Genomic DNA, 54,761 nt, shown 5'->3' on the forward strand with positions numbered 1-54,761 from the left:
GGGGATACGTAGCGCGACGACGCGAGGCGATCCTGCTCGCGGTCGCGCCGTTCGGACCAGTCGTCGAAACTGCTGCGCACCGCCTCACCCAAGGCCAGCATGCGCGAATCGACGAGATCCAGGTCCACGCGCTGTCCGGCAAGCAAGGTCAGCCTTTCTGCCACGCCATCGATGCGGGCGCGCCCGGCATACACCGTCACCGACACACGACGGGCACCCGGGTCGTGTTCGATCCGGTAGTCACCCGCACGTTGCGCCTCGACGCGCACTTGCGCGGCGCTGAGCACAAGGCGGTCGTCGTCGGGCAGCGTACGCAGGCGCACGCGCAGCACGCCGCGCGGCACTTCGATCGCGATACCCGCATCGTCGATCTGGTTGAAGTTGGCCTGGGAGTCGGCATCGAGGCGCACCGCCGTGCTCCCGACGCGCACTTCAGCGCGACCATTGGCCGAGGTCCACAGCCCGGTGCGGGAGGTGACCGGCGTGTTAAGGCCGATCGGCGCCCAGTCACCACGATCCTCCGTCCAGGCTTCGGTGCGGCCTTCCGCATAGCTGAGCCGACCGACGCGGCCGGGCGGATCCGGTTCCTGTGCCAAAGCGACCTGTGCCGACATCGCCAATGCGAGGACCAAGCCTCCGAAGGCGCGTGCCATCCGCTGCAAGCCCATCCGTGTTTCCTCGCCTTCCTGTGTGCGCTGCCTTCAAGCGGGCAGGTTCAATACCAAGAACGCGGCGCGGCCAGCGGCCGCTGACCGGCACTTTGTAACAGTTGGTGAGGGGCTTACTTGCCGGCCAGCAACTGGCGCAGGTCGTCGGCGATCCGCTGTGGCGTCTCGCCGTGGCGGATGTAGAGGCGCAGGCGGCCCTGGGGGTCGAACGCGTAGGTGCCGGCGGTATGGTCGACGGTGTAGTTACCGCTTTTCACATCGCCCTGCTTCTGCGCAAAGACGCGGAAATCCTTCATCGCGCGTTCGGTCGCGGCAATGTCGCCGCGCAGCCCGATGAACGAGGGGTGGAAGGCCGGCATGTACTCGGAGAGCAACTGCTGCGTGTCGCGCTCGGGGTCGACGGTCACGAACACCACCTGCAGTTTGTCGCCATCGGCACCGAGCAGCTTCACCACCTGTGCCATGGTCGTCAGGTTGGTCGGGCACACATCCGGGCACTGCGTATAGCCGAAGAAGACGGTGACCACCTTGCCCTTGAAGTCCGCCAGCGTGCGCGGCTTGCCATGCTGGTCAGTGAGCGCCAGCGTCTGGGCATAGTCGGCCCCGGTGATGTCGGTGGCGTGGAATTTGGGGGCGTCAGAAACGCCGCAGCCGCCCAGGAAGGCGGCTGCGAGCACCCCAGCGAGAATACGTCGCATCAAAGGTAGTGGTCGATCAGCAAGGCCGCAAAGAGAAGCGAAAGATACAGGATCGAGTAGCGGAAGGTACGACGCGCGAGGGCATCGGAATAGTCACGCCATAAGCGCCAGCCGAAGCGGACGAAGACCGCGCCAAGAATCACCGCCGAAGCGAGGTATAGACGCCCGCTCATCTGCGTCGCGAAGGGCATCAGCGTCACCGCGAAGAGGATCAGCGTGTACAGCAGTACCTGCAGCCGGGTGTACTCGGCGCCGTGCGTGACCGGCAGCATCGGCAAGCCGGCGCGGGCGTATTCCTGCGTGCGGTACAGCGCCAGTGCCCAGAAGTGCGGCGGCGTCCAGGCGAAGATGATCAGGAACAGCAGGCAGGCGTCCGCCGAGACATTGCCGGTGATCGCCGCCCAGCCCAGCACCGGCGGCATCGCACCGGATGCGCCACCGATCACGATGTTCTGCGGCGTGCAGGGTTTGAGCAGCACCGTGTAGACCACCGCGTAACCGACGAAGGTGGCGAGCGTGAGCCACATCGTCAGCGGATTGACAACGTGCCACAGCACGGTCAGGCCGAGTCCGCCGAGCAGGCCGGAGAAGGCCAGCGTCTCGGCCGGTGTGAGCACGCCACGCGGCAGCGGCCGCGCCCGGGTACGCGCCATCACCGCGTCGATCTTCTGCTCGATCAGGCAATTAACCGCCGCCGCCGCGCCAGCCACGCAGGCGATGCCCAGCGTCGCGGCCAGCACAGTCAGCATCGGCGGCAAGCCTTTGGGCACTGCGAGGAACATGCCGATCACCGCGCAGAAAACGATTAGCGCGTTGACGCGTGGCTTGGTCAGCGCGAGGAAAGCGCGGAAGCGGTCGGCCAGCGGCTGGGCGATCTCAAGCGACAGCGTTCTCATGGACTCTCCTCTCGACGACTGCGATCTGCGCCAGCGGGCGCAACACGTAATTGATCCGAAGCGTGAGCAGCAACAGACCCAGCGCACCGGCGTTATGTGCGACCGCCACCGGCAGGGGCAGGCTGAACAGGACGTTGGCAAGACCGAGCCCGATCTGCAGGGCGAGCACGATGCCCAGCGAAACACCGTAGCGGCGGGTCGTCGGTCGCCGCGACAAGACCGCGATCAGCGCCACCAGTACCAGCGTCACGATGATGGCGCCAAGGCGATGCGTCAGATGGATCGCGGTGAGCGCGGCGAGCGAGAGCAGTTCGCCACTCGCCGTCATGCCCAGCTCCCGCACCACATGGAAGGCGTTCGCGAAGTCTGTCTGCGGCCACCAGACACCCTGACAGGTTGGCAGCTCGCCACAGGCCAGCGCCGCATAGTTGGTGCTGGTCCACCCGCCGAGCAGGATCTGCATCGCGACCGCAATCAGGGCAACGCGCGCCAGCGCTACCGCCCCGCCCGGCAGCGCGATCTGCCTCACCCGGGTTTCGCGCATCAGCAGCCAGGCCAACAGCGAAGCGGTGGCAAGCCCGCCAATCAGGTGGCCGGTAACGATGGCGGGTTTGAGCAGCAGCGTGACCGTCCACTTTCCCAACAAGCCCTGGAAGATCACGGTGCCAACCAGCGCCAAGGGCAGCCACGGGATCTCGCCGTGGCGGCGATTTCGCCAGGCCAGCGTCGCAATGGCGAGGATCAGCAATCCCAGCGTCGCCGCGAGATAACGGTGCACCATCTCCTTCCAGGCTTTGGGCATCGACACCGGCCCCTGCGGCGCCTGAGCCGCGGCGGCGGCAATCGCGTCCGCCGCATGATGGGGGCTCAACTGGCCGTAGCAGCCGGGCCAGTCAGGGCAACCCAGGCCGGCGTCGGACAAGCGCACATAGGCGCCCAGCACGATGACGACGCAGGCAAGGATGAAGGCAAAGGTGGCGAGTCTGCGGGTCATCTGTCAGCCGATGCGTGAGTACTTCATGAGCCGCTGCAGATCCTTGATGATCCGCTTCGGTTCGGGTTGCGCCGGGTAGCGGAGCATGCGATTGCCCAGCGGGTCGACCAGTTCGATGCGCCCCTGCGGGGCGGATGCCGCGGCAACGTTGAGCACGCGCAGACCCGGGTGTTCCGACAGCAGCGCGGCGTCCGGCACGCCTGTATCGGTCAGCAGCCAGACGCGCTCGATGCGGTCCATATCCTTGCCCTGTGCAGTGCGTACCTGCCGCATCACCCACAGCGTCTGGCGGCAGGCTTCGTCGCAGCGCGACGGCGCAGCGAGCACCATGACCCAGCGTCCGCGCAGCCCGGAAGGGTCGACCGAGGCGCCCCCGGCATCGCGCAAGACGCCCGGTTGCCACACGGCGGGCTGCAACAGCTCGCCATAGTTGGCGCCGCCCGCTGGCTTCCAGAACCAGAACAAGGCATAGCCGGCGATCACCGGCGCGAGGCATACCGCTGCGATCAACAACAGGGTGCGTCGAGCATCAGGCTTCATCACGGCGTCGGCTCCTCCATGCCCAGTAGATCGTCAGTGCGGCGGCGATGGCTGCAAAGGAAAACCACTGCAGCGCATAGGCACGGTGGCGCTCCGGCCCCTGTGCAGGCGGCGCCCATGCCCGCACCAACCCGTCGTGCAGATCAGTCTCGAGCTCGAGGATGCGCGGATAGACTTTCTGGCCGCCAGCATGGCGCACCAGTTGCGCAAGATCGACATGACTCCACACCGCCTCGCGCGCGTCCCCGCCGGCGAGCGTGAAGCCGCCACCGTCGGCGCGCACCGCGACTCCTTGCAGCTCAACGACACCTGTGGCGAGCGGCGCCTGCGGCAAGCGGGCGCGATCGCCGCCAAGCGGCGCCCAGCCGCGATTGACATACAGCAGCTGGCCATCGGCGAGGCGCAGCGGCGTGAGCAACTGCATGCCGGCACGACCGTTGTAGGTGCGGTTATCGAGCCACGCGGTGCGATCGGCCAACCAGACGCCAGATACCGCAACACGCAGCGCCTCGCGCTGGGCGAGTTCGCCGGCCTGCGGCAGCGGCACGGCCTGCGCGGATTCGGCGGCACCGAAGCGCGCCAGCAAGGCGGCCTTGAACGCCGCACGGTTCAGCTGCCAGTTTCCGAGTGCGATGAACGCCGCGGTCGCGAGTACGCCCAACGCAATCGCGGCGGGGCGTCGCCATCCGTGCGATTGCGTGACAGGCGCGGCCACCTGTGCACTAAACTGCGTCGTCATCGAACCGGAGGAATCCATGCGCTTCGTGGTACTCGTGTTTCTGCTGCTGATTGCTGCCAGTCTGGCTTCTGCGTTTGGCTTCCTGCTCAAGGACCGCGGCGAAGGGCGGCGTACTGCGGTGGCGCTGTCGATTCGCGTCGGCCTGTCGATCACCCTGTTCCTGCTGCTGATGGCGAGCTACCGCTTCGGACTGATCGACGGCAGGCTCTGACGCGAACCGCCGCATCGTGTCAGATGCGGCGCGACGCCAGGCTCACAGCCAATACACCACGACGAACAGGAACAGCCACACGACGTCGACGAAGTGCCAGTACCAGGCCACCGCTTCGAAGGCAAAGTGCCTTTCGGCGGTGAAATGGCCCTTGAGGCAGCGCACCAGAATCACGGTGAGCATCGTCGCGCCGATCGTCACATGCATGCCGTGGAAGCCGGTGAGCATGAAGAAGGTCGAGCCGTAGATGCCGCTCGACAGCTTCAGGTTCATCTCGTGGTAGGCATGGCTGTATTCGTAGGCCTGCAGCCCGAGGAAGATCACCCCGAGCAATACCGTCAGGGCGAGGCCGTTGATGAGCTGGCCGCGCGCGCCCTTGAGCAGGCCCCAGTGCGCCCACGTCAGCGTGGCGCCCGACGTCAGCAGGATCAGCGTATTGATCGCGGGAATGCCCCACGCATGCATTGGCGAGAACGCTTCTTCCACCAGCGGGCCGCCGGACGGCCAGGCACGCTGAAAACCCTCCCACAGCATTGCTGATTTGCCTTCGGAGAGTTCCGGTATCGCCAGCACCCGGACGTAGAACAGCACGCCGAAGAATGCCGCGAAGAACATCACCTCCGAGAAGATGAACCAGCCCATGCTCCAGCGGAAGGACTTGTCCACCTGCTTGCCGTACTTGCCGCCTTCCGATTCGCGGATGACCTGCCCGAACCAGCCGAACAGCATGTAGATCAGCGTCGCGAAGCCCGCCGCGACCATCCATGAGCCCGGCGAGACGCGGTTGAGCCACATCGCTGCACCGCTGCCGATAAGCAGCAGCGCCGCCGACCCAAAGATCGGGAAGTGCGACGGTTCCGGGACGAAATACTTTTCGAACGTGGAGCTCATGCGTGTATCTCCCTGTCGATTCTGTTCAGTGCGGCGTTCAAGACGACGCCGTTACCCAATGCACCACGAATACCAAGCTCAATACGAAAATCACACCCGCTATCAGACCCGCCACAACGACCGCCACCGGGTTGAGCGTCGTCGAATCCTGCTGGTAGTCGCGCCGCTTGCGCACGCCGATGAAGGACCACAGCACGGCACGCAGCGTGGCGACGAAGCTCGCCCGGTCCGGCTCGCTCACCCACGGGCTCCATCTTCATTGGCGGCGCGGGTCGCCCCTTCGATCTCGAAGAACGTGTAGGAGAGCGTCACCGTCTTCACATCCGCAGGCAGCGACGGGTCGACCACGAATACCACGGGCATCACGCGACGTTCTCGCGGCGCCAGCTTCTGCTGCCGGAAACAGAAGCAATCGAGCTTCTTCACATACTGCGCGGCAAAACGCGGGCCGTAGCTGGGGACCGCCTGTCCGACGATCGCGCGATCGGTCGTGTTCTCAAGCACGTAGTTCACGCGCACCAAAGCCCCCGGGTGGATGTCGAGACTCGCGCGTTCCGGCGTGAAGCGCCACGGCACCGCGTGGGCGTTCGCGTCGAATTCCATCGCCACGAGACGTGTGACATCGACCTGCGTGTTGGCGGCCGGCGTGTCGGCGCTCAAGAGCCGATTGACGCCGCTGATTTCGCAGATCGTCTTGTAGAACGGCACCAGCAGGAAGCCGAAGCCGAACATCACGATCGCCGCAATGGTGAGTCTCACCAGCAGGCGGCGATTGTCGAGCGCTCGGGCGGCGACACTCATCCGTGCAGTACCAGCCATTGCTTCAGCAGGGCCGCCACGAAGAATGCGACGGCCACCGCACCGAGCGTCAGCGCGGTGCGCCGATTGTTGCGAAGGGCACTCTTGCGGTCCATGCGCGCAATCACCGGACGACCGGCGGCTCTTCAAACGTGTGGTACGGCGCCGGCGATGGCACGGTCCACTCCAGCCCCTCAGCCCCCTCCCACGGCTTGGCCGCTGCCTTCTCACCGCCGCGGACACACTTGATGACAACGTAGAGCAGGATCAGCTGCGAGAAGCCGAAGCCGAATGCGCCGATCGTCGCCATGGCGTTGAAGTCCGCAAACATCGGGTTGTAATCGGGAATGCGGCGCGGCATGCCTGCCAGCCCGAGGAAGTGCATCGGGAAGAAGGTGATGTTGAAGAAGATGATGGAGCACCAGAAATGCACTTTGCCGAGTCGCTCGTCGTACATGTGACCGGTCCACTTCGGCAGCCAGTAGTAAGCGCCGGAGAACAGCGCGAACAGCGAGCCCGCGACCAGCACATAGTGGAAGTGCGCGACGACGAAGTAGGTGTCCTGGTACTGGATGTCCGCCGGCGCGATGGCGCACATCAGGCCGGTGAAGCCGCCCATCGTGAACACGAACAGGAAGCCGACCGAGAACAGCATCGGCGTCTCGAAGGTCATCGAACCGCGCCACATCGTCGCGATCCAGTTGAACACCTTCACGCCCGTCGGCACGGCAATCAGCATCGTCGCGTACATGAAGAACAGCGTGCCGGTGACCGGCATGCCGGTCGTGAACATGTGGTGCGCCCACACGACAAAGGAAAGGATCGCGATCGAGGCGGTCGCGTACACCATCGACGCGTAGCCAAACAGGGGCTTGCGCGCAAAGGTCGGGATCACCTGCGAGACGATGCCGAAGGCCGGCAGGATCATGATGTAGACCTCGGGGTGCCCGAAGAACCAGAACACATGCTGGTAGAGCACCGGGTCGCCGCCACCGGCCGCGTTGAAGAAGCTGGTGCCGAAATGCCGGTCGGTGAGGATCATCGTGACTGCGCCGGCCAGCACCGGCATCACCGCAATCAGCAGGTAGGCGGTGATCAGCCAGGTCCAGCAGAACAGCGGCATCTTCATCAGCGTCATGCCGGGGGCGCGCATGTTCAGCACCGTCACGACGATGTTGATCGCGCCCATGATCGAGCTGATGCCCATGATGTGGACCGCGAAGATCGCCATGTCCATGCCCATGCCCATCTGGATCGAGAGCGGCGCGTAGAGCGTCCAGCCGGCTGCGGTAGCACCACCGGGCACGAAGAAGGAGCCCACCAGCAGCAGGGCAGCCGGTGGCAGCAGCCAGAAGCTCCAGTTGTTCATGCGCGCGAAGGCCATGTCACTCGCGCCGATCATCAGCGGAATCTGCCAGTTCGCGAAGCCGACGAAGGCCGGCATGATCGCGCCGAAAACCATCACCAGCCCGTGCATGGTGGTGAGCTGGTTGAAGAATTCCGGCTGCACCACCTGCAGGCCCGGCTGGAAGAGCTCGGCACGGATCGTCAGCGCCATCACGCCCCCGGAGAGGAACATGATGAAGCTGAAGATCAGGTACATCGTGCCGATGTCCTTGTGGTTCGTCGTCGTGATCCAGCGCATCAGGCCGCTCGGCTGATGGTGGTCATGTCCATGTTCAAGGCCGTGAGGGACCGCACTCATGCGCTAGCTCCTGTCTCGGAATCGGTGCGTTTCAACCGGCCGTTGCCGGATTGGCGGAGGCCTGCGGCGCAGCGGGTTGCGCCTGCTCGGCCATGCGTTTCTTCTGTGCCGCGACCCACTCGGCATACTTCTCTGCAGATACGACGTGCACTTCGATCGGCATGAAGCCATGCTCCTTGCCGCAAAGTTCGGCGCAATTGCCGCGATACACGCCTTCCTGCTCGGCGCGGAACCAGGTGTCACGGATGAAGCCGGGAATCGCGTCCTGCTTCACGCCGAAGGCCGGCACCCACCAGGAATGGATGACGTCATTCGCGGTGGTCAGGATGCGGATCTTCTTGCCGACCGGCACCACCACCGGGTTGTCGACTTCGAGCAGGTAGTTCGGGCCTTTTGCAGCCGCGCCTTCGATCTGCTCACGCGGCGTCGACATCATCGAAACGAAGCGAACACCCTCGCCCTCGCCCTTGAGGTAGTCGTAACCCCACATCCACTGGTAGCCAGTGGCCTTGATGGTGATGTCGGGGTTCGACGTATCCTTCATCGCGATCACGGTCTTGGTGGCCGGGTAGGCCATGCCGAGGAGAATCAGCACCGGCACCACCGTCCACGCAATCTCGACCGCAGTGTTCTCATGAAAGTGCGCTGCCACCGCGCCCTTCGACTTGCGGTGCTTGAAGACGGACCAGAACATCACGCCGAACACGGCGACAAAGATCACCAGGCAGATCAGCAGCATCAGCATATGCATGCCGTGGATCTGCTCGGCGATGCCGGTCACCGGCGTCTGGAGGTTGTAACGCGCGTCGCTGGCGGACGCGGTGAATGCGACAAAGGTGGTCGCAAAGGGAAGCGCTGCGCGAGTGGTATGCCTCATGGGTCTCCAAAACACCGGATGAGTGCTGCGTCTGACGACAGCGTTGCAGTCCTTGAGCACCCGACGCTGCGATGCCTCACACGACCGCTTGCCGCAACTCCAACTCCCGTGTGGGGGAACGACACCTTTTCCGGAGCGCCCGCCACGTACGGTTTTGATGGTGCCACAGCGTCGCCGCACTCAGCAAGAAATGTTGATGCATATCAATGTGTTGCGTCGCCGCTTATGATGCGTCGCAATATCTGATTGCCCGGGCAAGCACAGCCCTTGCAGCCAAACAAAAAGGGCGCCCGCAGGCGCCCTTCTCTCGTTACGCAGAAAGCGTTCAGCGCTGCGCCAACGCGTCCAGCAACTTCTGATGCACACCGCCGAAACCACCGTTACTCATGACGAGGATGTGATCGCCCGGCTCGGATTCCTGCACTGCCGCATGCACCAATGCGTCGAGTGATTCGTGCGTTTGCGCCTTGTTGCCAAGCGGCAGCAGCGCCTCCGCAGGGCTCCAGCCAAGCTTGTGGGCGTAGCAGAAGACGAAGTCGGCCAGCGCGAGACTGGGCGCGAGCCGGTCTTTCATGGTTCCGAGCTTCATCGTGTTCGAACGGGGTTCGAGCACCGCGAGGATGCGCCCTTGCGGTTGCCGGCGACGCAGACCTTCAATCGTGGTCTGGATCGCAGTCGGATGATGTGCAAAGTCGTCATAGACGGTCACGCCGTTGACCACACCACGCACTTCCATCCTGCGCTTGATGCCCTTGAAGGCGGGCAGCGCGGCGATGGCGTCCAGCGGCCGGACACCGACGTGGCGCGCCGCGGCGATCGCGGCCAACGCGTTGGCGCGGTTGTGGGCGCCGGCGATGGGCACCTCTGCGCTACCCAACTCGGCACCCGCCAGCGCAAAGCGGGCCTCGGCCGCCGAATCACCCTCGTCGGCTGCCCAGCCGGCCGCATCGTTGAACCATTCGATCTCGCTCCAGCAACCGCGCGCGATGACGCGCTTGAGGCTGTCTTCCGCAGCGTTGGCGACGATCCGGCCACCGCGCGGAATGGTCCGCACCAGATGATGAAACTGGGTTTCGATCGCCGCGAGGTCGGGGAAGATGTCGGCGTGGTCGTATTCGAGGTTGTTCAGGATCGCGGTACGCGGCCGGTAATGCACGAACTTCGAACGCTTGTCGCAGAAAGCGGTGTCGTACTCATCCGCCTCGATCACGAAGAACGACGAATCGGTCAGCCGCGCGGAAACGCCGAAATCCTCCGGCACACCACCAACCAGAAACCCGGGATTGAGCCCCGCGGTTTCGAGCAAGTACGTCAGCATCGACGTCGTCGTGGTCTTGCCATGCGTGCCGGCGACCGCCAGCACCCACTTGCCCGGCAGGATCTGTTCGGCGAGCCATTGCGGCCCCGAGGTGTAGGGCAGGCCGCGATCGAGGATCGCCTCCAGCAGCGGATTCCCCCGCGAGACCGCATTGCCGACCACATAGACATCCGCCCCCAGATCGAGCTGCGCGGGGTCGTAGCCTTCGATCAGGCCGATCCCCTGCGCTTCGAGCTGTGTACTCATCGGCGGGTATACATTGGCGTCGCAGCCAGTGACGCGATGGCCGGCGGCACGCGCGAGCAACGCGATACCTCCCATGAAGGTGCCGCAGATCCCGAGAATGTGAATGTGCATCAGAAGCGGCGCGCGGCCGATGGCGGCGCGCGGTGTGGTTAGAATAGGCGCTGATTGTAGCCGACACCTCAAGGCCCCACGTCCGATGCCGCTCCACGACGCCCCGCCTCCCCGCAGTTCGCTTCGCCAGAATGTCGCTGCACTCGCCGCCCGTCTGATGGCCGAGGACGGCATCTCCGACTACGGGCTCGCAAAACGCAAGGCCGCACGCCAGCTCGGGATCACCGATGGCGAAGCGATGCCGAACAATGCCGAGATCGACGCTGCACTGCGCGAGTATCAATCCCTTTACCCGGACGACGAGCACGACGAGCGACTGCAGACGATGCGCGAAACCGCCTGTGAAGTGATGCGCCTGCTCGCCCCATGGCGCCCTGCCTTGACCGGTGCGGTACTGGACGGCAGCGCCAATGGCTTTTCCGAGGTCGAGATCGACGTGTTTGCGGACAGCGCCAAGGAAGTCGAGATCTTCCTGCTGAACGAGGCACTCGAATACGAACACCGCGAGATCCGCCGCCCCGGGCCGGAATCGCCGGAAGCGATACTGGCCTTTGAATGGGACGAAGTGCCGGTCAAGCTCTGCGTATTCGGGCCGCTCGCCGAGCGGATACCGCGCCGCAATGGCTCGGACCGCGCACGCCTGCCCGCCGTCGAAGCACTCTGCGCTACGGATGCCTCACATGAACGCTGATCGCATGCGGCGAGCGGTTTCGGTCGCACTCATCGTGGTGGTCGCCGCGGTGGCGGCATACGCCGGCTGGCGCGCAGGCCAGCATCGCGACGACGCCACCGAGTCCCCAACTGTCGTCACAAATACCGCCGCCGTGGAGCAACTGCTCGCCGCCCACCTGCAGGATCCACAGGGGCAGAACCTTGCCATGAACCAGTGGCGTGGCAAGGTTCTGGTGGTCAACTTCTGGGCCACCTGGTGTCCGCCCTGCCGACGCGAGATGCCCTTGCTCGACGCCGCACAACGCAAATGGGCGGACAAAGGGCTTCAGGTGGTTGGCGTCGGCATCGACGAAGCGGCCGCCATTCGCGACTACGCGAAGGCCAACGCCTTCGCAATGCCCTTGCTGATCGGCGATCCGGCATTGATCTCACTCACCGAACAGTTCGGCAACACCCAGCAAGCCCTGCCGTTTTCGGTCATCATCGGGCGGGACGGCAGGGTCAAGCACACCAAACTCGGCGCGTTCAAGGACGACATGCTGGACCGCATGCTCACCCCCCTGCTCGCCGACTGACTCTCGGGCGGAAACGCCGGCAACAGGCTCGCCATCGCTTGGCCGGGCAAACTGCCCGCGACGCGAACCGAAGCGCCAATTCCTGCCAGGACGGTAGTCATCTTCGTCGAATTCCGGCAAACTTGTCGGATATGGCAACAGCTAAGCGCAAGACCAGTCAGAAGGCCGAAGCACCGCCACAGCGGCGGGTGCTGGTTTTGCACGGGCCCAATCTGAACCTGCTTGGCGCTCGGGAACCCGAGGTCTACGGGCGGACGACCCTGTCCGACATCCACGAGATGCTTTCGGCGCGCGCCCGCGCGGACGGTGTGTTGCTCGAATCCTTCCAGAGCAATCACGAAGGTGAGTTGATCGATCGGGTTCAAGCCGCGCAGAGCGAAGGCGTCGATTTCATCCTGATCAACCCGGCGGGCTACACCCACACCTCGGTCGCACTACGCGACGCGTTCGCCGCAGTGCAGATCCCGTTCATCGAAGTCCATCTTTCCAACATCCACGCCCGCGAGCCGTTCCGGCACCACTCGTATTTTTCGGGAATCGCGGTGGGCGTGATCTGCGGTCTTGGCGCGCAAGGCTACGCCTTGGCGCTCGAATACGCACTCAATCGCATCCGCGAAAACTGAGCCGTCACCGCCTCCCCATAAAACGGGCGGGCCGGCAACCACGTGAGGGAGCAACACATGGATCTGAGAAAACTCAAAAAACTGATCGACCTTGTCCAGGAATCCGGCATCTCGGAACTGGAAGTCACCGAAGGCGAAGAAAAGGTCCGCATCGCCAAACACCTCAACCCGCCAGCCGGGGCTCAGGCGCACTACTACGCCGCGCCACCCGCGCCGGCCAGCGCAGCGCCTGCCGCCCCCGTGGCGGCGGCGAGCGCCGCGGCGCCGGCCGAGGCCGCTCAGCCGGACGGCCATGTCGTCAAATCGCCGATGGTCGGTACGTTCTACCGTACCTCGGCGCCGGGCGCGAAGCCCTTCGTCGAGCTCGGCCAGTCGGTTGCAACAGGCGACACGCTGTGCATCATCGAAGCGATGAAACTGATGAACGAGATCGAATCCGACGCGAGCGGGACGATCAAGGCCATCCTGGTCGAAAACGGTCAACCCGTCGAGTACGGCCAGCCGCTGTTCGTGATCGGCTAAGGGACCGGGCCGTCCAGGCCTGCCCCCCACCCGACCCCTTTCACCTTTCACGGACGATGCCTCATGTTTGAAAAAGTCCTGATTGCCAACCGGGGTGAGATCGCGCTGCGTGTGCTGCGCGCTTGCCGCGAGCTTGGCATCCGCACCGTAGCGGTGCACTCCGAGGCCGATATCTCGGCCAAGTACGTCAAGCTCGCCGATGAGTCGGTCTGTATCGGCCCTGCGGCCTCTGCGCAGAGCTACCTCAACGTGCCTGCGATCATCGCGGCGGCCGAGGTCACCGACGCCGAGGCCATCCACCCCGGCTACGGGTTCCTGTCTGAAAACGCTGATTTCGCAGAGCGTGTCGAGAAATCCGGCTTCGTCTTCATCGGCCCGCGCCCCGACACCATCCGCCTGATGGGCGACAAGGTTTCGGCCAAGCAGGCGATGATCGAAGCGGGCGTGCCTTGCGTGCCCGGCTCCGGCGGCGCGCTGCCGGACGACCCGAAGGAAATCACCAAGATCGCCCGCGCGATCGGCTTCCCGGTCATCATCAAGGCGGCCGGTGGTGGCGGTGGCCGCGGCATGCGCGTGGTGCATACCGAAGGCGCGCTGATCCAGTCGGTGACGATGACCCGTACCGAAGCGCAGGCGGCCTTCAGCAACCCCACGGTCTACATGGAAAAGTATCTGGAAAATCCGCGCCATGTGGAAATCCAGATCCTCGCCGACCAGCACGGCAATGCGATCTACCTCGGCGAGCGCGATTGCTCGATGCAGCGCCGCCACCAGAAGGTGATCGAAGAGGCGCCTGCGCCCGGCATCGACCGCAAACTCATCGAAAAGGTCGGCAAGAGCTGCGTCGACGCGTGCAAGCGCATTGGCTACCGCGGCGCCGGCACCTTCGAGTTCCTGTTCGAAAACGGCGAGTTCTTCTTCATCGAGATGAACACCCGCGTGCAGGTTGAGCATCCGGTCACCGAGATGATCACCGGCATCGATATCGTGCAGGAACAAATTCGCGTCGCGTTTGGCGAGAAGCTGCGCTACACGCAAAAGGATGTGGTGCTGCGCGGTCACGCGATGGAGTGCCGCATCAACGCGGAAGACCCGTTCAAGTTCACGCCGTCTCCCGGCAAGATCACCAACTGGCACACGCCGGGCGGCCCGGGCATTCGCGTCGACTCGCATGTGTACAACGGCTACACGATCCCGCCGAACTACGATTCGATGATCGGCAAGGTGATTTCGTACGGCGACACACGCGAGCAGGCGATCCGCCGGCTGCGCATCGCGCTGTCCGAGATGCTGGTCGAAGGGATCAAGACCAACATTCCGCTGCACCAGGAATTGCTGCACGACGGCAACTTCGTGCGTGGCGGCACCAGCATTCACTATCTCGAAGCGAAGCTGGCGAAGAAGGACTGAGGAAGACGGGCATGTGGCTGCAGGTCGCAATACAGGCGGATGAGTCTCACGCGGAGGCGCTTTCCGAAGCGCTGATGGATGCCGGCGCGCTCTCGGTATCCATTGATGATGCCGACGCCGGCACGCCGGCAGAAGTCGCCCAGTTCGGCGAGCCGGGCCACCCCGCGCAGCCGCTGTGGCAGCACAGTCGCGTCGTGGCGCTGTTCGACCAGGACGCGGAAATTGCCGTCGCGCTCGCTGAAGCGGCGGCTCAGGCCGGGCTGGACGCAGTACCGCCCTTCACCGTCGAGGAAGTCGCCGAGCAGGACTGGGTGCGGCTGACGCAGAGCCAGTTCGACCCGATCGAGATCGATCCGCGCCTGTGGATCGTGCCATCGTGGCATGAGGCGCCGAATCCGGACGCGATCAACATCGAAATGGACCCGGGCCTGGCCTTCGGCACCGGCTCGCATCCGACCACCCGCCTTTGCCTGCAGTGGATTCTCGACAATGTCCCGCAAGGCTGCAGCGTGCTCGACTACGGCTGCGGCTCCGGCATCCTGGGTATTGCTGCGGCCAAGATGGGTGCTGGCAAGGTCGTCGGCATCGACATTGACGAGCGCGCCCTCGAAAGCACCCAGGAAAACGCCTCGCGCAACGGCGTGGAAATGGCCGTCGTGCATAGCGGCACGCCGATCACCGAACGCTTCGACCGGGTCATCGCCAACATCCTGACCAATCCGCTGTGCGTGCTCGCACCTGCCATCGCAGCCTGCGTCGCAGACGGCGGGCGGCTGGTGTTGTCCGGCATCCTCGAACCGCAGGCCGACCAGGTCATCGCGGCTTACGCCCCCTACATCGCGCTGAAAGTGGGTGACACTTTCGAAGGCTGGGTCCGGCTGGAGGGCCAACGCTGATGCTGACGACGCGCTGCCCGCACTGCGGCACCGCGTTCCGCGTCAAGCCGGAACAACTGCGCGCACGCGGCGGCCGGGTGCGCTGCGGCCATTGCCAGGCGCCCTTTTCGGCACTCGAATCGCTGATCGACGTCGTCCCGGAGGCGCCCGCACCGGATGCCACGGGTGGCAGCGACAGCGCACCGGTCTCCGCTCCAGCCAACGCCCTTGCGCACGCCAGCAGCGCAACGCCATCCGAGGCGCCGACACCCAGCGCTGCGGCCTCGGAACCCGCATCGGCCGCGTCGGCGCCAGTGAACGAACCGGTGCCGCAAGCGGTGCCGGCCGCCACACCGAAGCCCGATACGCTGCCCACGCAAGAAACAGTGGAGATTCGGCCCGCTCCGGTCGCGATCAGTTCGGTGCTGGCCTCGCACCGTGCAAGCACCTGGGGTGGCAGCGCTGGGCACGAACTCGCCCCGCCGATGCCGGAGCTCGATCCCTCGGCGCCCCATCGCCCCCAGTTCGATCTCGACTTCGACCTGGATTCGGACGAACTGCCGGTCAGCACGCCAGCCGTCACGCCTGCGCCTGCGCCGGTGACCAGCGACTTCGTGCGCCCGGTCCGTTCGGACGAGAAGACCACGTTGACCTTCGATTGGCGCGCCGGCAACGACATTCCTGGCGGCCTGGGCGGCCCTGCCGAGCCCCACGAGTCGGAAGTGGATCTCTCGGCACCGGATTGGCATCAGGACTTGCCGGAAAGTCGCGCTGACGGTGCTGTGACCGAAGTGCCCTTGGACGCTGACGACGCATCGCCAGAGCAGACGGACGACGAGCCAGTATTCGTCACCGCATTTGCGTCGCCGTCGGGGCAGTCGACAACGCCTGATTGGCAGGCGCTGACTGCGCCGGAAGCGGCCGAGGAGATCGGCGAGGACCGCTTTTCACCGCTGCCCGAGCCGACCTTCACCAGTAACGAAACGCATGTTGATGAGATCACCGAGGCGCCGAACGAGCCCGAGCTGATCGAGCACGAAGCCGATGAGCACGATGCCTATGAGCACGGTGCCACCGGCCCGAAGAGCGACTTCGTGCACAGCTTTGACTGGGACCGATCGCACGCCCGGCGCAGCGCAAGCTGGCCGTGGGCGCTGGGCGCGAGCGTGTTGCTGATCGCCACCGTCGCACAGGCGCTGCTGTGGGCGCGCCACGACATCGCGCGGGAATTCCCGACCACACGCCCCCTCTTTGAAACCGCCTGCGCCCGGATCGGCTGCGCAATGCCCTGGCCGCGCGTCGCGGGGCTTATCAGCATTGATGCCTCCGATCTGCATCCACGCCCAGACCGCAACGGCCAGCTTGAACTCAGCGGCACGCTGCACAACAAGGCCGCATTTGCGCAGGCCTACCCCTACCTCGAAGTCACGCTGACTGACGTCTTCAACCGGGCGCTTGTGCGACGCGCACTGCCGCCGGAAACCTGGCTACCGCCCTCGCTGAAGGCCACGCCCTCTTTCGCGCCCACCAGCGACGTGGCCTTCACGATCTACCTCGATGCCGAAGGACAGGCAGCGACCGGCTACAAGCTCTACGCGTTTTATCCGTAGAAGGGATTGCTGCATCGCAGCAAGTTTTTCTTATCGGGCAATCTGTAGCTTGAATTGGCAGTAATGTCCTCCTGGGATAGCCTTTGTGCTGCGCAGCAAAACAAGAACAGGCGCACGTAGCACATTTACCCCGGAGGTACCCAGCATGAGCAATCACGCATTGGAAGTATTTGAAGTATCCGATGGCTTCGTCCGTGTCTTTGCGGGCGTCTATGCCGAAAACGACGGCTTCTTTGCCGAGATCCACGAGCAGCGCGACGGCGCAATCCGGCGCCTCGACAAGTCCGACATCATGCCCTCGCGCGAAATCGCCGAGGCTTGGGTGCAGAGCCGATCCTGGTTCAAGAACAACGTCGCCTGATACCACAAAGGGTATCTTTCCCCTGCATGCGCAGGGCGACGCTGCATCCGAGCCTGACCGACAAAGGCCGCCGACCCAGGCGGCCTTTATGCTTTTTGTGTCCCGAATAGAAAAAACTATAGCGATATCAAAAGCTTGAATTTGTTAGCTGTCGAAGCAGCGCTTAGAATTCAAATCACAGAGAGATCTAAAAGAAAGGAAATGACCATGGCTCCGCTTCCCCTCGACGTGATGGATTCCGGCACTGGCCGCAACTGTGTTTTCGGCGGTGTATACGCTGCCAACGACGGCTTTTTTGCCGAGATCCACGAACAGAAAGACGGCCGTGTCCGTCTGATCGAAAAATCCAGCTCCCTGCCGACGCGCGAAGTCGCCGTGGCATGGATGCGCGCCCGCTGCCAAGGCGGCTGATGCTCCCCCTTCCGGGGCTGGCCGCAAGGCTCGCACCCGGACAAGCGCCGAAACAGGCGCACAAAAAACAAACTGGACCGCGAGGTCCAGTTTGTCTTTGTGCCGCCGCACTGCGTCCCCTGGTGCTGTGCCGGCCACGGATCAGCGGGATCGGCACCGCGGGCGCTAGTCGGCGTCCGCTGCCTGCCAGAGATACCAGCTCGCCACGCTGCGCCAGGGCGCCCAGGCAGCACCGATTTCACGCAGCTCACGCGACGTCGGCATGGCATCGAGGCCGTGCGCCCGTGCATAGCCGGCGCGGACGCCATAGTCGTCCACCGGCAGCACATCCAGTCGCCCCAGCGTGAAGATCAGGAACATTTCGACCGTCCAGCGCCCGACGCCACGCGCGGCCGTGAGGCGCGCGATGATCGCCTCGTCATCCAGGTGGTCGAGTTCGCCAGACGCGACCGGGATCAAGCCTTCATGCGCCTTTGCGGCGATGTCGCGAAGATAGCCCTGCTTCTGCCGCGACAGCCCGGCCGACCGCAGGTGTTCGTCGCTCGCAGCAAGAAGCTGCGCGGGAGATGGAAAGTCGTGACCCGGGAACAGCGCCAGGAAACGACGGTGGATAGTTTCAGCCGCCTTGCCCGCGAGTTGCTGATACATCACTGCGGTCACGAGCGCCGCATAGGGCGATCGATCCGGTTGCGGCACGATGCCGCAGTGCCCGTGACGGGCGATCAGCAACCCAAGCGCTGGGTCTGCGGCGGCAAGCCCACGCTCAGCCGCGCGCAGACGCCGCACGGTCGCCGTCGGGATCGCGCTCATGCGCGCAAGGGATTACGCAGGAAACTGGTGAGCGGGCCGGACTCGTCGCTGGCGCCCTGAGGGTCTACGGGTGTCGGTGCCTGCCAGCCCTCGATCCGGTTGCCACCAGCTTCGCGTGCCGCCGCCAGCGCCAGATCGGCGCGCCGCACGACGGCATGCGGGCGCTCGCCTTGCAGGCTGTCAGCAACGCCAATGCTCACGCTGACCGCAATCGCGCCATCGCCCAGGCGTACCGGCTCGCCGGTGATGGCACGCCGCACGCGTTCGGCGAAGCGCTGGGCATCAACGAGATTCGTTTCGGGCAGTAGGACGCAAAACTCGTCACCGCTGAAGCGCGCGCACATGTCGTCGGCGCGCGCCACGACCAGCAGGCGTTTCGAGATTTCGACCAGCACCCGATCGCCGGCCGAGGCACCGAAGCCCTCATCGATCGCGCCAAAGCGGTCGATGTTGAGCATTACCACGCCATAGAGCCGGCCGCTGCGTTGCGAACGGGCATGCTGCCGCACCAGCGCTTCGGTCAGCGACAATCGGTTCGCGAGCCCCGTCAGGTCATCGATGCGTGCCAGTCGCCCCAGTTGCGCAGCCACCCGCAGGTTCGCCCAAAGCAACCAGCCGAAGGTCAGCATCAACGACAGCACGCTGACGCCGACGTAACACAGCACACGATTCAGTTCGTCGTGTGCCAGCAGGCCGCCCGGCAGCCAGGTCGCCGCGATCCGCGCACAGAAAACCCCGCCCAGCCCGGTGGCCGCCAGCAACACCACCACGCGAGCAGGCTGTTCTTCCGGCGCACCCGGCTCCAGGACGCGCACCGCGATGGCGCCGTTCACGCTCACGAGCAGCAGCGAGACCAAGGTGACACGCAAGGCATCCAGCATTGGCGTACCACTCAGTCCGATGCTCACGACAAGGGCAAGGGTGGCTGCTGCAGGGATCAACGCGACGCGAGCAGGGGCGCCGTCGAACCGGCGCAGCCCTTCGAGAAAGGCCACGAAGCCGGACAGCACGCCGGCGTTGAAGATCGCGCGCCCGCCCGGAAGGGCGTAGATCATGTTCGCCACCAACGCGAGCACACCCAGGGCGACCAGCGCCATGCCCAGACTCAGCAGATCGCCCCCCGGCAATTCGCTGCGTCGTCGCACCGTCAGAACCAATACCAAGGCCAGCGCCGCGTGAATCGCGGCCGCCATGACAGCCATTGTGGGCTCGTGAAACAGCATGTTGGCGTCCCCTCTGCCGCGTCGCGTGGCACCGTCTGTGCATCGACACACGCCTTGCCGCCGAAGCGGCGAACAAGCACATCGTACGCGTGGGAAAGCATCCCGTCCGCGAAATCCGTCAGATTTTTCGACAAACTCCTCGCTGGGCTCAAGCGCGCGGGCGACGCACCAGGCCCGCCATCCTCGCCCCCAGCAGCAGGCCCAGCCCCATCGCGCCGACCACGAAACACGCCTTGAAGAAACAGGCAAATGTACCAGCCAGCAATGCAGGGTCGGCGTGGGCGCCTTCGCGTGCAACCTGCATGGCGCCAGCGATGCCCTGATAGATGAACACCCCGGGCATCATCGGCACCGCACCGGCAAAGGCCACCGCGGCAAAGGGCACGCGCAGGCGATCGACCGCCACGTTGGCCATGGCGCCAATGGCGAGGCACGCGGCGAGCGTCGCGATTTCCTGTGACACGCCGTTCTGCATGGCAAGGAAACGGATGCCGTGGCCCACCATGCCGCACAACACGGAGATCCAGAGCACCCGCCACGGTTCGTTATAGAACGCACCGAAGCCGCACGCGGCAAGCCCGGCCAGCAGGATGTCCGTCAGCAAGGTGAGGTGCGCGTCGGCCGAAGGCGTTGCAGCAACGGTGGTCATGCCGAGCGTGATCCAGCCACCAAGAAACACGCCCAGCGCGGCGGCGACAAGGATGCCGATCGCGAGTCCCAGGCGCGATATGCCGGTCTGCATGTGGTTTTCGAGCATGTCGTAGAGCCCGTTGATGAGGTGCGGGCCGGGCACCAGCATCAGGGCCGGCACCATCAGACAGAACCCCGGCGTGGCCGTCCACCCCGCCCGAATCACCAGCCCGCCCATCACCGATCCGATCAGCGCCGCGGTGAAGGGCATCGCAAACAGCACTACGTGGCGCTTGGCCAGTTCCTGGCGCGCCAGCAGGCCCAGCCCCGACGAAACGCCGCTCACCACCACCGCGCCCCAGTCGGCCTGCAGCAGGCGTGCCAGCGCCGCTGCCGCAATGCCGAAGATCGCCGCCAGCAGCCAGCGGTTATGGCGTTTCGAACGCTGCTCGATTGAATCGAGTTCGGCGATTGCGTCGCTCAGCGACATGCGGTCTTCGCACACCGCATCGACGATGCCATTGACCGCAGCGCTGACCGCCACGTTGATCCGCAACTCCGGCGCCTGGGCGTGATACTGGTGGCCACCGGGCGAAAACAGTGTGACCCCGCGATAGGTCACGAAGACCAGGACATCGACACCAAGATGGCGCGCCGCGCGCACCAACTTGCGATGCAACAGCTCGGACCGCATGTTGTATTCGAGCAAAAGGCGCGCAGTGCGATGCAGGAAGTTCATTGCTGCGTCGGGTTCTGCCGAAAATGCGTCGTGCGCGAGTTCGGGTTGGGCAGGATTCATTGTATGGCCTCTGCGACGAGCGTCCGGAAACGCCCGTGGTCTGCGGGTTTGCAGGTTCCGGATGCTAGCCGATCGGCGTATGGGGCACATCCGCGTGGGTCAACCCTGGTTCCGCTTGAACAAACTTGCAGCGCGACCTGGCGCTTTCTATGCTTCTCGCATTGACTCCAAACCGCCGGCGGGCGCCACAAGCACCACGCCGGTTTTCCAGCCCGACAGAGAAGGAGTGACTCATGGTGTTTCGCAAACGGCAGCTTGTGGTCTCCATCGCATTTGCGTTGTCCGGCATTAGCGCGGCTTCCGCCCAGGAAGCCCTGTCTGCGCCGGCTCGCCGTGCGCAAACGCATCTTCAGAATTTCAGCAGCTACGTCCAGGCGTCCGATGGCGATCAGTTCATCGCGCGCGGCACCATTGTTGATGCCGACGGTTCCGAACATGTGCGCTTCGATCGCACTTACAAGGGGCTGCGCGTGATTGGCGGCGACGTGGTCGTACACTCCAACGCCCGCGGTCAGGCGATGCGTTTCAGCCACACGATGACCACACGCCACCAGCTCGACACGCATCCGACGCTGGACGACACCGCTGCCATCGCGAGCGCCGAGTCCGCCTTCCGCGGGCAACGCGACGCTGCCTCGCGCGCAGAGCAGGTGATCTACGCGCGCGGTGCCCGGCCGGCCCTTGCGTACGAGGTCATCACCACCGGCACCGCGCCGGACGGCACGCCGAGCGTGATGCACACCTTCATCGATGCGCACGGCGGCCATGTGCTCGACAAGTGGGACGAGATCGAGACCGCCGCGACCGCCGGTACCGGCAAGAGCCTCTTCGATGGCGCCGTGCCACTCACCACCGATAGCCAGACCACCGGCGGCTACGCGCTGCGCGACCCGTCGCGCGGCAACCACTACACCACCAACATGAAGAACCGCACCAGCGGCGGCACCACCTTCACCGACGCCGACAACGTGTGGGGCAGCGGCACCACCGCCGACACCGCCACGGCGGCCGTTGACGCCACCTACGGCCAGAACATGACCTGGGACTACTACAAGAACGTCCATGGTCGTAATGGCATCGCCAACGACGGGCGCGGCGCGTATTCGCGGGTGCACTACAGCCGCAACTATGTGAACGCGTTCTGGAGCGACTCCTGCTTTTGCATGACCTACGGCGACGGCGACGGCACCAGCTACTACCCGCTGGTGTCACTCGATGTGGCCGGCCACGAGATGACCCACGGCGTCACCAGCCGCACCGCGAATCTCACCTACTCGGGCGAATCGGGCGGTCTCAACGAAGCCACTTCCGACATCTTCGGCACGCTGGTCGAGTTCTATGCCGGCAACGCCTCGGACCCGGGCGACTACCTGATCGGCGAGAAGATCTTCGTCTCGAACAAGGGCGTCGCCAACCCGACCAAGGCGCTGCGTTACATGTTCAAGCCCAGCCTCGATGGCTCGTCGCCGGACTGCTACACCAGCACGATCGGCTCGCTCGACGTGCACTACTCGTCCGGCGTTGCGAACCATGTCTTCTACCTCATGGCTGAAGGCGCCGTGGTGCCCACCGGCTTCAACCTGACGCCGTCGCAACTGGTGTGCAATGGCGACACCGCCCTCACCGCGCTCGGGCGTGATGTGGCGGGCAAGATCTGGTATCGCGCCCTCACGGTGTACATGACGTCCAACACCAACTACAAGGGTGCGCGCACCGCAACCCTGAACGCAGCAGCCGACCTTTACGGCACCAGCTCCGCGCAGTACGCGGCGGTGGGCCGTGCCTGGTCGGCCGTCAGCGTGAATTGATCCGCAGCGCCTGAAGGATGGCCCGGTCGTCGAAGTGACGTCCGGGCCATTTTCTTGTGGCACAGGGCTGGCGGAGTCCGTGAAGTTGCGGTACGAATAGCAGCAGACCGCAGGACCCCGACCATGCTGACAGCGCCGCCCCCCAAGCTCCAGCTCGAACCCCTCGCCGCGCACCATGCCGCGCCATTCTGGCCGCACGCCCAGGACGCGGCGCTGTACGCCTATGTGCCGATCGAACAGCCCGAATCGGAGGTCGCCGTCGCCGCCTGGTTCGCGCGGCTTGCCGCCGGCGCACCGGCCGCTTTGCAGGAAGAGTGGCTCAACTGGGCCGTCGTGCTGCCCACCGAAGACGCCGTCGCCGGCATCGTCCAGGCCACCGTGGTGCCGGATGGCGAAGCCGAGCTTGCCTATCTCATCGCGCCCGCCTTCTGGCAGCGCGGCATCGGTTACCACGCCGTGCGCATGATGATCGACTGGCTGTGGCGCGAACGCGCCGTCACGACGCTGCGCGCCGTCGCCGACACCCGCAACCTGCGCTCACAACAGCTGCTTGAACGCCTCGGTTTCGTGCTCGCCGGCGAGGTGCCTTCGTCGATCCGCGGCGAGCCGAGCATCGATCGCGTCTACGCCGGCCACGTGCGCGGGGTGCAGCGCGTGGCCTGATACCCGATCAGAGGTGGCGCGGCAGGATCTCGTGCACCTCGTGGCTCATCACCGCGAGGAAGGCGAGCAGGCCGATGTACCACACCGCATAGGTGAGCCGGGTTTCCGACGAAGCCGTGTAGTAGGCCTGGTTCTCGGGCGCAGACGGATCGAAGCGCCACGCACGCATCACCTGCGGCGCTGCCATGATCGCCATCAGGATCAGCATCGGGCTGGGCCGCAACATGAACAGCCCGACCAGCACCGGCACGCCGATCAGCCAGATGCGCGGCGACAGCACCGCGGTGATGCGCCCGCCGTCGAAAGGCGAGAGCGGAATCATGTTGAACAGGTTGAGGAAGAAACCGGAGTAAGACACCGCCAGCAGCAGGTCGCTGCCGCTGTTGCGTGCCAGGTAGTAACAGGCGAGCGCGCCGAGCGTGCCGGCCAGCGGCCCGACAAGCCCGACGTAGGCTTCCGTCTCGGCGTCGTGCGGCAGATCCTTCAACTCGACCCACGCGCCGACAAACGGGATGAAGGTCGGTGCGCCAACCGCCAACCCGCGCTGGCGCGCCGCGATGTAATGCCCCATTTCGTGGATCAGGATCATCGCGACGAAACCCACCGCGTAACGCCAGCCCCAGATGAAGGCATACGCGAACACCGACAGCAGCATCGTGCCGCCGGTGGTCAGCAACTTGCCGAACTTGAGCCCCGAGAACAGCAGGAACAGCAGCTTGCTCATGCCACGTCGTCGCTCTTGCTCTTGCCGCCAAAGAAGCGTTTGACACCTGCAATCAGCGCCACCGCGCCCAGCGCGATCAGCTTGAAGGACTTGGCTGCGAACGCAGCGATCACCGCGAAGAGGCCGAGCTTCTTCACCGCAAGACCGCCGACCAGCGCCGCCAGGCCGTACTCGGCCACCTTGTCGGTCGAAGCGTTGAAGTCGCGATACCGCTTGCCGTCGCCGTATTCGAGCGCAGCAAGCAGTTCGTGCGCGATCGGCTTGTCCTCGGCGATGTGGTCGTAGGCAGTGACCAGATTCATGCTGAAGTAGCCGTCGCGGCCCAAGGCATACGTGTTGTAGTTGATCGAACCCGGATCGCTTGCGGGCTGGCCCTTCTGCCGCGCATGGATCGACCACACCAGGCGATGCGCCGACGCGTCGTAGGTCGGCGCCTGCACCCAGCCGAGCACATCGAGCTCCGGGATGCCTCGCGAACGGCGATCCTCGTTGGAATGCTCGGTGCCCTTGCGGATGTTGTCGAGCAACTCGTCGGCCTTCCAGTCGCGCGCATCGTCGTCCTTGATGAAGCCGGCCTTCTCGAACTCCGCGACCACGATCCAGTCGCCCTCGCCGTCCGGCAGCACCACGCCGGCGAGACGGTCATCAGCTGAATTGCCCATCGCGCGCATCAGCTGGCCCGCCGCCGGCTGCGGCACCCAGATGCGGCCGGCCGGCAGTTTCAGCGTGGCCTGGTCGAACAGCTTGACGTCCGTCGGCCCGACCACCTTGGCGGCGTTCGCGGCCTGAATGGCCGCGCGCGCTTCCTGTTCCCGGGCGCTGGGTGGCGCCTCGTCGGCGCGAACGATGGAGGGGGCAGCAATGCACAGGCAGGAGAGCAGCGTCAGCGTGCGAGCAGTGCGCGAGAACAAGGTCGTCATCACGGATCCGATCGGGGGGAGAAAGATCCGGACACTGCCTGCCGAGGCCGTGGCTCGCAAGCGCACATCGCAAACATTTGTGCGCTCACGCACAGGGCCATCGAATCCTTGTGGTTTTGACGCAGACAGTCCAGATTACAGAGACGCCCCACGTACGGGGCCGCCAACAACGGAGACGATCGCGATGACTATTTCGGTTCGGCAGGTGCTTCAGGGCAAAGGCAGCAACGTACTCACCGTTTCTCCGGATCACAGCGTGCTCAGTGCGCTGGAACTGATGGCCAAGCATGACGTCGGATCGGTACTCGTCACCGAGGGCGAGCGCCTCGCCGGCATCTTCACCGAGCGCGATTACGCGCGGAAGGTGGTGCTCAAGGGCCGCACATCGGCCGCCGCCAAGATCGGCGAGTTGATGACCTGTAATGTGCTCACCGTATCCCCGACGCAGACCATCGACGACTGCATGGCAATCATGACCAACAACCGCATCCGCCACCTGCCGGTGGTCGAAAAGGGGCAACTGATCGGCATCGTGACCATCGGCGACGCGGTGAAGACGGTGATCGAGGAACAGCGCCAGACGATCAACCAGCTCTCCAGCTACATTTCCGGCGACCTCGCGACCTGAAGCCGCTTCAGCTTCCCGCGCGCGGCGCGCTGAAGCTGAAATCCACCACCGCATAACGGCCGCCGGCGTCCACCACGCTCAAGGTGTGCGCGCCGGCGCTCGCCACATCCACCACCTGACTCGCGCCTGCCGCCGCGGTGCGCAGCAGGCGGCCATCCAGCAACCACCACACCGTGCCACTGCCGCCAAGCAGCTGGAGTGACACCCTCGCATGCGTCTGCCCGGGCGCCGGGCGCAGCACGCTGCCGGGGGTGAGACCGTTGATGCGCAGCCCCCCGTCGGATTCATTGGCGGCCGCGCAACGCGGCGACCAGGGCGGGATGCCGATGCGTTGGCGCAGCGTCGGCCCAAGGAAGGGTTCCAGATGCGTCGGCCAGCGCGCAACCCGCCGCGCCACCGCATCGGCGCGACAGGCCGGCGTGGTGCGCAGCCCGCTGTCGGGCTCGACCCAGACGGTATCGAGTTGCCCGGTGGGCCGCACCCGGTCGGGCAAGGTCGGCGGCACCGCATCGTTGAGCGTCCACGCGGTATAGCGCTGATGGCAGTGCGCCGCTTCGGTATCTGCGGCGCGTCGGCCGAGCGGCCAGCAGATCTCGGCCACGCCAACGCCGGGCGGCGGCTTGCGCACCGCACCGGCTTGCGCGCCGGGCAGCGCGGCGACGATGTCCTTCAACAACGGCGCCGCAACGTTGGCGCCGAAGAATCCGGGGTTGGGCGTGCCGTCGGGCCGGCCGATCCACACGCCGATGGTGTAACGATCGGTCACGCCCACCGCCCAGGCATCGCGGAAGCCGAAACTGGTACCGGTCTTCCAGGCCACCCGCGCACCGCCCTCGACGAAGGGGCGGTCCGGGTGACCACCGGTTTCGAGGATGTCGCGCACGATGAAGGCGGCCCCTGCGCTCATGATGCGGTTCTCGATGCGCGCGGCATCGGGCGTGAGCCGCGGCTGCCCGGCGAGGCCACCGACCGCCAGCGCACGATAGGCGCCGACCAGTTCTTCGAGCGTGGTGCCGGCGCCGCCGAGGATCAGCGAGAGGTTGGGCGTCGCGCCCTTGGCCATGCGCAGGCGCAGCCCGCCGGCACGCAGCCGCGCCGCGAAACGCAGCGGCCCGACGCGGTCGAGCAGATCAACCGCCGGCACGTTGAGCGAACGCGTCAGCGCATCCGAAACGCTCACCGGCCCGGAAAACGCCGCCTGGAAATTGCCCGGTTCGTAGCCGGAAAAAGCCTGCGGCGCGTCGCTCATCAGACTCTCGGAATGGATCAGGCCTTCGTCCAGCGCGATCGCATACAGGAAGGGTTTGAGCGTGGAACCCGGCGAGCGCACGCCGCGCACCATGTCGACGTGAGCGAAGCGGCTGCGGTTGGAAAAATCCGCCGAACCCGCGTAGCCGAGGACTGCAAGGCTGGCGTTGTCCATCACCAGCGCGGCCATCGACACCTTGGGCGGCAGTTGGTCGACACGATCGAGCAGCATGCGTTCCAGCGTGCTCTGCACTTCCGGTTCCAGCGTTGACCGCACGATCTGCAGTTCCCCGGCTGCGCGGGTGCCAGCCGCCGGTGCCCGCACCGATCCACGCAGGCGCTCCGCCGCCAGCGGCGCGAGCCAGTGCGCCCGCAGCGGCTGCGCCGCAACGCGTTCGACCCGTGCATCGGCGACCTCGTCCGCACGCCATACGCCAAACGCCGCCATGCGCTCGAGCACCTTGTCGCGCGCGGCCTGCGCCTTGTCCGGGGCGCGATCAGGCCGCAAGCGGGACGGCGCCTGCGGCAGCGCCGCCAGCATCGCCGCTTCGGCCTGGCTGAGCACCCGCGAGGGTTTGCCGAGGTAGGCGCGGCTCGCCATTTCGACGCCCTCGACGATGCCGCCCATCGGCGCGTGGTTCAGGTACAGCGCGAGGATTTCGTCCTTCGAGCAATGCAGTTCCAGTTGCAACGCGCGCGCGACCTGCCGTAGCTTGCCACGCAGGGTATGCGGCACCGGATCGAGCATGCGCGCGACCTGCATCGTCAGCGTCGAGCCGCCCGACACGATGCGGCCGTTGCGCGCCCACTGCCAGGCCGCCCGCAGCAGCGCCACCGGATTCACGCCGGGGTGCCAGCGGAACCAGCGGTCTTCGTAGGTCAGCACCGCTTCGAGGTAACGTGGCGACACCTGCTCGGCGGTGACCGGGTAGCGCCACACCCCGTCGACCGAGGGCCAGGTACGCAGCGGCGTACCGTCCGCCGCGGCGACGATCAAGCCGGCTTCGCGCGGCGGCAGGCGCAACGGAAAGGCGCGGTCAAGGAGCAACAGCGCGAGCAGCAGGTACACCACGCCGATCGCAACGCGCGACAGCCTGCGCTGGGTCAGGCGCATGACTTCAACACGGCAGCGCAGCGGCGACGTGCGGGGCGACAGGGCTTGCTTCGGAAGGGCTGCGGAACGCGCTGCATGGGCCGGCTCGGCATTCATCAGGCAAAGGCCAGGCGCGATTGTGTCGCACTTGCGGCGACGCGTCAGAATCCGGTGCGCCCCTGCCCTTTCGGCGTGCAGAAAACAGAAGGGCGCACGCCGTTACGACGTGCGCCCTTCGCGCAGTCATCGCACCCCAGGCGCGTGCCCCGGGTGCGAATCTGCGGACATCTCAGCTGAGACGGCGGCGAGCCATGCCTGCAACCATGCCCAGACCGGCCAGCAGCATTGCATAGCTGGCCGGCTCGGGAACGGCAGGTACCGCGTTCGCGGACAGCGTCACGGCAGAGAGGCCGCTGCCCATACCGAAGTAACCGAAGGTGTACGTGCCCGCGGTAAGGCCGCTGAAGCTCGCGGCGCTCCCCAGCGTGTGCAGTCCGCCGATCATCGTCGCCCCGGAGAACAACGCATACCCGCCGGCGCCACCGTAGATCTTGGTGTCGGAATAGACCGTGCTGAGGCCTGTCAGGCTGAAACTGACCGAGTCAGCGAAGAACGGGGTGGCATACACGCCAAGGTAAGACTCCGTCGGCACCGACAGCTCGCCGAAGGTCGCGGCTTGCACACCGCTTGCAGCGCAGGCCAAAGCGGCTGCGACGCAGATTGATCTGATTTTCATAAGCGCTCTCCGTGGGGTTGGGGGTGGCTTGATGATGCGTCGCAACATTCATGCCAAGGCCATACGGCTCCGACAAGCATTACGGCACGAACACGCCAAGACCCTTTCTGAATGCGCCTTTCAGGAGGCCCCTCTTCCGAGCACAACGCCATGCCGGGAATCTCGCCCGATTGCCCAGGGCGCGCAAATCGCGCAGCAATGGTGCAGTCGCGGCCCACGCTTCGCCGATTTAGTGCGCTGACCTGACATATCCGCCCGGCCTGACCCGCTTCAGAAAGAGGCGCCCTGGCACCTGGCCCGTGCAAACAAGCGGCTTCGCGGGATTGCGGCGATCCGATATCGAGATTGCGCCGAGGCCACTTGCGCCCGCGCCTCGCCGTCGAGAAAAGCGCATCGGCGCGATCCAATGCGCCGGCACCCGGCAGGCACCTCACGCCGCCGCACGCACGTTCAGGTTTCAGCGCTCGACCGGTTTATCGGGACTCAGTTGCAGGGTCTCGACGCCAAACTGGCCAACCGGTGCGCGCGAGAGCAAGCGGCGGTACCAGATCGTCCACAGCATCAGCAGCGCAACCAGCCCGTAGCCGATGAAGGGCGCGACCGCGAGAAAGCGGGACGGCGTCCAGGTCCACGCCAGCCAGGTGCGAAGCGCCGCTTCGGCGGTGAGGCCGGCGCCCCACACCGCCGTCATCACCCATACCGCGCGGCGCGCACCGGGCGTAGCCCACCACTCCGCGATGACATCATGGGCATCGTCACGTTCGCGCGCCATCGTCGCCCGCGCGAGGTAGAAGATCAGCGGCTTTTCGAGGAACAGGGAAAGCAGGAAGACGACCCCGATTGCCCCGGACGCCAGCGACTCGCGCACCAGCAGGATCCGCCCATCGCCGCCCATCGCCAGCCCGACCAGCGACATCGCGATGCCGACCAGCACCAGCACGCTCAACGCATCCATGCGACGGTGCCGCAGCAATTCGCCCAGGCTCCACAGCAGCGGCGGAATCGCCGACGCAATTAAGCCGCCCAGTTCGCCCCAGCGCGGCTCGGCGAGGGTGTAGGCGAGCCACGGCAGGGCCAGATTGACGGCGAGTTCGGCGATGAGGTGTAGGTGTTTGCGGGTCATAGGGTAAGCATTCAAAAGTCGGGTGGGGCAGTCAAAGGCGTCTCCCTCCACCCAAGGACTCGCGAATCGACTACAGGCCATCGTATTTGGCTATCTCGCGTTACTTGCCTATCCGACTAAAGAGGTTTCCATTCCTGCGAATAGGGAAAGGTCAAAACTGATTTCCGCGTATACCAACGAGTCAGCTTGAATGTATTTGGATCACTCAGTTGCTCTGTAAGCCAAACAATTTCAATGTTTGCATCAACGAGTCGAAGGTCTCCGATGATTGGGGCTCGAGACTTCTGTTGGCCCGGAAACGTTGGTATTCGGACGTTCCATGTCCTCACAACCCGACCTGTATCGCTTCTCTGCTGCACGACCACGGTACTGACCTCAACTCCGGAACCGCCGTTCTCCAAGAGAGGGGCCTGTATGACGAGCCAACCATTCCCTGCACGCTTAAGGCCGTAGGCGCGGGTTAGACCGTCATCCCGGAGAACTTCACCACTCTCTCTTCTGCAGTTAAAAGCGTCTCGACCATTGGATCCCAAGATCGGAGTCCGCTCGCACGCCCACGCTGGTGGCGGCAGCCACCATGCTCCATCGCCATGGATAAGCAGAAAGTCATTGGCAATCTCGAATCGGCCTCGCTCAAGATCTCCAGCAAATCTGGCAATGGGGTATTCCGTCGGGGCCAAGGCAGATGGATCACTCACGGCGCGGAGGAGAGATCCTTCGAACACGAGAGCCCTGCGCGCGAAACGCTCGACTGCGACCTCTTGGTCCTCAGGAACGCAATTCAACAGACTGGTCCGCGCGGCAATGAGCCCCTGACGCCCAGTGCTGACCCGTGTTTCAACTGAGAGCATCGAATAAGCACTTCCGGACACGGCTGCTCGATCCTGCACATCCATCTCGATCAGAGCCTCATTCGGCGCCAGATGCTTGGGCTCTTCACCAACGAACGCAACTATCGAACTGGCACCGTTAAACGAAAAGCTTTCTGTAGGCCAGCCACTTTGGTGCCGTTGGCTCCGAAGCACATAGACTCGATCAACGGGGAGTGCAGCAGACGTCCCGCGCTCAATGACATCGGTCATGCATTGGGAACGTAGGGCGGCGCGATACTCGGAAAGCTGATGCGACCGACGCAAATCCTGATATTTGGCAATGCAAAAAGCCCCAAGGGCGAAAACTCCCAAGGCCGCGACGGACACCTTTAAAGCCCTTTCCGCGCCGGTAGAACCACCGGCCACATATCCAAGAAAGGCAATGAAGGCCAGCACCACCGCGATTGCAAACACGATGCCACCGAGCCCAAGCATGACAATGATTTCCGCGCCCGGTGGTGTCGGTGCGGCGCAGACCAGTCCAGACCCAAGCAGAGCAATGACCCCAGCGGTCGCACGCATCCAACCTTGCAACCGTTTCTTGTGTGTCCTGCGTAAAAACATCGTTCAAGATCTACTTAGTTAGTTTGTTTGGCTGGAGAAATGAAGCCCAACAGCCGGGCTCGGGCGAAGCCGCAACGAGCAGGGAAGCTGGGCTTCGCCCTTGGCTCAGCCCAACCTATTTCGGCACGCCCCCCTGCGATCACTTCTCCACCGGCGCCCGCGGATCAACAATCGTGATCGGCGCCGAACCCGCGCCGATGCCGCGCAGTTCCGGTCGGTACATGTCTTCCGCGAACGGTGCGGGGACGATGTAGCGGCCGGGGGTGACGACGCGGACCATGTAGAACACGTTCATGTCACCCGGCTCGATACGCGCGGCGGCAACGTAACGGTCGTCGCGGAACTCGCGGTGTTTGATCCGCGCGTCCTGCATCGCCTCGCCGACGTTGATGTTGCCAACGGTGAATTCCTGCGCCGACGGGCCTTGCGAGAGGTTCATGTTTTCAACCTCGAAGCCGGCCGGGATGTGGTCGACGATCAGACCGTCTTCGATGCGCTGCTTGGCACTGGCGGTGACGCGCACGATCATCATGTCGCCCACCTTGAGCGGGCGCCCCTTCCATTCCTTGCCATCAGCCTCGTACCAGGTGCGGGTGAGTTTGATGGCGTCGGACTTCGGCTCAGGCGCCTTGACCGGGTAGCCACTCGCTTCGATCTCGACGAACAGGGCTTCACCGTGTGTGCTGTCGATCTGCACGCCACGCGCCAGGGCTGCGGCGTCGAAGCTGCGGGCTTCGGTGCTCTTCGAGGTAAGCGTCTGCGCCGCGTCGCCGTTCTTGATCACCGCGCTCCATTCCTGCTTGCCGTCACCGCCCGCCGCACGTGCCGCGAGGAACAGCGACAGGCGCTCCTGCGTCGAGGCCCAGCCACCACGTGAGCCGAGTCGGTCGGCCAGATCGAAGAGGATCTGCTCGCGGCGCGGATGCACGATCTTGTGCCGTACCAGCAGTGCGTACGACAGCGCCAGGTCGCGCACCGGCGAACCGTAGTCACCCAGCCATTCCCAGTAGTAGCCGGTCGGTTGAACGCCGTAACGGCGCTCCATCGCTTCGTTCAGCGCGACCTTGGCGCGCGCCGGGTCGCCGGAAAGCTGCAAGGCAATCGCGAGGTGCACCAAGGGAAGCGGCGAACGCGCGCGGTCGCGGTACTGGTCGTGCAGCAGGCGTAGCGTGGCGAGCGGCGCGGCCTGTTCGCGGGCGAGCATGTAGGCCAGATGCGCCATCTCGGCAAAGCGCTGATGGCCGTTGCGCAGCAGCTCGTAGTCCTGCGCCTTGTAGAAGCCCTTGTCGTCCGGCTTGAGCGTGCCCGGGATGCTGGGGAAGTTGTTGGGCGCGTTCTGCAGTTGCTGCAGCATCCAAGTCTGCGCGCGCTTGCTCATCTCCGCCGGCACGGTGAAGCCGGCCTCGCGCGAATCCTGCAGGAAGCCTGCCACGTAGGCGGTGAGCCAGGGTTCGTAGTTGCCCTGGCCCCACAGCGTGAAGCCGCCCTGCGCACCCTGCATGCCGGAGATACGGCCGATCGCGCCTTCGATGAAGGCGGCGCGCTGCTCACGCGTGCGCGGCTCCAGCCCCATCGCCTTGGCGCCCGCCTCGTCGATGAAAACATGCGGGTAAGCCGCGCTGGTGGTTTGCTCAAGGCAGCCGTAGGGGTAGTCGAGCAGGCCCTTGACCAGCGCCTTCACGTTCAGCGGCGGCTTGTTCGAGAGCGTGACGCTGACATTGCTCGATGCCTTGAAGTACGGCGCGATCATCGTCGGATCGAGCTTCAGTGTGCCCTTCGGTTCGATGCGCACGCGGCGCACGACGCGCTCCATCGGCACCGGCGGCTGCACCTGCAGCGCCGATTCGCGCTTGATGATGATGGGTTTGGCGCCGGTAGTGTTGAGCTGCAAGGTGACGCGCGCCAGGCCGTAGGCATCGGTTGCCTCGGCCTGGAAGCGCAGGGTCGCCCGCTGCTTGTCGGCGAGCTTGAGCGTGCGCTGGCCGTCGCGGATCGTCGCCGGGTCGGCCGCTTCGAGCTTTAGCGTGATGTCCTGCGGCGCGCCGGACAGGTTGGTCACGTCGAGCGCAATCGTCGCCAGATCGCCCGGCGCGATGAAGCGTGGCGTCGCGAGTTCCGCGACGATGGGCGCGGCGACCGTCATCTCGCGTTCGCTGTTGCCGAAGCGTTCCGGCGTCGACGCCACCGCCATCAGCCGCAGCGTGCCGTTGAAATCCGGAATGTTGAGCGGGATCTCGGCTTCGCCCTTGGCATCGAGCTGCACCGGGCCGCTGAACAGATCGACCAGCTTGACCTTCTTCGGCATCGACTTGGTGTCGCGCATGCCGGCGTCGCCGCCCCACTTGAGCTTGCCGCGCAAGCCGTCCATCTTCTCGATCAGCTTGCCGTACAGGTCGAGCAGTTCCGGCGCGTAACGGTGCTTGCCGAAGAAGAAGTCGAAGGGGTCCGGCGTCTTGTAGCGCGTGATGTTGAGGATGCCGACATCCACCGCCGAAAGGGTGACCGTCGCCTGTTTGCCGGCGGCGCCATCGACCTTCACCTTCACCTTGGTGATGCGTTCCGGCTGCACCTTGTCGGGTGCGGTGACCTGCACCTTGAGGCGGCGGTCTTCTCGCGCCAGCGGCAGGTAGGCAAGGCCCAGCGCACGCGCAGGCGTCACTCGGTCGCCCTGGCTGCCGGGGCGGAACACCACCGCAGAGACATACAGATCGTGCCGTGCCCATTTGGCATCGACCGGGATGCTGACCGTGGTGCCACTGGTCGAGGCCGCGACACGCTTGGTCCACAGCACCTTGTCGCCCTCGACGACGATCAGCGCTTCACCGTCGTGCGGCGGGGTCAGCGTCAGGCGTACGTTGTCGCCCGGCTTGGCCGGCAGGCCTTCGAGCTTCATCTGCACGCGGTCGGGCCGGTTGCCGACGTCGTCGGCGTCCTGCGCGCTCCAGCCGGCGTAGAAGCGGTAGCGCAGCGTTTGCGCCGTGTCGGGGTCTTCCACTTCAAGGCGGTAGCGGCCCCACTTCACCGGCAGCGACAGCTTCGCGCGCTGCTTGAGCGCCACCGCGCCGGATTCGATCAGCTCCTCGGTTTCGGTAAAACCGGAATGCCAGCCGCGCTGGTCGTCGAAGCGCCAGTAGTACTGCCGGTCTTCGCGGAACAGGCGGACCTTGGCCTGCGCCAGCGGTGCCAGGACCCCGGCCGGCGTCACGCGGATCAGTTCGAAGTCGGCATTCTTTTCCTCGCCCGAGACATCGCGGTCAAAAGCCGGGCGGATGCCGATCATCGCGCTGGCCGGCCACCAGGTGCGCTCGATCGAACGCACCACCGGGCGGCCGCCGGATTCGAGCAGGCTGAACGAGGCACGCACCGTGACCGGCGACTTCGCGCTGTCGACACCGGTCGGCACGGTGACGCTCGCTGCGCCCTTGTCGTCGAGCGCGGTCTCTTCCATCTCGCTCCGGCGCTTGAGCGTGTCATCGGCGAAGTCGCCGAAGATGAAGCCCGGCCATTCCTTGGTGAAGGGCGTGCGGGCACGTTCGATCGCCACGCTGCCGAGCAGGCGGTTGCCGGCGGCCGGCGCACCGAACAGGTAGTCGCCCTGCACCGTCACCTCAAACGCCGAGTTACCGGTCAGCGGTGCCTTGTCGGTCTTCAGATCGAGCTTCATGCGCTCGGGCAGGAACTCTTCAACCTGGAAGCTCCACACCGCATCGGGCGCTTTCGCGGCCGGGTCGGCGCGCACTTCAAGCAGCCAGCGGCCGGTCTGCGCATCGGCCGGCAGCGTGAGTTGCTGCTGGAAGTAGCCAGGTTGCTTGTCGTTCGGGCGCCAGCTTTGCGTCATCACCGCACGGCCATCCGGCCGCTTGAGGATCGCCTGCACCGGCGCAGGCGGCAGCGCACGGCCATCGGCATCGCGCGCCAGCAGCGAGGCGGTGAACTTCTCGCCCGGCCGGTACAGATCGCGCCCGGCATAGACGAAGAGCTTGGCATCGCGCGGCAGGTGGCCGCCGATATCGAATTCGGAAAGATCCAGCCCCGGCTCGCGCAGCGCGACCAGCGACAGCTCCTTGCCGCGCCGGCCCAGCAGCAGGTGGGCGGAATCCGGCAGGCCCGCGATCTGCACATGGCCATCGCCATCCACCTTGGCCTTGGCGAGGCTCTTGGCGTTGGCGTCCAGCACTTCGACTTCGATGTCGCCCATCGCCTTGCCGCTCACCAGCGAGGTGGCGAACACGTCCATCGTCCTGGCGTTGCGGTGGGCATGCAGGCCGATGTCGGAGACGTAGAAGTAGGTCACCTGATACTGGTCGCGGAAGCGGCCCGGCTGGCTCATCACCGCGATGTACACGCCGGGCTCCTGCAACTCCTTCACGTCTTCGACCGGCAGGAAGGTCACCTGCCGCTTGTTCGGCTTGTCGCCGGTGAGGAAGCGGCCGGCATAGACGCTCTTCGATACGTCGCGCAGACGATCGAGTTGCCAGGTGCCGACGGTGCCCTTGAGCCGGTTGTTCGCCTCGTAGCCGTACTCGCTGTAGTCCTGCTCGCCTTCGCCGTTCGCATCACCCTCGCCGTCTTCGCTCACAGGCGCCTTGCGGCCGGCGATCACCTGCTCGATGAAGCGCGGCAGGTTGGCCGGCTCCACCCGCAGGAACTGCACATCCACTTCCGGCACATTCACCGTCACCACCGGCAGGCCACCGTTCTGCTTCGCCGGCAGCACCGTGCCCTTGCTGGCGAAGAAGTAGGAAGGCGCCATCTCTTCGCTGGCCAGTTCGCAGGTCTTGCCGCTGGCAAGCTTGGCGCCGCTCGCCGCGAGCACGCCCTCGCGCACGGTGACGCGGAACTTGCGCTGCGGCTGGATGTAGGGGAACACGACGATGCGCGGGTTGCTATCCACCACCCAGCTGCCCTGCAGGATCTTCTCGCCCGGCGCCGCCTTGTCCGCATTGCGCGGCTTGTCACCGCTGCGCTGTTCCTCGCCCGTCTCGGCCTTGCCGTCGAGACGCCCGAGGTCCGTCACCTGCAGCACCTTGTCGAGCGACTGGCTGCGATCCACCGGCTCGGAAAAGATCACCGCCAGCGCGGGCTGGTCCTCGAACATGCGTGCGCGGCAATCGGTTGCCGCGAAGGGCCCGCCGGTGTCGGCGATCACCGCGTCGCCACTGAGCGTGCCGCCGGTGCTTGCGGCGTGGTGCTTGAACCACCAGCCGCCCCCGGCCGCCGCCAGTGCCACGACGACCGCCCCAGCGGCCAGGATTCGCTTGTTCGCAAACGGGTTCATGCCCAGTCTCCAGCGCTCAGATATGGCGGCGAGTATGCCGCTTTGGTAATCCGCTCGGTAGCGGATTTGGGGTGGGGGCAGCGACGGATCGCACGGCGGTTGGGGTTGGGTGCCTTGCTGCGGGCACCTTTGCGCGTGGTGGCCACGGTGCCGATTGGGCTGAACGTTGAGGAGCCCAACGCTTCGGCTTTCGATTGACCGTGTTGCGTCGCGTCGGTCTGTCCGGTCAAGCCGGGTCCCGCCCCGGCGGGCGTCTTACTTTCTGGCAACAGCACCAGAAAGTAAGCAAAGAGTGCCGCCCGGCGTTCGCGGTCAGGCGCTTTGCGCCTGACTCCCCTGCGTTGCTCGCACAACCGGGGGCCTGCGGAACTCGCCCTCGCTGCGCTCGGAGCTCAGACAGGCCTCGGCCTTTTTCCCGGCCGCGCTGCGCTACTCGGCGCTCTCGACGGGACCCAAAGTCAAAACCATCGGTTGATCGACGCGTGAGGCTTGTTCGCAGCCTGGATGGAGCAAAGCGGAATCAGGGGCCGCTTCAAATCGTTCAAGCGCAATCCCCGGATTCCGGCCTTCGGCCTGCATCCGGCTACGAAAACAAGGAAACGGTCAATCGTTGACGCCTTTCAATCCCCCTCTGAAACGCCGAGCAGCGCAGCGTTGCCGGGTTCCGACGTGCGCAGCACGGCGGGGCCGAGGACTGTCCGAGCTCCGAGCGCAGCGAGGGCGAGTTCCGCAGGCCCCCGGCGACGCGAGCAGCGCAGGGCACCGCGCGCCTAGCGCGCGGCGTTGAAGCGGGGGCCGTTTCTTTGGTTCCTTTCTTGTCGGCACAAGAAAGGAACCCGCCCGCCGGGGCGGGACCCGGCTTGAACGTGAAGGCCGGCGCAAAATGCCCGCGCAATTCGCAAGCCGCCGCGTTGGACTTCGCAATGCTCAGCCCAAGCAACTCCGCTACATGTGCGCGAGCGTCAGATAGTCGTTAGCGAAACCCGAGGGTACGTCAGTTGTCCTTACGCGGAACGAGAACTTGATCGGTAAATAGACGCGAGGGGGAGCCGGAACCGCCCCCGTAGGTCGGGCATATCCGAGCGCGCAACCAAGCGCTGCTTCCACGAGACTCAAATCCATACGTGAAGGCAAACACGGTCAATTCACCGAGCACTTCGTTGGCCTGAATGTCCAGCACCTTTACCGTGCTGCTCGCGACCCCAAGCGCACGCTCCTCCGGTACGACGTGGTCTTCGTAGGTCACGGCATAGCGAGGGGCGGGATCGGGGGCGTACGTCTTGTCGAGTGTCCAGCGATAGACGTTCGGATCAAAGCGGTCTCCCTCGTTCTTCATCTCGTCGACGATCCCGGGGGCAGTTTGGTCTTTCTGTCCAACGACCTTAACCGAGCCCGAATACCGGTATCGCCTGCCGTCCTTCTCGTCGATTGCATCGACGTAGCGATAGCCGGGGCGTTCGTGCGGTCCCGCCTTGTAGGATGTGTTGATCGCGCCACGCGCCGTCGGCGTTATAGGACTTGGCTTGCCTTCTGGGCCGAACGCCTCTTCGTAGCCAAGAAAGTCTTTGATGTACTCCTCAGCCGTTCCCTCATGGGCAAAGGCCGCCCCCGGCCACATGCGGTCGTGCCACTCGTTCTCGCCCGCCGGCGGGCGCACCTTGAGCAACGTGATGCCTTCGACGTCCTCAACCCTGCGATAGATCTTCTCGCCGGCCTCGGTCTTGCATTTCTGCTCCCACAGAGCCAAGCCAGCCTTCGCGCGTTCTCGCTGTGTTTTCTGCTCAGCGGTTTCTGAAGGCGCGCAAGCGTTGAGCGCAAGCACCGCAGACAGGAAAACGACGATCGAACTTCGCATGTTCGCTGCAAGGTGATTCATCAGGAGTTCCATCCAGAAGCCATACCCACACATCCGACCTTCGGCGACCGTGACCGGACGACAATGAATCGGATCACCCCGTCGCCGCATCCACCGCGACGGGCCCCACCAGCGCCACCAGATCCGCCGGCGTAATGCCGACGAGATACCCGCGACTGCCCCCGTTGATGTAGAGCTTCTCCAGATCGAGCACCGTGCGCTCGACATACACCGGCATCTGCTTGCGGGTGCCGAAGGGCGAGGTGCCGCCGACGCGGTAGCCGGAGTGGCGTTCGGCGACTTCGGGCTTGCAGGGTTCGACACTCTTCACGCCGATCGCGCGTGCGAGGTTCTTCAGCGAGACCTCGCGGTCGCCGTGCATCAGCATCACCAGCGGGTGGGCGCGGTCGTCCTGCAGGATCAGCGTCTTCACCACGCTGTGCTCATCGACGCCCAAGGCCGCGGACGAGACCCGCGTGCCGCCATGGTCGACATAGGTGTAACAGTGTTCGGTGAAGGCGATGCCACGGCTCTTGAGCAAACGGTTGGCAGGCGTGGAGGGGATCTTTGCGCTCACGGGTTTTCCTGAAATGCGTTGTCACACGGCGGTAACCCGATCGTCATGTTTGGGTCACGCCCCGATTTTAGAGTCAGCACCGCTAAAACAGATAAAACACGGTGAGAAGCATGCTGCATATCGAAAGCCGCCCGGAACGTTCCCGCGCACGAGACCTGCAGGTCCGCCTGGCGACCTGCGAAACTGAAGTCCGCGAGGCGCAGAAGCTGCGCTGGCGCGTCTTCGCCGATGAAATGGGCGCCCGCCTCAATTCCCGCGAACCGGGGGTGGATCGCGACCATTTCGACCCCTTCTGCGAACACCTGATCGTGCGCGACGAGGCCGCCGGCCGCATCGTTGGCACCTACCGCATCCTCACGCCGGCCGCCGCGCGCCGCGTGGGCAGCTATTACTCGGAAACCGAGTTTGACCTGACGCGTTTCCACCTGATCCGCGACCGCCTGGTCGAGATCGGGCGCTCCTGCATCGATCCGGATTACCGCAGCGGTGCGGTGATCGCGCTGCTGTGGTCGGGCTTGGCGCGCTTCATGCAGGAAAACGGCTACGAGTACCTGATGGGCTGCGCCAGCATCAGCATGGCCGATGGTGGCCACGCCGCGGCCGCGATCTACGACCAGCTCGCCGAGCATCAGGCGCCGGCCGAATGGCGCGGTTTCCCCCGCGTGCGCCTGCCGCTCGAAGCGCTGCGCAACGGACAGCCGGCCGAGATGCCACCGCTGATCAAGGGCTACATGCGCGCCGGCGCGATGGTGTGCGGCGAACCGGCGTGGGACCCTGATTTCAACACCGCCGACCTGCTGTTGTTGCTGTCGATGGGGCAGACCGACGCGCGTTACGCGCGCCACTTCATCGGCTCGCGCGGCGAGTGATCTCCGTTCCCGCGGCGCGGCCGCCGCTGGCCGCGCCGGCCATGCGTTTGGCCCGCGCGGTGCTGGGCGCAGGCCCGATGGCCCGCGTTACAATCCCGTTACGCCATGTGCCCGGCCCGGGCGCCTTGGCCAACGCGGCCCGCAGACGCACGCGCGGCGCCAATCCGCAGCCCCGCACACCCCATACCACCTTGTTCAGACAGATTCGCGCCGCATGGCGGCTATTGCTCACCGTCATCCATCTGCTCGCCGGCTGCGCGACGGTGGCCTTCCGCTTCCCGCGCTGGAACGCGCAACAGCGGCTTGACGCCAAGAGGCGCTGGTCGCGTGAATTGCTCGGCCGCCTGGGCGTGCGGCTCGACATCCACGGCGACATCGTCAGCGGCGGCACGCTGGTCGTCGCGAACCACATTTCGTGGCTGGACATCTTCGTCATCAACGCGCTGCGCCCCTGCGCCTTCGTCTGCAAGGACGATGTGAAATCCTGGCCGCTGATTGGCTGGCTGGTTGCCAACACCGACACGATCTTCATCGAACGCGGCAACCGCGCCGCCGCGCGCCGCACTGCCGATGCCATGGTGGCGCGGCTGCAGAGCGGCGCCGCGATGGTCGTGTTCCCCGAAGGCACTACCACCAACGGCACGCACATGCTGCCCTTCCGCCCGGCGCTGCTGCAGTCGGCGGTGGACGCCGGCGTGCCGGTGTCGCCGGTGTCGATCCGCTATCGCGATGCCAAGCAAGCGATCAGCCCGGCGCCGGCTTACGACGGCGACATCTCGCTGTGGCAGTGCATGCGCGCCATCACGCTGGCCGAGGGGCTGGTGGCGGAAGCCCACGCGCTCGCAGCGGTGGATTCACAGTCTGAACGGCAGCATCTCGCCGCGCACGCCAAGCATGAAATCGCCGTTCAGCTGGGCATCCCGCACCACACACCGCCACACGTGCAGGGCTGACGCCCGGCGCGCAGTTCAATTCGCCAGCGCCCCCATGATCTGCTGGTAAGCGCCCTCCGCCGCCAGTTGCCGCTGCGCGCTGGCGAGTCGTTCCACCACGTCTGCCGGTACCGCCTTGTTCGCGGCGAGGTAGAAATCCATCGTCAGGCCGGTCGGAATCGTGCGGACGAATTCATCCGTGCCGATGCCAAGCTTGGCGCAGGTCGCTTCAAGCGCGGCCGGCGCAATCGGCACCAGGTCGACGCGGCCGAGCTTGAGCAGGCGCAGCGATTCGGCGTTGTCGGTGGTCTCGACCAGCGAACCGTCCGGCCCCCCGGTGAAGCCGTTGTTGAGCAGATACTCGGTGCGCACGTCCTTGCGCACGGCGGCGGTCTGGTAGCGCCGCGCATCGGCCAGTTTGGCGATGCGGATGTCGTCGCGCGCCGCCAGTCGATAGAGGTAGCTGCGCCCGGTCGTCAGACGCGCGACCCACTGGTAGGCGGCTTCGCGCTCGGGCGTGCGCACGATCGGGTAGATCAGCACTGGCTCGGGCCGCTCGGCCAGTTGCACCACCGCCTTCCAGGCGCGCACCTGGATGTCGGGCTGCAGCCCGGCGCGCTTGACGATGGCGCGCACCCACTCGGTCGTAGGACCGGTCACGGTATCGCCGCGCAACACGACATGCGGCGGCACTTCCTCGGTCAGCACCGGAATGCGCGGCATCTCGGCCGCCACACCAACGCCGACAGACAGCGCTGCGCCGAGTACGCACAGGGCCTGGATCACCCGCCTGCGTCGTGGCGCAAGGTGCGGGCTTCTGGCAGTCCATCGATGCGATGCGGAACCGGGCATTCACAGCCTCCCTGCTTGCCACACCGGCGAAAACCCCGATGCGACCGCAGACATTAGTCTGTCGCCCGAATCGTGGCAAGGCGGCACGTACCGCAGCATGCAGGGATTCAGGCCTGCCGGTTGCCGCACCCCACCGCAATACCCGCCTCGCACAAGGCTATGCGCCAGGCCGCACATTTCTCGCCGAAGCCCTTTGCCGCATGGGCAGGGCTGGTCGACGGCAGTCGTGTGCAAGGCAGCACTGCGAACTCGTCCGGCAGCGACGGCAAGACCTGGCGGCGAAACAGCATCTCGGCGGCGCCTCCGTTGAACAGCACGCCGCGCACACCGGTATGGTCGCGCAGGAAGGCCGTAAAGTCGTTCGGTTCGATGCTGTCGGCCTCGATCGCCGAATCCAGGCTGCCCGATCGGCGGCAGGCCGCCAGCACATCCCACATGGCGATGCCCGAGCGGGTCAGGCAGGTCAGGCGCGCGACGTAGGGCAGCGCCGCATCGAAGCCGAGCAGCGCCCCCATGATCGGCCAGAAGGCGTTGCGCGGATGGGCGTAATACTGCTGTGCGGCGAGCGAGGCTTCGCCCGGCATCGAACCGAGGATCAGCACCCGCGCATCGGGCGCGGCCACCGGCGCGAAGGCCTGCAGTCGCTCAGCGGGCGATCGCATCGATGTCGAACACCGCGCGCAGCGGGTCGTGATCCGATGCGCCGTCGGGGAATTCGGCATTCACATGCACGAAGCGGTAGTCGCGCAGCGCGCGCTGCGCCAGCGCGGGCGACACGAACACATGGTCGAGCGCCTGCGAATTGCCCTCAAAAATGAAGCTGTAGCGCGCCTGCGGCGGCAGCGTGAGCGTGAGGTTGGCGAGCCCCGCCGCCGTCAGCGCCTGCGCGGCCGGCCCGAAGTCGAATTCGTTGAAGTCGCCCAGCACCACCAGCGCCGCATCGGCACGGTGCGCCAGCAGCGTGCGCGCGAAGTCCGCCACCCGCGCCGCCTGTGCGGTGCGTTGCACTTCAGAGCCGGCGAAGGGCGGCTGTTGCGGGCCGAACAGCGGCTGATCGACCCGCTTCGATGCGAAATGCACCGCGACCACCACCAGGCGCTTGCCCGCCACGCTGAACTGCGCGGCCAGCGGTTTACGGCTGGATTCGAAGGCCGGGTCGTCCGGCGCGATGCGGCCGGCGGCCGGTTGCAGCTTGCCACCGCTGGCGATGCTCACCGCGTCGCGCGCGCCGCCGACCGCGCCGTCGAGTTGCACGCGCATCGGGTCGTACAGCATCACCTGGCGGATGTTGGCCCCCGGCGCGCCGCCATCGGCCTTGTCGAGCGGATCGACGCCCACCCAGCGGTACGCCGGCCCGCCCGCCTTGCGGATCGCCGCCGTCAGGCGGGCCAGCGTGCGTGTCGCGCTGGTGACGCCGCTGTCGCGCGGACCGTCGTCGTCCTGCACTTCCTGCAGCGCGATCAGGTGCGGCGCGGCAAGGGCGTCGACGATCTGCGCGGCGATCGTGTCGAAGCGCGCCTGCGGCGCATCGCCGCCGAGGTTTTCAAGGTTGTAGGCCGCCACCGCAAGCTGCCCCGGCGCCACCGGCGGCGCCGCTTCCGGCTGCAGCGTCACGGCCTCGAGCCGCGGCGTTTCGGTCAGCTTGAGGCGGTAGTGGCCGTAGGCGTAGTCGATGATCCCGCGCACGCCACGCAGGTGATCCCCCACCTTGATGCCGGCCGGGCTTGGCGCAAGCGCGGCGTCGACCAGGATGCGATGCGGGTTGAAGGCCCCCGGCGCAATCGCGACGCCACCGCGCGCGGTGCGCAGCCCTGCATCGCCTTGCGCCGCAACGATGACCGCGACCCCGCCGCGTGAATCGCGGGGCCCGACCGCGATCGCGTCGTCGATCTCCACCCGCATGCCTTCGAGGCTCTCGAAGAAGTCCATCGCATAGCGCGTGGGGTCGAGCGGCCGTCGCGCCGCCTCGACATTGCCCAACGTCGGCGCTATCGCCCCGGTGGGTGGCAGGCGAGCGCCGGCGCCAAGGCGCACCGGCGCCGGCAGCGGCACGCCGCGCGCCAGCCGCGTCCAGCGTGCGTCGCTGATCTGGGTGATGGTGAGGTTGTCCGGGTTGCGGCCGGGGCGGTATTCGCCAACGCGGCCGCTGACGCTGAGCTGATCGCCCGGCGCGGGCTTTTCTTCGCGCGCCAGATAGACGAAGAGCCCGCGCGAGGTGCCGCTCGCCTCGTCCGGCGCCGACGCCTGCATCCAGAAGCCGTTGCGGGCCACCGCCGTGACCACACCCTCGACATCGGTCACCTCCTGCCCGGCATAGGGGCTCAGGTGGCCGCGGCCCTGGATCTCGGCGATCGTGACCGCGCCGCAGGCCGGCGCGCCGAGCACGAGCACCGCCGCGGCAGCGAGCGCGGCGAGTAAGCGTCCATGGTTCGAGTTCATCGGCGCCAGCCTACCCGATGTGGCGCCGCAGCGTGATCCATACGGCAACGTACGCCAGAATCGGTTGCGTTGATCAACCGCGAGGCACCCCGATGCGCTGGCCGACCCATGACGTGACGAACCAGTCGCCCGAGCTTGGCGACTACAACCTGTTCGACGCCGACCCTGCGCTGCAGGAAGCTGCCGCGCGCGAAGGCGCGGGCTGGGCCATCAAGCAGCTACGCGAGACCGGCACCGTGCTGGGCCGTGTCGAGAGCTTCGAGGCCGGCCGCCTCGCCAACGCCTATGCACCGCTGCTGCATGCCTTCGACAGCCGCGGCCACCGCGTCGACCAGGTCGAGTTCCACCCCGCCTGGCACACGCTGATGGCCGGCATCGTGGCGCGCGGCTTTCACGCGGCGCCTTGGGCCGAACCGCGACCGGGCGCCCACGCCGCACGCGCGGCCGGTTACCTGATGCAGGCGCAGGTCGAGGCCGGATCGCTGTGCCCGACCACGATGACCTACGGCGCGATTCCGGCCCTATCGCGCGATCCGGCGCTGGCTCGCGACTGGCTGCCGACGCTGTGTTCGCGCGACTACGACCCACGCGACCTGCCCTTTGCGCTCAAGCGCGGCGGGTTGATCGGCATGGGCATGACCGAGAAGCAGGGCGGCTCTGACGTGCGCGCCAACACCACGCGGGCCGAACCCGACGGGCATGGCGCCTTCGTGCTGAACGGCCACAAGTGGTTCTTTTCCTGCCCGCAGATCGATGCGCACCTCGTACTGGCACAAGCGCCGGGCGGGCTGTCGTGTTTCTTCGTGCCGCGCTGGCGGCCGGACGGCAGCAAGAACCCGGTGCTGGTGCAGCGCCTGAAGGACAAGCTCGGCAATCGCTCGAACGCCTCGTCCGAAGTCGAGTTCCATGACGCCTACGGCACGCTGCTCGGCGAGGCCGGACGCGGCGTGCCGACGATACTCGAAATGGGCACCTACACCCGGCTCGACTGCGTGCTCGGCAGCACCGGCCTGATGCGCCAGGCGCTGACCCGCGCGCTGCATCACGCCCGCCACCGCAGCGCCTTCGGCGCGCGACTGGTGGATCAGCCGCTGATGCGCAACGTGCTGGCGGACCTGGCGCTGGAAGTAGAAGCGGCGATCGCGCTGGCCTTGCGGCTGGCGCGCATGTTCGACGACACCGACGATGCCTCGGCGCACCTGCGTCGCCTGCTCACGCCCGCCGCCAAGTACTGGATCTGCAAGCGCGGGCCGGAACTCGCCGCCGAGGCAATGGAAGTGATGGGCGGCAACGGCTATGTCGAGACCGGCGTGCATGCCCGCATCTACCGCGAGATGCCGGTCAACTCGATCTGGGAAGGCTCGGGCAATGTGATGTGTCTGGATGTTCTGCGCGCGCTCGGCCGTAGCCACGCCGCGGCCGACGCGCTGGCGGCAGAGCTTGCGCCGGCAGGCGGACGCAACCCGCACTTCGACGCCTTTGCGGCACGCCTGCTGGCTCGGCTGCGCGACCTGCCCACCTGCGGAGAAGCGGGAGCGCGGCGGCTCACGCAGGACATCGTGCTCGCGGTGCAGGGCGCCCTGCTGCTGCTGCACGCGCCAGAGGGCATCTCCGACGCCTTCTGCCGTGCGCGGCTGGCCGGCGATTGGGGCTACAGTTTCGGCACGCTGCCGGCCAATGCGGACTTTGCGGTGCTGCTTGCACGCGCCCTGCAGGACTGAAAGCCGCGACGGTGCTATGGTGGAAACAGCGCAGAAATCGCCCCACTGAAGAAAGGGACTCGTCGTGCCACACGTCACCCGCAGTCTGCTATCTGCCTGCCTGTTGCTGGCCACCGCGCTGCTTGCGGCGCATTCCGCAGCCGCCGGCGAAACCGTGGTGCGCTATCCGCGCGGTGACAACCCGACCGACTTCCGCTACGACTACCCGGTTCGCGTGCTGCAACTGGCACTCGACAAGACCGCCGCGGAAGATGGCCCGGCGCGCGCGGTGCAGGCCACCGAGCCGATGACCAACGCGCGGATCCGGGCCGAAATCGAACGCGGCGGCCTGATCGACGTGGCGAACTATCCGCCGCGGCGCGAGCTCACCCCGCGCTTTGACTTCGTGCCGATCTGCATCCGCAAGGGCATCCTCGGCATCCGCCTCTTCATCATCAACCGCAAGCTGGCGCCGCGCTATGCCACGATCCACAGCCTGCAAGACCTCAAGCCCCTGACTGCGGCGCAGCTGAGGGACTGGCAGGACACCAAGGTGCTCGAGAGCAATGGCCTGCGGGTTGTCACGCCGCCCACCTACGAAGAGATCTTCGAGCAGCTTGCGGCGGGCCGTTTCGACTACTTCCCGCGCGGCGTGCACGAACCCTTCCGCGAGGTGGAGCCGCGCGCTTTGCGCTTCCCCGATCTGACGGTCGAAGACACGCTGGCGCTGTACTACCCGATGCCGGACTACTTCATGGTGCGCAAGGGCAACACCGCGCTGGCCCAGCGCATCCAGCGCGGGCTCGAACGGGCGATCGCCGACGGCTCGTACGAGGCAATCTTCCAGAAGGAATTCGCCGACTCGCTGAAGCGTGCGCACCTGGCCGAGCGCACGATCATCCGGCTCGACAACCCGGACGTCGATCAGGTCGCCAACCCCGAAGACCAGAAGCGCTGGGTGCTGCCGCCAGCGGTGCGCAGCGCCGCGGCGCCAAGGTGAAACCGCCGCCCCTCGGCTTAGGCTGACTGGGCGAGCCAGTGCTCGAAACGCTCCGGCGTGACGATCGCAACGCGATCGCGCAGCAGGCGGTGCCGGGCCAGCCGCAGCACGGCCTTGTCGCGGCTGAGCAGCAGGTGCGCGCCCGCGGTAAAGGCCAGCTCGATGAACTTCTGGTCGTCGGCGTCGCGGCACTTGGGCAGCAGGTATTCCGGCTCGATCGGGGGCACCAGCTCGACCCGTTCCCGGTATTCGCCGAGCAGGCGTGCCTGTTCTTCCGCAGCAACCGAAAACTGCGGATAGGCGAGCACGCGGCGAAGCTCTTCCAGCGTTTCTTCGCGTGCCAGCAGCGTGAAGCGACCCGCCTCGCAGGCCGCGCGCAGCAGCGGGAGCCTGGGGTCGCGAAACAACCAGAGGGCGAGCACGGTGTTGGAATCGAGCAGCACGCGCGCCGGCTCGGGCAGGGTCAGGGCGAGTTCGGACATGGCAGGACTGTAGCACCGCCGCTGTGCGCAGCTTCAGCCGGCGTCCAGGTCCGGTTCGCCACACAGGGCGAGCACTTCGCGCCGCGCAGCCTGCGCCAGCGCCATCGCGGCGGCCCAGTCGTGACCCGACGGCCGCAAGCTGGCCCCCTGCACAAAGCGCAGCGTTCCGGGCAGCGGCACCCAGGTGCCATCGCGCAAGAGCGCGCGACTGCCCTGCAGGGCGCATGTCACCACCGGCACCTGCGCGCGGGTCGCAGCGAGAAACGCCCCGGTGTGAAACGCGCGCAGCCCTGCCGCGCGTGAGAAAGTGCCCTCCGGAAAGATCACCAGCCGTGCGCCCTGCTGCAACGCCGCCACCAGCGCATCGACGTTCTCGGCGCCGCGCAGCGCATCGCCCCGCTCGACGAAGAGCGCGCCGAGCCCGTGCAACAGGTGCCCGGCAATCCGCTGGTGGGCGAGTTCGGCCTTGGCAACGAAGCGGTAATCGGGCGGCAGCGTCGCGCTGAGCAGCAGGCCATCGAGGTAACTCGCGTGGTTGCAGACGAGCACCTGCGCAGTGGGCGGCGCATCGAGCGACCTTGGCGCGTCGAGGCGGATGCCGCTCAAGCGCAGCCACAGGCGCGCGCCATGGCGTACCAGCCGGCGCGAGGCGGCGGGCGCGTGCAGCACGGCCACACACACGCACACCGGGGCCGCGATGAGCGCGAACCACACAAGCGCCCGATACCCCCACAGGCGCCGCGCAACACGTCGACAGCCCAGGCGCAGCTGCGCGTGCACGGCCTGCAGCTGCAACAGCACCGCCTGCAGCCACACCGGCAGATCGCGCGGCGCCAGGCCGCCGCTGAGGTAGCGGTCGCGGGTGGCGGCGCGGCGGATCTTGCCGCTCGATGTCTTGAGTACCGCATGCGGCGGCGCCAGCACGATGTCATCGGCCGGCTCGCCCAGCACATCGCGCGCGCACTGGGCGATGTGCCGCTGCAGGGCCGCGCGTGCAGCGGGCGCTTGCTCACGGGTTTCGGCCAGCACCACCAGGCGCTCGCCGCCGCCCCCCGCTGGCGCACAGGCGAAGACCGCGACGCAGCCGCGGCGCACGCCGGGCAAGGCACCGACTGCCTGTTCCAGGTCGTAGGGGTAGAGGTTGCGGCCCGCGCGGATGATCATGTCCTTGACGCGGCCAGTGAGGTGGATTTCGCCGTCGGCGAGGTAGGCCATGTCGCCGGAATCCAGCCAGCCATCCCGGATCAGCCGTGCGGTCGCGGCCGCGTTGCGGTAGTAACCGGCGGTCGCCGAAGGGCCACGGAATTCGAGACGCCCGACGCGCCGCTCCGGCAACTCGTGGCCATCAACGTCGACAACGCGCACCTCGTGATCGGGCAGCGGCCGACCACAGGCGGGGATCTGCAAGGCGTCGTCCCCCGCCTGCGCGGGCTCGGCGACCCCCTCGGCAGCAAAGCGACCGGCGCGGACGCGGTCGACACGCGGCCCACGACCAGCGGGCGGAAAGGCGAGCCCGACCGAGCATTCGGCCAGACCATAGACCGGCGCGAGCGAAGCGCGCCGGAAACCGGCTGCGGCAAAGCGGGTGGCGAAGGCATCCAGCGTCGCCGCGCTCACCGGTTCGGCGCCGTTGAAGGCATAGCGCCAGCACGACAGATCGAGCCCCGGCAGGTCGGCATCCGGGATCTTGCGCACACACAAGTCGTACGCGAAGTTCGGTGCGGCCGACAGGGTGCCACGGTAGCGGCTGATCGCCTCGAGCCAGCGCTGGGGGCGCGCAAGAAACGCCAGCGGCGACATGAGCACCAGCGGGAAGCCGTGGTACAGCGCGCCGAGCCACGCGCCGATCAGGCCCATGTCGTGATACAGCGGCAACCAGGATACGAACACATCTTCGGCGGTGACCGCGCAGACCCTGCCCATCGCCCGCAGATTGGCGAGCAGGTTCGCGTGGGTGAGCGCCACCCCTTTCGGATCGCCGGTGCTGCCCGAGGTGTATTGCAGCAAGGCGAGCGCATCGCCGGCGGCGCGGCGCACCAGCGGCGCGTGGCCTTCAAACGCATCCGGCGCCAGCACCGCCGAGATACTCGGGGCCGCCACGCGCAACCTTGCTGCAACCGCGCGCGCCTGGGGCACGGTGATCAGCAGGCTCGCCTGCGCATTCGCGAGAATCGTTGCGTGGCGCCGCACATGCTCATCGATCTGCGCCAGACGCGCCGGCGGGTAGATCGGTACCGGTACGCCACCGGCAAGCAGCACACCGAAGAAGCTGGTGAGGTAATCGCGGCCGGTGGGCAGCATCAGCGCCACCGTCTGGCCTGTGCGCAGCCCCTGCGCCACCAGCCCGCCCGCAGCCTGGCATGCACGCTGCCACAGCTCACCGTAGCGCAGCGATGTCTCGTTGCCCTGCTCGCCAAGCAGCATCACATGCACCCGATCGGGCTCGCGCTGCGCACGCCATTCGAGCGCATCCACCAGGGTCAGCGCGTGCGACGGCAGCGACACCGTGCGGCCTGCGCCGAGCGTGGTGGTGGGTGCCGCAAGCGCCGTTCGGGTCGGGTCGCTGCCCCAACGCAGCAGCTCGCGCAGGGTATCGGCCTCGGCGAAGGCCTGGTCCGGGAAATGCAGGCCAAGGGCACCCGAGAGGCGCCCGATCAGTTCGACCCGTGCGAGGCTATCGAGGTCGAGGTCGCGGGTAAAACCGCTGTCCAGACTCACGACGACATCGCGCCCCGGATGCGTCTCGCGCAACAGGATTGCGGTGATCTCAAGCGCGCGCGCTGCCACTGGATCGCCGCGCGCCACCGGGTCGGACATGGCCGCCTCCGCGCGTCCGGCACGTCGCCCCCGCGACCATGCCGGCGCCTGTATTCAGCATAGGCGCCAGTCGGCCGGCCGTCAGAACCGGTAAGCGAGCGTGAACTGGATCCGGCGCCGGTAGGTGTTGGGCACGCCGCTGCCCCACAGCAGACCACCGCCCATCAGCGCCGCTTCCCATGCCGGCGCGAGCCGCAAGCCGCCTTCCAGCTCGGCGGTGGCGCCGCTCTTGCCGTCCTGTTCCCAGTCGACCACCGGCTTGATCGTGAGCTTCACGAACCGGCCGTCGCCCCAGCCGTCGGTGAGGCTCGCTTCGAGCTTGGTGTAGTTGATGTCCTTGCGGCTCTCATCACCTGCGAATGAGACAACCTGCTGCACCAGGCCGCCGAGGGTCAACGCGTGCTTGCTGTCGTCGATGCGGTAGGCGCCGGCCGGCAAACGCGTACGCAGCGCAGGCGCGATCTGGTACTTGCCGCTGCCAAGGCTGGCCGGGTCTGCGGTCGGCAGGGTGAGTTCGGCGTATGCGGTGAGTGGCAGGTCAACGACTTCCACGGCTTGGAGATCGACGCGCAGCTTGATGTCGCCGAGGTGCGGATCGAGCGGCTTGCCGCTGTAGCTGGTGTCGGCATCGGGAAGCGGCACATCCAGCCGCAGCAGCGACAGATGCGCGGCGGGGAAGTACTCAAGGCGCAGCGTGCTGCGGGTTGATTCATCGGCCGTGCCGCGGTCGGTGTTCTGGCGCTTGAACTGGAAACGCCAGGGATCGCGCTGCACCGCAGCGACATTCGCGACCGGCTCGTCGTCGGCCCGCAAGTGCTGAGCAGCCAGTAGCGCGGTAAACAGCGCAGCGGCGTGTCGGAATGGCAGAGAACCTTGGCGCATCACAGCCGAATTGTTGCGCACCCCAGCGCGGCGCGAAAGCCGGCGTATCGATCAGTGGCGGCGTCTTCCCGCCCCCGCCTTTGCTTGCGAGCCGGAACGGGCGATCGGGCCCTGCACGCCCAGTGATCGCCAAACCCGCGCGCTGCAGTCACACCGGATCGCCGTACATTTCAGCCAAGGCGATCGAGCGGGCTGGTCACAGCGAAGCCGCCGCGATTGAGCACGTGGGTGTAGATCATGGTGGTCGACACATCCTTGTGCCCCAGCAATTCCTGCACCGTGCGGATATCCTGGCCGGATTCGAGCAGATGTGTCGCAAACGAATGGCGCAAGGAGTGAGGCGACACCGGCTTGAGAATCCCCGCCGAGCGGGCGGCGTCCCGCACCGCGCGCTGCACCCGCTTCTCATCCAGATGGTGACGACGCACCGCATGGCTGCGCGGATCCAGCGAAAACCCCTTCGCCACAAAGACGTACTGCCACCCGGGCGCCGACGCCGCGGCCGGATATTTCACTGCCAGCGCATCCGGCAACCATACGGTGCCGCGCCCGTCTTGCAGATCCTGTGCATGCAGCGCCAAGCGATCGGCGATGCGGCTGCGCATCAGCGGCGTCAGCGAGCGCGGCAGCATGGTCACCCGATCCTTGCCACCCTTGCCGTCGCGAACGATCAGTTCGCCGCGTGCCAGATCGACGTCCTTCACCCGCAGGCGCAGCCCTTCCAGCAAGCGCATTCCGGTGCCGTAAAGCAGGCGTATCACAAGGCTCAGTTCCGGATCCGCCACCGCCTGAATCAGCGCGCGCACTTCATCCACCGTGAGCACGGTCGGCAAGCGTGCCGGACGCTTGGCGCGGACCACATCGTCAAACCAAGGCAAGACCTGCCCCAGCACCTCCTGATACAAGAACAGGATCGCGGCCAGTGCCTGCCCCTGCGTCGCGGCGGCGACATTGCGTTCGGTGGCCAGATGCGTGAGAAAAGCCTCGACCTCACGTTTACCGAGACCGCTCGGGTGCTGGCGGCCATGGAAAACGATGTATCTTTTGATCCAAGCGACATAAGCCGTCTCGGTCCTCAGGCTGTAATGCTTGACCCGAAGACGCTCGCGCACCATGTCAAGCAAACGCGGCTGCGTACGAGGCTCTTCATTGGTCGCAGACACAGCGGAAGTCGCAAAGTTGTTATCCGACATAGGCTTCGGTGTTATCAGACACAGAAGCCTGATTTAACAACCCCGAGAATCCCATTGCCGTGTTATCCGACACGCCCGATAACACAATAAATGGAAAATTTGGGGTCTACTTAACGTTAGAGCTCTTATGTCTTTATCGCCATCTGAGATTTTGGTCGTAGGCACGAGAGGCTACTTGCTTGCGTTCCGGAAAGACACCGGCGCGCCGCTCTGGAAGTACCAATTCGAGCGCACATTTTGGGCTAATGGTTCTGGCTTCGTTACAACGCTTGTCGACGGCGACAAACTCTTCGCCGGCTGCTACGGAGAGATCTACTGCTTTGATCTCCTGAAAGGTAAGTTGCTTTGGAAAGACAACCTCAGCGGGAAAGGTTACGGCGTCGTATCGTTTGCCGTCTTTGGCGGCGCCACTTCGCCACTTCCTGGAGCCGAGATCGACAAAGCACAGTTCAATGAAGAACAACCCGATTAACAAACATTCTCCGCACCGCTCTAACAGTGCAGTCAACCGGACACCCAAATGCTGCGCATTTGGGTTCCCTCCGCTGGCGCTCCGGTGCCGGTTACTTCCACGTTAGAGCTCTTATGTCTTTATCGCCATCTGAGATTTTGGTCGTAGGCACGAGAGGCTACTTGCTTGCGTTCCGGAAAGACACCGGCGCGCCGCTCTGGAAGTACCAATTCGAGCGCACATTTTGGGCTAATGGTTCTGGCTTCGTTACAACGCTTGTCGACGGCGACAAACTCTTCGCCGGCTGCTACGGAGAGATCTACTGCTTTGATCTCCTGAAAGGTAAGTTGCTTTGGAAAGACAACCTCAGCGGGAAAGGTTACGGCGTCGTATCGTTTGCCGTCTTTGGCGGCGCCACTTCGCCACTTCCTGGAGCCGAGATCGACAAAGCACAGTTCAATGAAGAACAACCCGATTAACAAACATTCTCCGCACCGCTCTAACAGTGCAGTCAACCGGACACCCAAATGCTGCGCATTTGGGTTCCCTCCGCTGGCGCTCCGGTGCCGGTTACTTCCACGTTAGCCACTCGCCTTGAATTGCTTTCTTTTCGTGTGGTCAATTCTTGAAATGCTGCTTCGGCGCGGCGCTGGTTCCGGGGCGCCGCAGCGCCTCTCCTGCGCCAACGGTCATCACACTGCAAGGCTTGCGTGCACTCGTCAGGTGTCGGCTTCGAGTGCGGCGCCGTCAGCTGCTGGCGGTGGTTTGAGTTCTTCCGGTTTGGGGCTCTTCGGGCTTGCGGTTCGCATGCCAACGCACTTTTTGGCCGGCGCAAGAGTGAGGGCTTTTTCCCTTGCGGGCGCTGTTGGCGGTGCGGTTCAATTTACACGGCGCCTTGTGCCTTCGGCCCGCCGCTCAGTTGCTCAATCGGGCAGCGGTTGCGCGGCTAACAAGGCAGTCAACCGGACACCCAAATGCTGCGCATTTGGGTTCCCTTCGCTGGCGCTCCGGTGCCGGTTACTTCCACGTTAGACATTTAGAGAGCTCTCCAATGCCGCTGCTTCGCTTGCTCGCCATCGCCACAATCGCTATTGCATTCACGAATTCAGCGGTTGCAGACATGACTCACATTGCAGTTTCCCCCACCACTGCCCTTCGTCAAGCCGACGGAAGCTACGTCCTTGGGGGCTTATCGCTTGCGCCAGGACAGTGGCGCATACAAGAAGCTCCGTCTGGCCCGTCCGCCTGCTGCGACGGATATCGCCTCGTATCCGACGCAAACTATCAAACAGCCACGCTTACGTTGCGAGACAAAGATCTCAGCCTCTCTTCCTTCGAGGCCGTGGTGCAGTTCAATGACGAACCGAACAGAATTAATGACATTTGGGGCTGGGTCAATGCGTACTCCGCAGGAAGCCTCGTATCCTCCAGCTATTTCTTTGGGCACTACTGGTCACAACCAACCGACCGCCAAACGGTCGCAGCCACACTGCCATCACCCGCAGACCGAATTGAGTTCGTCACACGAACGAATCTCGCTTATACCGCGTTCTCCTATTCCGTTTCCGCCGTACCAGAACCTTCGACGGCTGTCCTATTGTCATTCGGCGTTGCAGTCTTGGGGCTGTTTTCTGGCGGTCGGCGCCTGCGCTATGGTGCCGCCAATGTCTAACATGGCAGTCAACCGGACACCCCAATGCTGCGCATTGGGGTTCCCTACGCTGGCGCTCCGGTGCCGGTTACTTTTACGTTAGCCCGCTATCTTTGTGCAAATTCGACCGCTCGCTGAAGCAGACCTGCCAGAACTCCTCGCGTTATATCGTCATCTCCACATCAATGACG

General features: G+C 65.6%; 52 protein-coding genes (1 of these 52 only partly in view). 20 read left to right on the plus strand and 32 right to left on the minus strand.

What is annotated here, in order from left to right:
* The 6 genes from GGR36_RS11815 to GGR36_RS11840 form a co-directional block, all read right to left on the minus strand.
* Positions 1–653, minus strand: the beginning of a protein-coding gene (locus tag GGR36_RS11815; protein ID WP_221229525.1) for a DUF6600 domain-containing protein. 1,417 nt of this gene lie to the left of the window's left edge; the window shows 653 of its 2,070 coding nt (coding positions 1–653); it begins with the start codon at positions 651–653; its stop codon lies beyond the left edge, outside the window.
* 128 nt (positions 654–781) lie between these two features.
* Positions 782–1,366 (minus strand): SCO family protein, encoded by a 585-nt coding sequence (locus GGR36_RS11820; protein ID WP_183634785.1) that lies wholly within the window; start codon positions 1,364–1,366, stop codon positions 782–784.
* A complete protein-coding gene (gene cyoE / locus GGR36_RS11825; protein ID WP_183634786.1) occupies positions 1,366–2,262 on the minus strand; it encodes a heme o synthase in 897 nt (298 codons plus the stop codon). Before cyoE ends, GGR36_RS11820 begins: the two co-directional genes overlap by 1 nt.
* Positions 2,243–3,256 carry a COX15/CtaA family protein gene (locus tag GGR36_RS11830; RefSeq protein ID WP_183634787.1) on the minus strand — a complete coding sequence of 338 codons (1,014 nt, stop codon included), beginning with the start codon at positions 3,254–3,256 and terminating at the stop codon, positions 2,243–2,245. The genes cyoE and GGR36_RS11830 overlap by 20 nt, the downstream gene beginning before the upstream one ends.
* A gap of 3 nt (positions 3,257–3,259) precedes the next feature.
* Complete coding sequence (locus GGR36_RS11835) at positions 3,260–3,796, minus strand: SCO family protein (protein ID WP_183634788.1); 537 nt, start codon at positions 3,794–3,796, stop codon at positions 3,260–3,262.
* Positions 3,786–4,535 carry an SURF1 family protein gene (locus tag GGR36_RS11840; RefSeq protein ID WP_221229526.1) on the minus strand — a complete coding sequence of 250 codons (750 nt, stop codon included), beginning with the start codon at positions 4,533–4,535 and terminating at the stop codon, positions 3,786–3,788. Before GGR36_RS11840 ends, GGR36_RS11835 begins: the two co-directional genes overlap by 11 nt.
* Before the next feature lie 16 nt (positions 4,536–4,551).
* Between GGR36_RS11840 and GGR36_RS11845 the strand changes: the two genes are divergently transcribed.
* Positions 4,552–4,746 carry a DUF2909 domain-containing protein gene (locus tag GGR36_RS11845; protein WP_183634790.1) on the plus strand — a complete coding sequence of 65 codons (195 nt, stop codon included), beginning with the start codon at positions 4,552–4,554 and terminating at the stop codon, positions 4,744–4,746.
* 42 nt (positions 4,747–4,788) lie between these two features.
* On the opposite strand, the gene GGR36_RS11850 is transcribed toward GGR36_RS11845, so the two are convergent.
* The 7 genes from GGR36_RS11850 to mpl all read right to left on the minus strand — a co-directional run bounded on the left by GGR36_RS11850 (position 4,789) and on the right by mpl (position 10,692).
* On the minus strand, positions 4,789–5,637 hold the full coding sequence (locus tag GGR36_RS11850; RefSeq protein WP_183634791.1) for a cytochrome c oxidase subunit 3: 849 nt from the start codon (positions 5,635–5,637) through the stop codon (positions 4,789–4,791).
* 37 nt (positions 5,638–5,674) lie between these two features.
* On the minus strand, positions 5,675–5,878 hold the full coding sequence (locus tag GGR36_RS11855) for a DUF2970 domain-containing protein (protein WP_183634792.1): 204 nt from the start codon (positions 5,876–5,878) through the stop codon (positions 5,675–5,677).
* Positions 5,875–6,438, minus strand: a complete 564-nt coding sequence (locus GGR36_RS11860; RefSeq protein ID WP_183634793.1) for a cytochrome c oxidase assembly protein — start codon at positions 6,436–6,438, stop codon at positions 5,875–5,877. The genes GGR36_RS11855 and GGR36_RS11860 overlap by 4 nt, the downstream gene beginning before the upstream one ends.
* The gene (locus GGR36_RS21655; RefSeq protein ID WP_221229527.1) at positions 6,435–6,551 is read right to left on the minus strand and encodes a cytochrome oxidase small assembly protein; all 117 of its coding nucleotides are present in this window, start codon (positions 6,549–6,551) and stop codon (positions 6,435–6,437) included. The genes GGR36_RS11860 and GGR36_RS21655 overlap by 4 nt, the downstream gene beginning before the upstream one ends.
* Before the next feature lie 8 nt (positions 6,552–6,559).
* On the minus strand, positions 6,560–8,140 hold the full coding sequence (gene ctaD, locus GGR36_RS11865) for a cytochrome c oxidase subunit I (protein WP_183634794.1): 1,581 nt from the start codon (positions 8,138–8,140) through the stop codon (positions 6,560–6,562).
* A 31-nt stretch (positions 8,141–8,171) separates the two neighbouring features.
* On the minus strand, positions 8,172–9,017 hold the full coding sequence (gene coxB, locus GGR36_RS11870) for a cytochrome c oxidase subunit II (protein WP_183634795.1): 846 nt from the start codon (positions 9,015–9,017) through the stop codon (positions 8,172–8,174).
* Positions 9,018–9,342: 325 nt separating this feature from the next.
* A complete protein-coding gene (mpl, locus tag GGR36_RS11875) occupies positions 9,343–10,692 on the minus strand; it encodes a UDP-N-acetylmuramate:L-alanyl-gamma-D-glutamyl-meso-diaminopimelate ligase (protein ID WP_183634796.1) in 1,350 nt (449 codons plus the stop codon).
* Between the two features lie 85 nt (positions 10,693–10,777).
* Here mpl and GGR36_RS11880 point away from each other — a divergent pair, with 85 nt between their 5' ends.
* The 9 genes from GGR36_RS11880 to GGR36_RS11920 all read left to right on the plus strand — a co-directional run bounded on the left by GGR36_RS11880 (position 10,778) and on the right by GGR36_RS11920 (position 17,751).
* Complete coding sequence (locus tag GGR36_RS11880; protein ID WP_183634797.1) at positions 10,778–11,383, plus strand: hypothetical protein; 606 nt, start codon at positions 10,778–10,780, stop codon at positions 11,381–11,383.
* Positions 11,373–11,939: a TlpA family protein disulfide reductase gene (locus GGR36_RS11885; RefSeq protein WP_183634798.1), complete on the plus strand. Its 567-nt coding sequence runs from the start codon at positions 11,373–11,375 to the stop codon at positions 11,937–11,939. The genes GGR36_RS11880 and GGR36_RS11885 overlap by 11 nt, the downstream gene beginning before the upstream one ends.
* 131 nt (positions 11,940–12,070) lie before the next feature.
* Positions 12,071–12,562 (plus strand): type II 3-dehydroquinate dehydratase, encoded by a 492-nt coding sequence (gene aroQ / locus GGR36_RS11890; RefSeq protein ID WP_183634799.1) that lies wholly within the window; start codon positions 12,071–12,073, stop codon positions 12,560–12,562.
* A 57-nt stretch (positions 12,563–12,619) separates the two neighbouring features.
* The gene (gene accB / locus GGR36_RS11895; RefSeq protein WP_183634800.1) at positions 12,620–13,084 is read left to right on the plus strand and encodes an acetyl-CoA carboxylase biotin carboxyl carrier protein; all 465 of its coding nucleotides are present in this window, start codon (positions 12,620–12,622) and stop codon (positions 13,082–13,084) included.
* 63 nt (positions 13,085–13,147) lie between these two features.
* Positions 13,148–14,494, plus strand: coding sequence for an acetyl-CoA carboxylase biotin carboxylase subunit (gene accC / locus GGR36_RS11900; RefSeq protein WP_183634801.1), 1,347 nt, complete (start codon positions 13,148–13,150; stop codon positions 14,492–14,494).
* An 11-nt stretch (positions 14,495–14,505) separates the two neighbouring features.
* Positions 14,506–15,390 (plus strand): 50S ribosomal protein L11 methyltransferase, encoded by an 885-nt coding sequence (gene prmA, locus GGR36_RS11905; RefSeq protein WP_183634802.1) that lies wholly within the window; start codon positions 14,506–14,508, stop codon positions 15,388–15,390.
* Positions 15,390–16,979 carry a DUF3426 domain-containing protein gene (locus GGR36_RS11910; RefSeq protein WP_183634803.1) on the plus strand — a complete coding sequence of 530 codons (1,590 nt, stop codon included), beginning with the start codon at positions 15,390–15,392 and terminating at the stop codon, positions 16,977–16,979. The genes prmA and GGR36_RS11910 overlap by 1 nt, the downstream gene beginning before the upstream one ends.
* 145 nt (positions 16,980–17,124) lie before the next feature.
* On the plus strand, positions 17,125–17,340 hold the full coding sequence (locus tag GGR36_RS11915; RefSeq protein WP_183634804.1) for a hypothetical protein: 216 nt from the start codon (positions 17,125–17,127) through the stop codon (positions 17,338–17,340).
* 201 nt (positions 17,341–17,541) lie between these two features.
* Positions 17,542–17,751 carry a hypothetical protein gene (locus tag GGR36_RS11920; protein WP_183634805.1) on the plus strand — a complete coding sequence of 70 codons (210 nt, stop codon included), beginning with the start codon at positions 17,542–17,544 and terminating at the stop codon, positions 17,749–17,751.
* Between the two features lie 165 nt (positions 17,752–17,916).
* Here the strand turns inward: GGR36_RS11920 and GGR36_RS11925 are convergent, their stop codons facing one another.
* The 3 genes from GGR36_RS11925 to GGR36_RS11935 form a co-directional block, all read right to left on the minus strand.
* The gene (locus GGR36_RS11925; protein WP_183634806.1) at positions 17,917–18,561 is read right to left on the minus strand and encodes a DNA-3-methyladenine glycosylase family protein; all 645 of its coding nucleotides are present in this window, start codon (positions 18,559–18,561) and stop codon (positions 17,917–17,919) included.
* The gene (locus GGR36_RS11930; RefSeq protein WP_183634807.1) at positions 18,558–19,763 is read right to left on the minus strand and encodes a GGDEF domain-containing protein; all 1,206 of its coding nucleotides are present in this window, start codon (positions 19,761–19,763) and stop codon (positions 18,558–18,560) included. Before GGR36_RS11930 ends, GGR36_RS11925 begins: the two co-directional genes overlap by 4 nt.
* A 169-nt stretch (positions 19,764–19,932) precedes the next feature.
* Complete coding sequence (locus GGR36_RS11935; RefSeq protein ID WP_183634808.1) at positions 19,933–21,213, minus strand: threonine/serine exporter family protein; 1,281 nt, start codon at positions 21,211–21,213, stop codon at positions 19,933–19,935.
* A 233-nt stretch (positions 21,214–21,446) separates the two neighbouring features.
* Between GGR36_RS11935 and GGR36_RS11940 the strand changes: the two genes are divergently transcribed.
* Together GGR36_RS11940 and GGR36_RS11945 are read left to right on the plus strand one after the other, a co-directional pair.
* On the plus strand, positions 21,447–23,021 hold the full coding sequence (locus GGR36_RS11940; protein WP_183634809.1) for a M4 family metallopeptidase: 1,575 nt from the start codon (positions 21,447–21,449) through the stop codon (positions 23,019–23,021).
* 123 nt (positions 23,022–23,144) lie between these two features.
* Positions 23,145–23,684, plus strand: coding sequence for a GNAT family N-acetyltransferase (locus GGR36_RS11945; protein ID WP_183634810.1), 540 nt, complete (start codon positions 23,145–23,147; stop codon positions 23,682–23,684).
* A gap of 7 nt (positions 23,685–23,691) precedes the next feature.
* Here the strand turns inward: GGR36_RS11945 and GGR36_RS11950 are convergent, their stop codons facing one another.
* Positions 23,692–24,408: a site-2 protease family protein gene (locus GGR36_RS11950; protein ID WP_183634811.1), complete on the minus strand. Its 717-nt coding sequence runs from the start codon at positions 24,406–24,408 to the stop codon at positions 23,692–23,694.
* On the minus strand, positions 24,405–25,328 hold the full coding sequence (locus tag GGR36_RS11955; protein WP_183634812.1) for a DUF2167 domain-containing protein: 924 nt from the start codon (positions 25,326–25,328) through the stop codon (positions 24,405–24,407). Before GGR36_RS11955 ends, GGR36_RS11950 begins: the two co-directional genes overlap by 4 nt.
* Before the next feature lie 184 nt (positions 25,329–25,512).
* Here GGR36_RS11955 and GGR36_RS11960 point away from each other — a divergent pair, with 184 nt between their 5' ends.
* Positions 25,513–25,956: a CBS domain-containing protein gene (locus GGR36_RS11960; protein ID WP_183634813.1), complete on the plus strand. Its 444-nt coding sequence runs from the start codon at positions 25,513–25,515 to the stop codon at positions 25,954–25,956.
* Positions 25,957–25,963: 7 nt separating this feature from the next.
* On the opposite strand, the gene pbpC is transcribed toward GGR36_RS11960, so the two are convergent.
* The 7 genes from pbpC to ybaK all read right to left on the minus strand — a co-directional run bounded on the left by pbpC (position 25,964) and on the right by ybaK (position 39,302).
* A complete protein-coding gene (pbpC, locus tag GGR36_RS11965) occupies positions 25,964–28,414 on the minus strand; it encodes a penicillin-binding protein 1C (protein ID WP_244971043.1) in 2,451 nt (816 codons plus the stop codon).
* 172 nt (positions 28,415–28,586) lie between these two features.
* Positions 28,587–29,033 (minus strand): PEPxxWA-CTERM sorting domain-containing protein, encoded by a 447-nt coding sequence (locus GGR36_RS21660; protein WP_221229528.1) that lies wholly within the window; start codon positions 29,031–29,033, stop codon positions 28,587–28,589.
* A 457-nt stretch (positions 29,034–29,490) separates the two neighbouring features.
* Complete coding sequence (locus tag GGR36_RS11975; protein ID WP_221229529.1) at positions 29,491–30,156, minus strand: VC0807 family protein; 666 nt, start codon at positions 30,154–30,156, stop codon at positions 29,491–29,493.
* A gap of 116 nt (positions 30,157–30,272) precedes the next feature.
* Positions 30,273–31,550, minus strand: a complete 1,278-nt coding sequence (locus GGR36_RS11980; protein ID WP_183634814.1) for a hypothetical protein — start codon at positions 31,548–31,550, stop codon at positions 30,273–30,275.
* A gap of 181 nt (positions 31,551–31,731) precedes the next feature.
* Positions 31,732–36,870: an alpha-2-macroglobulin family protein gene (locus GGR36_RS11985; RefSeq protein ID WP_183634815.1), complete on the minus strand. Its 5,139-nt coding sequence runs from the start codon at positions 36,868–36,870 to the stop codon at positions 31,732–31,734.
* Between the two features lie 994 nt (positions 36,871–37,864).
* Complete coding sequence (locus GGR36_RS11990; protein ID WP_183634816.1) at positions 37,865–38,746, minus strand: hypothetical protein; 882 nt, start codon at positions 38,744–38,746, stop codon at positions 37,865–37,867.
* Between the two features lie 73 nt (positions 38,747–38,819).
* Positions 38,820–39,302 carry a Cys-tRNA(Pro) deacylase gene (gene ybaK, locus GGR36_RS11995; protein ID WP_338086666.1) on the minus strand — a complete coding sequence of 161 codons (483 nt, stop codon included), beginning with the start codon at positions 39,300–39,302 and terminating at the stop codon, positions 38,820–38,822.
* A 110-nt stretch (positions 39,303–39,412) separates the two neighbouring features.
* Here ybaK and GGR36_RS12000 point away from each other — a divergent pair, with 110 nt between their 5' ends.
* Together GGR36_RS12000 and GGR36_RS12005 are read left to right on the plus strand one after the other, a co-directional pair.
* Entirely contained in the window at positions 39,413–40,171 is a 759-nt protein-coding gene (locus GGR36_RS12000) for a GNAT family N-acetyltransferase (protein ID WP_183634817.1), read from the plus strand.
* Positions 40,172–40,362: 191 nt separating this feature from the next.
* A complete protein-coding gene (locus GGR36_RS12005) occupies positions 40,363–41,124 on the plus strand; it encodes a lysophospholipid acyltransferase family protein (protein WP_183634818.1) in 762 nt (253 codons plus the stop codon).
* Between the two features lie 15 nt (positions 41,125–41,139).
* Here the strand turns inward: GGR36_RS12005 and GGR36_RS12010 are convergent, their stop codons facing one another.
* The 3 genes from GGR36_RS12010 to GGR36_RS12020 form a co-directional block, all read right to left on the minus strand.
* Positions 41,140–41,889 (minus strand): type 2 periplasmic-binding domain-containing protein, encoded by a 750-nt coding sequence (locus GGR36_RS12010; RefSeq protein WP_183634819.1) that lies wholly within the window; start codon positions 41,887–41,889, stop codon positions 41,140–41,142.
* Positions 41,890–42,062: 173 nt separating this feature from the next.
* On the minus strand, positions 42,063–42,617 hold the full coding sequence (locus GGR36_RS12015) for a DNA-deoxyinosine glycosylase (RefSeq protein ID WP_183634820.1): 555 nt from the start codon (positions 42,615–42,617) through the stop codon (positions 42,063–42,065).
* The gene (locus GGR36_RS12020) at positions 42,601–44,394 is read right to left on the minus strand and encodes an endonuclease/exonuclease/phosphatase family protein (protein WP_183634821.1); all 1,794 of its coding nucleotides are present in this window, start codon (positions 44,392–44,394) and stop codon (positions 42,601–42,603) included. Before GGR36_RS12020 ends, GGR36_RS12015 begins: the two co-directional genes overlap by 17 nt.
* Before the next feature lie 92 nt (positions 44,395–44,486).
* On the opposite strand from GGR36_RS12020, the gene GGR36_RS12025 reads away from it, so the two are divergent.
* Together GGR36_RS12025 and GGR36_RS12030 are read left to right on the plus strand one after the other, a co-directional pair.
* Positions 44,487–46,115 carry an isovaleryl-CoA dehydrogenase gene (locus GGR36_RS12025; RefSeq protein ID WP_183634822.1) on the plus strand — a complete coding sequence of 543 codons (1,629 nt, stop codon included), beginning with the start codon at positions 44,487–44,489 and terminating at the stop codon, positions 46,113–46,115.
* Positions 46,116–46,179: 64 nt separating this feature from the next.
* On the plus strand, positions 46,180–47,094 hold the full coding sequence (locus GGR36_RS12030; RefSeq protein WP_183634823.1) for a transporter substrate-binding domain-containing protein: 915 nt from the start codon (positions 46,180–46,182) through the stop codon (positions 47,092–47,094).
* Positions 47,095–47,111: 17 nt separating this feature from the next.
* Here the strand turns inward: GGR36_RS12030 and GGR36_RS12035 are convergent, their stop codons facing one another.
* The 4 genes from GGR36_RS12035 to GGR36_RS12050 all read right to left on the minus strand — a co-directional run bounded on the left by GGR36_RS12035 (position 47,112) and on the right by GGR36_RS12050 (position 52,438).
* The gene (locus tag GGR36_RS12035) at positions 47,112–47,576 is read right to left on the minus strand and encodes a putative toxin-antitoxin system toxin component, PIN family (RefSeq protein WP_183634824.1); all 465 of its coding nucleotides are present in this window, start codon (positions 47,574–47,576) and stop codon (positions 47,112–47,114) included.
* 33 nt (positions 47,577–47,609) lie between these two features.
* Complete coding sequence (locus tag GGR36_RS12040; protein ID WP_183634825.1) at positions 47,610–50,393, minus strand: AMP-binding protein; 2,784 nt, start codon at positions 50,391–50,393, stop codon at positions 47,610–47,612.
* Positions 50,394–50,474: 81 nt separating this feature from the next.
* Positions 50,475–51,275, minus strand: a complete 801-nt coding sequence (locus GGR36_RS12045; protein ID WP_183634826.1) for a hypothetical protein — start codon at positions 51,273–51,275, stop codon at positions 50,475–50,477.
* Between the two features lie 170 nt (positions 51,276–51,445).
* On the minus strand, positions 51,446–52,438 hold the full coding sequence (locus tag GGR36_RS12050; protein WP_476739192.1) for an integron integrase: 993 nt from the start codon (positions 52,436–52,438) through the stop codon (positions 51,446–51,448).
* 205 nt (positions 52,439–52,643) lie between these two features.
* Here GGR36_RS12050 and GGR36_RS12055 point away from each other — a divergent pair, with 205 nt between their 5' ends.
* The 3 genes from GGR36_RS12055 to GGR36_RS12065 all read left to right on the plus strand — a co-directional run bounded on the left by GGR36_RS12055 (position 52,644) and on the right by GGR36_RS12065 (position 54,591).
* Entirely contained in the window at positions 52,644–52,940 is a 297-nt protein-coding gene (locus GGR36_RS12055; protein ID WP_183634827.1) for an outer membrane protein assembly factor BamB family protein, read from the plus strand.
* Positions 52,941–52,966: 26 nt separating this feature from the next.
* Positions 52,967–53,398, plus strand: coding sequence for an outer membrane protein assembly factor BamB family protein (locus GGR36_RS12060; protein ID WP_338086668.1), 432 nt, complete (start codon positions 52,967–52,969; stop codon positions 53,396–53,398).
* A gap of 572 nt (positions 53,399–53,970) precedes the next feature.
* Positions 53,971–54,591: a PEP-CTERM sorting domain-containing protein gene (locus tag GGR36_RS12065; protein WP_183634828.1), complete on the plus strand. Its 621-nt coding sequence runs from the start codon at positions 53,971–53,973 to the stop codon at positions 54,589–54,591.
* Positions 54,592–54,761: the final 170 nt, after the last annotated feature.

Source organism: Niveibacterium umoris (assembly GCF_014197015.1).
In the GTDB taxonomy this organism is placed as follows: Bacteria; Pseudomonadota; Gammaproteobacteria; order Burkholderiales; family Rhodocyclaceae; genus Niveibacterium; species Niveibacterium umoris.

What these genes read in the sequence shown, in the direction of transcription:
- GGR36_RS11820 (WP_183634785.1), bottom strand. Translation starts at nt 1,366, where the DNA reads ATGCGACGTATTCTCGCTGGGGTGCTCGCAGCCGCCTTCCTGGGCGGC.
- cyoE (WP_183634786.1), bottom strand. Translation starts at nt 2,262, where the DNA reads ATGAGAACGCTGTCGCTTGAGATCGCCCAGCCGCTGGCCGACCGCTTC.
- GGR36_RS11830 (WP_183634787.1), bottom strand. Translation starts at nt 3,256, where the DNA reads ATGACCCGCAGACTCGCCACCTTTGCCTTCATCCTTGCCTGCGTCGTC.
- GGR36_RS11835 (WP_183634788.1), bottom strand. Translation starts at nt 3,796, where the DNA reads ATGAAGCCTGATGCTCGACGCACCCTGTTGTTGATCGCAGCGGTATGC.
- GGR36_RS11840 (WP_221229526.1), bottom strand. Translation starts at nt 4,535, where the DNA reads ATGACGACGCAGTTTAGTGCACAGGTGGCCGCGCCTGTCACGCAATCG.
- GGR36_RS11845 (WP_183634790.1), top strand. Translation starts at nt 4,552, where the DNA reads ATGCGCTTCGTGGTACTCGTGTTTCTGCTGCTGATTGCTGCCAGTCTG.
- GGR36_RS11850 (WP_183634791.1), bottom strand. Translation starts at nt 5,637, where the DNA reads ATGAGCTCCACGTTCGAAAAGTATTTCGTCCCGGAACCGTCGCACTTC.
- GGR36_RS11860 (WP_183634793.1), bottom strand. Translation starts at nt 6,438, where the DNA reads ATGAGTGTCGCCGCCCGAGCGCTCGACAATCGCCGCCTGCTGGTGAGA.
- GGR36_RS21655 (WP_221229527.1), bottom strand. Translation starts at nt 6,551, where the DNA reads ATGGACCGCAAGAGTGCCCTTCGCAACAATCGGCGCACCGCGCTGACG.
- ctaD (WP_183634794.1), bottom strand. Translation starts at nt 8,140, where the DNA reads ATGAGTGCGGTCCCTCACGGCCTTGAACATGGACATGACCACCATCAG.
- coxB (WP_183634795.1), bottom strand. Translation starts at nt 9,017, where the DNA reads ATGAGGCATACCACTCGCGCAGCGCTTCCCTTTGCGACCACCTTTGTC.
- mpl (WP_183634796.1), bottom strand. Translation starts at nt 10,692, where the DNA reads ATGCACATTCACATTCTCGGGATCTGCGGCACCTTCATGGGAGGTATC.
- GGR36_RS11880 (WP_183634797.1), top strand. Translation starts at nt 10,778, where the DNA reads ATGCCGCTCCACGACGCCCCGCCTCCCCGCAGTTCGCTTCGCCAGAAT.
- GGR36_RS11885 (WP_183634798.1), top strand. Translation starts at nt 11,373, where the DNA reads ATGAACGCTGATCGCATGCGGCGAGCGGTTTCGGTCGCACTCATCGTG.
- aroQ (WP_183634799.1), top strand. Translation starts at nt 12,071, where the DNA reads ATGGCAACAGCTAAGCGCAAGACCAGTCAGAAGGCCGAAGCACCGCCA.
- accB (WP_183634800.1), top strand. Translation starts at nt 12,620, where the DNA reads ATGGATCTGAGAAAACTCAAAAAACTGATCGACCTTGTCCAGGAATCC.
- accC (WP_183634801.1), top strand. Translation starts at nt 13,148, where the DNA reads ATGTTTGAAAAAGTCCTGATTGCCAACCGGGGTGAGATCGCGCTGCGT.
- prmA (WP_183634802.1), top strand. Translation starts at nt 14,506, where the DNA reads ATGTGGCTGCAGGTCGCAATACAGGCGGATGAGTCTCACGCGGAGGCG.
- GGR36_RS11910 (WP_183634803.1), top strand. Translation starts at nt 15,390, where the DNA reads ATGCTGACGACGCGCTGCCCGCACTGCGGCACCGCGTTCCGCGTCAAG.
- GGR36_RS11915 (WP_183634804.1), top strand. Translation starts at nt 17,125, where the DNA reads ATGAGCAATCACGCATTGGAAGTATTTGAAGTATCCGATGGCTTCGTC.
- GGR36_RS11920 (WP_183634805.1), top strand. Translation starts at nt 17,542, where the DNA reads ATGACCATGGCTCCGCTTCCCCTCGACGTGATGGATTCCGGCACTGGC.
- GGR36_RS11925 (WP_183634806.1), bottom strand. Translation starts at nt 18,561, where the DNA reads ATGAGCGCGATCCCGACGGCGACCGTGCGGCGTCTGCGCGCGGCTGAG.
- GGR36_RS11930 (WP_183634807.1), bottom strand. Translation starts at nt 19,763, where the DNA reads ATGGCTGTCATGGCGGCCGCGATTCACGCGGCGCTGGCCTTGGTATTG.
- GGR36_RS11935 (WP_183634808.1), bottom strand. Translation starts at nt 21,213, where the DNA reads ATGAATCCTGCCCAACCCGAACTCGCGCACGACGCATTTTCGGCAGAA.
- GGR36_RS11940 (WP_183634809.1), top strand. Translation starts at nt 21,447, where the DNA reads ATGGTGTTTCGCAAACGGCAGCTTGTGGTCTCCATCGCATTTGCGTTG.
- GGR36_RS11945 (WP_183634810.1), top strand. Translation starts at nt 23,145, where the DNA reads ATGCTGACAGCGCCGCCCCCCAAGCTCCAGCTCGAACCCCTCGCCGCG.
- GGR36_RS11950 (WP_183634811.1), bottom strand. Translation starts at nt 24,408, where the DNA reads ATGAGCAAGCTGCTGTTCCTGCTGTTCTCGGGGCTCAAGTTCGGCAAG.
- GGR36_RS11955 (WP_183634812.1), bottom strand. Translation starts at nt 25,328, where the DNA reads ATGACGACCTTGTTCTCGCGCACTGCTCGCACGCTGACGCTGCTCTCC.
- GGR36_RS11960 (WP_183634813.1), top strand. Translation starts at nt 25,513, where the DNA reads ATGACTATTTCGGTTCGGCAGGTGCTTCAGGGCAAAGGCAGCAACGTA.
- pbpC (WP_244971043.1), bottom strand. Translation starts at nt 28,414, where the DNA reads ATGAATGCCGAGCCGGCCCATGCAGCGCGTTCCGCAGCCCTTCCGAAG.
- GGR36_RS21660 (WP_221229528.1), bottom strand. Translation starts at nt 29,033, where the DNA reads ATGAAAATCAGATCAATCTGCGTCGCAGCCGCTTTGGCCTGCGCTGCA.
- GGR36_RS11975 (WP_221229529.1), bottom strand. Translation starts at nt 30,156, where the DNA reads ATGACCCGCAAACACCTACACCTCATCGCCGAACTCGCCGTCAATCTG.
- GGR36_RS11980 (WP_183634814.1), bottom strand. Translation starts at nt 31,550, where the DNA reads ATGCGTGCGACCGCTGGGGTCATTGCTCTGCTTGGGTCTGGACTGGTC.
- GGR36_RS11985 (WP_183634815.1), bottom strand. Translation starts at nt 36,870, where the DNA reads ATGAACCCGTTTGCGAACAAGCGAATCCTGGCCGCTGGGGCGGTCGTC.
- GGR36_RS11990 (WP_183634816.1), bottom strand. Translation starts at nt 38,746, where the DNA reads ATGAATCACCTTGCAGCGAACATGCGAAGTTCGATCGTCGTTTTCCTG.
- GGR36_RS12000 (WP_183634817.1), top strand. Translation starts at nt 39,413, where the DNA reads ATGCTGCATATCGAAAGCCGCCCGGAACGTTCCCGCGCACGAGACCTG.
- GGR36_RS12015 (WP_183634820.1), bottom strand. Translation starts at nt 42,617, where the DNA reads ATGCGATCGCCCGCTGAGCGACTGCAGGCCTTCGCGCCGGTGGCCGCG.
- GGR36_RS12020 (WP_183634821.1), bottom strand. Translation starts at nt 44,394, where the DNA reads ATGAACTCGAACCATGGACGCTTACTCGCCGCGCTCGCTGCCGCGGCG.
- GGR36_RS12025 (WP_183634822.1), top strand. Translation starts at nt 44,487, where the DNA reads ATGCGCTGGCCGACCCATGACGTGACGAACCAGTCGCCCGAGCTTGGC.
- GGR36_RS12035 (WP_183634824.1), bottom strand. Translation starts at nt 47,576, where the DNA reads ATGTCCGAACTCGCCCTGACCCTGCCCGAGCCGGCGCGCGTGCTGCTC.
- GGR36_RS12040 (WP_183634825.1), bottom strand. Translation starts at nt 50,393, where the DNA reads ATGTCCGACCCGGTGGCGCGCGGCGATCCAGTGGCAGCGCGCGCGCTT.
- GGR36_RS12045 (WP_183634826.1), bottom strand. Translation starts at nt 51,275, where the DNA reads ATGCGCCAAGGTTCTCTGCCATTCCGACACGCCGCTGCGCTGTTTACC.
- GGR36_RS12065 (WP_183634828.1), top strand. Translation starts at nt 53,971, where the DNA reads ATGCCGCTGCTTCGCTTGCTCGCCATCGCCACAATCGCTATTGCATTC.